Below are 44,204 nucleotides of genomic sequence, written 5' to 3' on the forward strand. Positions count from 1 at the left end.
GACGTTTTGTCTAATCTGGTACGCCGTACCAATTTAGACGTTTTGTCTAATCTGGTACGCCGTACCAATTTAGACGTTTTGTCTAATCTGGTACGCCGTACCAATTTAGACGTTTTGTCTAATCTGGCGCAATGCCAGTCACACAATCATCAATAGGAAGGAAAGGGAAGAACCATGGCTAGAAAAATGACCAGCGACCGCTTGTTCGTGGAGCTGCTGCACCGTCTGGGCAAATACAGCGACGCGCTGATCCTGCATACCGCCTTGAAAGAGGAGGCCGATGTGACCGAGTGGCGAGCAGCTACTACGCAGGTGGCCATGTACAACCTGGATGGGCGTATCAATCAGCGGCAGGTGCTGCGCTCCCTGCATCGGCTGGCCGAACTAGGGCTTGTCCAATTGCGCACCCACGCCAAGACTGCGACCCTCATCACGGTAGACCGCGATGCCGTCATGGAACTGCTCCAGCAGCCCGTGTCGAGCCAGCTTCCCGGCATGCGCGGCAAGGACTTCGCGTTCCTGCAAGCCTGGAACGACTCCGCCGCCGCGGCCGCGAGCGCCGTCGAGGATGCGTCGTGAAGCTGCGTATCGGCGTTCCGCGATCCTGCCTGCGGTGGGCAGGTGCCGTCCTAGCCTCGTCCGGCACGGCGTCCGCCATGGCCGTCACCGCCAGTCAGGCCGAGTTCAAGCTCTCGTCCTTCTTCTTCGAGGCCTCGTGCTCTGCCGATGGGCAGTTCCAAGCCCAAGACGCCTGGTTGATGTACTTCATGCCGCAACTGATCCTGGTTCTTGTCGCAGGCATGGTGATCCTTGAACTCGCGTACCACATCATCCAGCGCGCTCGCGAAGGCTGGCCCACCAACGATTGCAAGCTCTCGTTCTGGCCCTGGCTACGACTGAACTTGCCGCCCGCCGTCGCCAGCGGTGCGCTGGCGAGTGCACCCGCATTTTCGATGCTGGCCTACTTTGCGCTCACCGGCCGCATTGACCCGGTCGATCCCGTCATGGTCATCCTCGGCCAATGCACTTCCGCCACCTCGTTCACCCTCGCTCCAGGCTGGAGCGCGTTCCTCATCGCGATGGTCGGGCTGTCTTTCCTGCTCGCATGGCTCCTGACGTTTCGGGTATTCCCAGTCATGCAGAAAGCCATTCGGCGCCGCATTCGCCGCCGGATGGCGTGATTCCTGCGCTCGCAGTCAGCGATCGTCACCCTTTCCGCTCTTGGAATCTCCTTTTCCGGTCAAAGCGATAACAACCGTCGCCACGATCACCAATCCCACAATCCACGAAGCAATCCAGATCATGTTTCCCACAGATTCCTTGCTCAGCATTTGTTCTCCCGATGGTGTATTGAAGGTATTCGACGTCTGGCTGGCCATGCTCGCGCCGATCGTCTTCATCATGGCCCTGGGCGCCATCACCATCCGCAACGTCGTCGACGAAGTGTGCTGGCACCTGGCACGCCGCAGCGCTTCGCGGCGCGCGGATGGTAGCCGATCGCTTCCTGCACTCCCCAAACCCCGGATGACCGCACTGGTGGCAAGCGTGCCGTTGCTGGCCCTGCTGGCTGGCCCCCTCGCCTGGATGCTCTGGACCGACCGCATCGAGATCGGCTCTGCCACCCACACCGCCGTCGGCCTGTGCACCGAGGGCGCGCACTTCATCGGCTACTACCCCATGCTGGTCCTGGCCGGCGGCATCCTCGTTTGCCTGCTGATGGCGCGCTGGTTCTTCGACCACGTGTTCGAGCCTTGCATGGGCTGGATCGCCACCGCGATCGTTCGCCGCATCGTCCCCGGCACACCGACCAATCACTGAGGGCATCCAGCCATTCAATCGTCTTCGTCTCGCACCCCTCATCGACAACCCCTCTCACCCCTCAAATCAAGGAGGACCCCATGGCCACCAGAGCCGCAAAGAAACCCGCTTCACCGACTGCCATCGCCGCAGCCACCGCGGCCACCGTTCCCGCACCCGTCCAGAACAGCACGATCCTCGCGCCGCCCCGTTCGCGCCTGACCTTCTCCACTGAACCCAAGTCGCCCTTCCAGGATGGCTACTCCATCTCGGGCGAAGAGGCGGTGCTCGCCGAGTTTCTCGCGGGCGACATGTCCGAATCCGACCCGCTGTACGACCGCTACGTCGAACTGGAAGACCGCAAGGATCGCCTGGAGCGCATGCAGGCGGACTTCCAGACCCGCCGCGGTGCCGACCCGCTGGTCGCGCCCAAGGAGTTCTTTTCCATGCTGGAGGTGGGCAATCTGGTCGATACCGATGTGGACCAGATGTCGGTGCACACCAAGGAAGCCATCCGCATGTTCATGGGGCGCACCCGCGAGCCGGGCAAGGAAGCGGCGCCCATCATCGGAGGCAAGCGGATCGCAGCCGCGCTGCGCAACCTGTGGATGCTCACAGCCAACGACAACCCCTATGCCGACTGGGCGCTCCTGCGGCACGAGGAATCCATGCAGCAGGTCCAGCGGCGTCTGGCCCGCGAGTCCAAGGACGCCCTGGGTGTGCTGGAGGAGCAAAAGCGCAAAGGCCTGACCTATTCGCTGCTGCAATCGTCCCAGCCGCAGGTGCTCAACCTGGGCTTTCGGTCGCCTTATGGCTACGCCGTCTCCAGCCTCATCGTGGACTTCGATCACTACGTGCGTGTGCAGAAGACGCTGGCGCGCAAGAACCTGCGCTCGGACGACCAGACCCGCCAGTCGATTTCGGAGATCACCCGGTTCATCCGCCGCGTGTTCAACGAGACCGCTCGGTTTGATCGCTGGCTCACGCGCGAGGAAGTCCGCGGTCTGTGTCGCGCCGACTTCGTTCCAGACGCTGGAGGCGAAGCCGGCTCGCAAGCAGCCAAGCGCCTGGAGTTCGCCACCGAGGTGTTCGGCGCGGTGCCGGCCGACGTCTTCACCACCAAGCTGCAGCCACGCCATTCGCGCCGCCGCATCCAGATCAGTGCCGTCGAGCGCCAGTTGCTGCAGACGGTCGGTGCCAGATTGGCCCAGGCCGAACAGACCGATGGGTCCGCGATTTCCCAGGATGCCGCTGACGGAACTGCCCAAGGCGCGGAACCAGCAGAGGTCGCTCGCTGATGCCGTGGTCCGGCCTCTGGGGCACACCCGCGAACCGCGCTGACTTGACCGCCGTCGTTGATGAAAGGGCTGTGGTGGTGAAAGGGCGTGTGGATGAAAGGGCCGAACAACCCACGTCGCAAGTGGAGCGTGTTGTCAATTCGGTCGAGTGGGCGCGCGAATCGCTCAAGGACGAGACGTGTCAAGAACGAGCTGACACAAAGGCCTTTACGGGTAAGGGCACCCGCCAGGAGCTGCGCCAACTGATTGCCGAGATCGACCGGCTGGAGCAGGCCATGCGCGAGCTGGCGAGCGTTTCCCGCCAAGTCCCCGGCGCATCCATCTACCTGATGCTGCACCACAAGCGTTCCAACGGCTACACGTTCCTGCGCTGGCGCGAGCTGGGGGCCGGCAAGCGGCACCTGTCCTGGGCCGATGTTCAAGCCTTGCTGCGATCGCGGGAGGCCAGCGCCCGTGCCTGGTACGGCCAGGCCACCGAGCAGGCCCTGTCGCTCAATGCCCAGCACCTGACCGCGCGCAAGCGCATCCGCGCCCTGCGGTTCATCCTCACCCGGGCGCAGCAGCCGGTGTACGCACGCCGCATTCCCGGATGACTGATTCCCGAATGACTTCCAACCGCCCCTGGCCTGGTGCAGCCAGGGATCGGTCACTCAACGCACTGTGGAGAAACTGATGCAGAACCTTTTTATCGGCAAGGGCAACCTGGCCAAGCCACCCACGCTGGAACGCAACATCGCGCGCAAAACCGGCGAGGAGTTCATCGTGGCCAAGATGCGCGTGATGTTCAGCCGCTATGGGCAAAACAACCATGGCGACTTTGAGCAGGTCGGCGGTTTCTGGCGCGAGGTGGAGATCTACGGCAACAAGGCCGAGGCCTGCGCGAGGTTCCTCAAGACGGGCGCGCGCGTCCTGGTGGTGGGCGAGGAGCGCGACTTCATAGCCAAAAACGAGGCCGGCGACGAGGTACAGGTGATCAAGATCGTGGCCGAGGACGTCGCACTGCAGCTGTCGCGCATCGAGTCGATCCAGTTCACCCCATCCCGTGGGCAGCAGCAAGCGCCCAACCCAGGAAGTGACCAAGGCGGCTACCAGGGCGATTACCAGAGCCAGCCGCAGGAATTCGACGACATTCCCATGTGATCGAAAGTCAATAGCGTCCCCGTCAGAAAGCGTCGCCAACACAAACTGCATCGGAACTGCCCAACCGCAGCACAAACCGGCTCTAACCACAGGTCATTGCATAATCGCCGCTCTTTTTCAAGGAGCTTCGACCATCATGTTGCAAAATATATTTTATGCTTTGGCCATTATTTTGTGGGGAGGCCTTATTTTCTTTGCAATACCACTGGGAATATATATGACATGGCTTGAAACAAAAAGGAAGAGAGATTTGCAGAGAATGTTCGAGGAACAGATCGCCCAAGGTGTCGAGATGACGGTGAAAAACACCCAACAAACTGCCATGGGTCTGGGCCTTCCTATAGCGTCTACAAAAAGGGTACTTGCAAAAATATTGGGGCACACAAAAGACAACGAGAGCAACAAAAAAATCAGTAATCTGGTAGAACAGTTGGATAAAGTGGCGCCATTTCTGGACATTCCAACGGAAACGCGGTCTTCAATGTTCAGGCTACATGACCTATGTGAAGCATCCAACATACCGAGCGATAAGAAAATATTGCAACCGATAGAGCAAGCATTGAGCGCTTTCGAGCTGCTGAAAGCTCAGGTAGAGCGCGGCAGAAAGATTACTTTTGTCATAAATATTGTTAGCATTGTTAGCTTTGCAATTGGTTTATATGGCATGTGGATCAGCCCAGGCGCTGGAGATATAAAATCTGCGGTATCCACTGAATTTGATAGAAGAATGCCTTTGCAAGAAGCAACGACAAACTCTCCTACGCGGTCAGCGAGTCCCTCGAAATAAAGCAACTGTGCTAAAAGAGGGGACACGGACATTTAATAAAGAGTAAATGGGTTGATTCGTGTGAAAAACAAGAAATAATGATGCCTGTGTGAATATTAATTTCTTCGATTCACCTTTCCGGACAAACGTCGCCAGTATTAGAAATTAATTCAACCGGAAATGTAGGAGTCGAATATGAGTGAAACAATCGATGGATTTCAGAGGGTGGATGCCCTCGGGAAATTCGATGAAAATTCCTGGCACAAGGCATGCCAAAAATTGGCGGACCAGGCCGCAAAAGGATGTGGGCTTTCGCATGATTACTACGTCAAGCGCTTCAGCATCGAGATTGACAATGCACTGAAAACCCTTCCTGCGGAGTTTCATCCGCAAGCGAAGAAAGCGGCAGAATTTTTCGACTACGCCTCGGTCGATCAAATACAAGAAACCGATCAATTGAATGCAGCGAACGGCATCTGCGCCCATGGCATCGATGAGGACTGCTGTCCTCTGGGTTGCGGAGATCGGGATGACTGAATGGCTGAGCCAGTTCGCGCTGATGAACTTGAAGGGAGTCGAGCATGAATGTTGAACCAACGGAAGAGTTCCAGGCCATCGACGCGCGGGGACGGTTCGATGAGTGCGCCTGGCGCAATATCTGCGCCCGGATTGCCGTCGCGGCCTCCAAGGACTGCCGCCAGTTCTTCGACCAATATGTGAAAGTTTTCAGCGCCGGCGTCGATGCGCAGCTCAAGAGCCTGCCATCGGAGTTTCATCCAGCTGCTTTGAAGATCGCCGCCCAGTGGGACTATGCCAAGACGCCCAACGATATTGCCAAAGGCATTAGTGAACACAATCGGGCGGTAATGGAGAGAATCCGGGCTTTGGGTCCGTCAGTCTCGGTCGATAATTATCAAAGTGCGCGCACCGATTAGTCTGCGACAGCGGCGTTTCCATTTAAATTGACAAATCTTTGCAGGCGTTGAAACAAAGGCCAAAGCCTGCGAATCCTCTTTATCGAAAGAAGTTTTTTTCATGAATACCACCACTCCAATCACGGTCCAGGACAAGAAGGCGGCCAGCGAAGCCTACTTTGCAGGCAAGCGGCGCGAAGCCTACATGGAAGATCTCCGCAATCAATCGATCGCCGCTTTCCTCGTGAGCCATTTCGATGCCTTCGAGCATTGGCTGGAGGAAAACATCCAGGATGTAGAGATCAAATGTGCATGCGTCGGATTTATTGGACGCGCCGAATCGCAAGCGGATAAATGCCGCGCCATCCTCGAATATTCGGAAAAAATGACTGCATTGCGCTCGGAAAGCGGCAACGCAGCCATGGAAATCTATGGCGACAAAATCGCTAGCTCCACCATGCAGGTGAAGCTGGACCGTCTTTGGGGCAAAGGCAAACCGAATCCGGAGATTACCTCTGAAGCCGCCATGGAGCCAGTTCCAGGTCGCTGATGTCTTCCAGGACTTGCTCGGATAATTTGACCGCCTTGGGAATCAATTTCTTATCCTCGGTTTCGCGCAATTCGACCCAGGCATGGAAGGTTCTCAAGGCATTCCCGATTTTCTGCTCCAGTAACGCCAAATCCTCCAGCGTGGCGGGTTGAGTGTTCTTGGGTTTTTCGTTCATGGAAGAAATCCTCATTAAAGGTTGGGTTGGGAAACGGTGATTGCCGGGCTTGTGACCCATCAGGCAAACGCCGCGATCATAGTCGAGAGTTTCTTCCACCCTTTTTTACTCAATATCCGATTGCGTTTGGCTTGGGTTTTCTCGGGCTGAATTCGGTTTGGCCATTTATTCGAATTGGTAATCGACCCCCGCACATGAACATTCTCCCCTCGCATATGCCGAACCTGGAGCCGGTGTCCCTGCGCGCACCGGATCTGCTGGTCCAGGCAGTCTCCGATGGCAGGCGCATTGGCCTGCAGCTGCATTACGTGGCTGGAATGGGCCGGGCGCTGCAGCAGGCCGGTGCCTGGTGGGCCGCAGGCCGGCGCATGTGGGCGCTGGAGCCGACCGATCCCGAGCAGCTGGTGCATTGGCTGCGCACGGTCTATCGCGGCCAGCATGTGGATCTCGATGACGCGCTGCCCCTTCTACGCGCTGCAGTGGACTCTCCCGAGCCTGATTACTTCGCGCAGCTGCTCGATGTGCAGGTCTTTCCGCTCGCCAAGGGCGACATGGCCCGTGGCCGGCACGCGGTGAGCTTCGCCTTCGACACGCCCTGCGTGCGGGCCGTCAAGGCGCTGCAGGGGCATTTCCATCGCCATGCATCGGCCTGGCAGGTGCAGGGCAGCGCCTCTGAGATCCTGGATGCGCTGCGCCGGTTCGCGGGTGTTGCGTCCGAGTTCGTCTTCATCCACGAGCAGCCGGTCGTCCTGGAGGACCTGGTGGGCTCCACCTCGCAGGCCTCGCCCATCAAGGTGCCAGCGGCTCCTCCTGAATTCGGTGGCGGCGGTACGGACGAAGCCAAGGGCGTGGCGTTCATGTCGGCGCAGTTGGATGACTGCGTGGAAGTGGACGTTGATGAGGCCGAGCTGGCTCGCATAGCCGTGCATGCAGGATTGCGTGACTACCAGGTCGCCGGCGTCCGGCACCTGGCCTCGCAGACGGGCGCATGCCTGGGCGATGACATGGGCCTGGGCAAAAGCCGCCAGGCCGTCGTGGCCACGCGCATGGCCGCAGGGGAGGGCAGGGTGCTCATCCTGTGTCCGGCCTCGCTGCGCATCAACTGGGAGCGGGAGATCCGGGCGGTGTACCCGGATGCGATCGTGGGCATGGTCGGCGAGGACCGCATGGCCACCTTGCACGGTTGCGAATGGATCATCGCCAACTATGAGCGCCTGGGAGGCTTGGTGCGTGAGACGGACCTGCAGTTTGCGGTGATGGCGGTGGACGAGGCCCACTACCTGAAAGAGCATCACGCCGGCCGCACGCGCAATGCCTTCATCATGGCCACGCGCATCCCGCGCCGGTATGTCATCTCGGGCACGCCGCTCTTGAACCGCGAGATCGAGTTGCACACACTGCTGCGGCTCACGGGCCATCGGCTGGGGCAGATGCCGCTGAAGGATTTTCGGGGCGAGTACACGGGCACGCGAGAGAAGAGGGCACTGTTGGCCGGTGCGCTCAAAGGGTGGATGCTGCGCCGGCGCAAGGACGTCCTGAAGGACCTGGGGACCAAGAGCCGCCAGGTGCGGTACATCTCGCCGGCCGAAGGTCTGGGAGCCTACGAGGCGATCCACGACGACATGACCCTGCAGGCCATGCCCAAGATCACCAAGCTGCGGCAAGCCCTGGAGGCGCTCAAGACGCCCTTCCTGATCGAGACGGTGGAAGGGCTGTCCGAGGGCGACAAGATCATCGTGTTCTGCGAGTACATGGCGACGGTGGAGGCCATGAAAGGTGCCTTCGCCGCGGCCGGCATCCAGTGCGTGACGCTGGTGGGCAGCGACTCGGCCACCAAGCGCCAAAAGGCCATCGATGCCTTCCAGAACGATCCAGCGGTCACCGTGTTCATCGGCACCACGTCCGCGGCCGGCGTGGGCATCACGCTGACAGCGGCGAACTACGTGGCGTTCGCCTCGCTGCCCTGGACGCCGGCACTCATGCGCCAGGCCGAGGACCGGGCCTACCGCCTGGGGCAGCGCCGCAACGTCATGGTCATCGTGCCGCTGATCGCAGGCACCCTGGACGAGGGCGTCTGGAAACTGCTCGATCGCAAGCAGGAGACCGAGCGCGACGTGGTGGAGGCGGAGATGGCCGAGCCCGGTGGTGCAAATGCTGCAGCAGCTGGGGAGTCACCCTGGCTGGCCGCAGCCGCGTAGGACCGGAACAAGGGATTGCCATGGTGCCACCAGATCACCGATGCGAGGAGTTCGAGCTGGCAGCCGATGCCTGGGAGTGGCTGCATATCGAAGGGTTCGCAGCGACCTGGGATCACCTGGTCTTCGCGCATCCGGATGGGCGCCAGGCCCGCCTGTTCCTGCCGCAGGGCGAGGCAGCAGACGAGACGGCATCGATCACGATTTTTGAAAGCCGGGCCAAGCAGCCTGCCTTCGGTGGCGGGGATGACCGCCTCGACCCTTTTGAATCACGGAGCAATCAATGAAAAACACCGATCCACAGGAAATCGACCATGGCAAGGTCTACCGCGTCAAGGGGTGCCCGCACTGCGGCGCCAAGCCGGTATTGAAGGCGATCGGCAACGGCTTTGCGCTCGATTGTCTGCAGCACCGCGATTTCACCGTGCGTGCTACCGAATACATCCTCCACTGGGTTGGCTCCGACGTTCCTGACACGCCAGTGCTTGAGAAGCGGACTCCCGACGCAGCATTGTCTGAGTTGATCGACGATTGGAACGACAACCGCGACTATGAAAGGCTTGGCGCAGACCGGAACATGCTGGAATCCAGGCAGTTCTACGAAGTGGTCCTGAGTTCGCGCCCGGAGCCTGTGAAGACGAAACGTTCTGGAAGGCTGCCCAAAGGAAAAAACCGTCCAGCCAGTGCAGCCGAGACTGCACGCTGAAAGATGCCGATGAACGATGACATTGCTCACACCCTGGTTGCGATGACGGCAGAGCTACGCGACCTTCGAGGCCGCAGCGATGACGTGGCCAACGCCCGGCGCGATCAGCTGTACGAGCAGCTGCGCCTGGTGGGAATGACGGCCGCGTTCTTCGGCGGCTACGGCGCCATGAAGCGGCTGCACGATGCTGCCGAGGATCTCGTGGGCAACACCAATGAGGTCGGGTACATCATCAACCGGGCCTGGGACATGGTGGGCGGCTGGTTGGCCTGAAGCGTGGTCTCCGGAAAATGCTGTTCAGCACGGCGTTTGCGGAAATGCATTCATATTCGTAAAATGAATGCATCACGCATGCGTGCAAGGAGGTTTCCATGGCAATGCTTACCGTCCGCAACGTCCCTGATGACGTGCACCGGGCGCTACGGTTGAGGGCCGAACGACACGGCCACAGCACTGAAGCCGAAGTTCGACTCATCCTGGCCACAGTGGTCAAGCCGTCCCAGCGTGTCCGTCTAGGAGATTCACTGGCTGCATTGGGGCGCAAAATTGGTCTCAGCAATCAGGATTTCGAAGTTTTCGAGCAAGTGCGAGACAAAGCGCCTGCCACACCAGCGAAATTCGAATGATCATCCTCGATACCAACGTCGTGTCCGAGGCGATGAAGCCTGAACCGAACATGGCCGTGCGCAATTGGCTGAACGAGCAATCCGCAGAAACCTTGTTCCTGTCCAGCGTGACCTTGGCGGAGTTGCTGTTCGGCATTACCGCTCTGCCAGCAGGCAGACGCAAGAACATGCTGGAAGATGCGCTTGATGGGTTGCTCGGCATTTTTGAAGAGCGCATCCTCCCCTTCGATGCCGACGCAGCCAGGGCATATGCTCAACTCGCCTCCAAGGCGAGAGTGAGCGGTAAAGGTTTCCCGGTTCCGGATGGCTATATAGCTGCTACAGCCGTCTCCAGAGGCTTTATCGTTGCCTCCCGAGATACCGCGGCGTGCATGGCGGCGGGCTTGCCGGTGATAGATCCCTGGAGAATCTGACGCGCCTTTCTGCAATGCGCGCACAATCTTGAATCACGCCAATGCAATAATCGACCGAAATCTCTCTCGCTCAATACGGCAAAAGGATATAAAGTTCATGAACACCGATTTTGGTGATTACCCCGATCTTGTGTACGTCGGCTTTTGGGCTCGCGTTGGTGCAACGCTGATCGACGCGGTACTGCTTCTCATGGTGACGATGCCGTTGCTGGTCTCGATCTATGGATGGGAATACTTCAAATCCGAGCGTTTGATTGCAGGACGCGCGGATTTTATTATTTCCTGGATCTTTCCCTTCGTGGTGGTAGTGGTTTTCTGGATCACCCGACAAGCGACTCCCGGCAAGATGGTCATTGGCGCCCGCGTGGTGGACGCCGCGACCGGAAACTCCCTCACGTTGGGGCAATCCATCGGACGCTACCTTGCATACATAGTCTCCATGATCCCGCTTTGCCTGGGGTTGTTCTGGGTGGGATTCGATGGTCGGAAACAGGGCTGGCACGACAAGCTGGCAGGGACCGTGGTCGTGAGATCGAAGAAGCGGGGCGTTGAAGCCGTTAGCTTTAGACGGCCAGGTCGCTAGGACTTGGTAACCGACCTGAGCCTGGCTTGCCTTTGAATTCTCATTGTGGGGATAGAGCCAGTTCTGGTACATCAAGTGCACCTGCCAGCCAAGCAGGATGTATCACAAGGGTGATCAGGCTTTCCCCGAACGCGAACCAACCTTGAGCGCCTCCAGACGGCCGCGCAGCGTAGCGGCTTCCTCCCGCGCCTGGTCGCGCTCGGCCTGAGCCGCTGTCAGCCGCTCGGCTTGGCGCAGCGCCTCGGCAGCGATGGTCTTGCGCTGCTCCTGGTGCAGCTGCGCCGCCACCTCCGCGCCGGCCTGCAGCTTGGCCAACTCCGTGCGCGCCTGATCGCGCTCCTCGCTCGTTGCATTCGCCGCCTTCTGTGCCTGATCCAATGCCGAGCGCGCCTGGTCGACCGACAGATGGGCCCGCTCCAGATCCGCGCGTAGTTCATCGGCCCGCCGCTCAATCTCCGTCGTGCGGCTCGTCGCGCTGGCCAGCTCGGTGCGCAGGCCTTCGATCTGTGCGGCATGGGCCTCGACCAGGGCCTGGGCCTTGTCGCGCTCGGCGCGCGCTTGCTGGGCGTCGCCATGGGCGCGATCCAGTTCGGTGCGCAGTTCGCCGGCACGGGCGTCCGCCTGGGCCGCGCTCGCGTTCGCCACCGCCAGCTTGTTTCGCAGATCGTCCGCCTCGCCCTTCGACGTCGCCAGCAGTTCCTGGAACGCATCGCTTCGGGCCCTGGCCTCGTCCAATTCAATTGCGAGCGCGTTGGCCAACTCCTCCGCCTCGAGGCGCGCAGACTGCGCCTGGTCGCGCACGACTTCCAGGCTATGTCTCTCCGCGGCCAGCCGGCCATTGGCGGTTTCCAGGGCCAGCGACCACAGGTCATTGGCCACGTCCTCGAGTTTCTCTTTGAACGCCTGCGGCGCCGGCTCCACGACAGGTGTCTTTCGCGCAGTCTGCCGGGCGCGCCACTCCACCATGGCCTCGGAGATGGTCGTGAAGCTCCCACTGCCCAGTTGCTTGCGCACCGCCGCCAGGGTGGGACTGGCGCCCGCCGCGTCCAACTCATCCGCTACCGCAAAAATCCGCTCTTTGGTAATCGCTGCCATTGGGTGCTCCCGTAAATGATTGTATGTTGTAGATTGTACGATGCTACAAAATACAAATGACAGTTTTTTAGCCCGGGCACAGCCGGATGCCGCGGCGCGCAAACCATCTTGACAATCAAGGTCGGTTTGAATAACGTTCGCCCCGTGAACCGCCGCAAGGCAGCACGAAGCGTCTCAACTCCTGACAGGCGCGCGAATCGACTCCCAAGGTCGATTCCGGAGTACCTTCATCCTCGTAACCCGGACAGGGAAATCATGTTTCCCTGTCCCGAGCCGCAAGGCTCCGGGTCGGGTGCGTGATTTCCTCAAGTTCATCTTTTTGGAAATCACCATGACTGCAACCACCCAAGGCAACGACTATTTCAATCTGCACACCAACGGCATCGGTTACCTCAACCGTGTCCGCTGGGTCGAGACCAAGAATGGCGGCCGCCGTGCCGACACCTTTCTGGCATGCAGCATTTCCGCCTTGCGTGGAAATGCAGACAAACCTGACTACACCTACTTCGATCTTCGGGTCAGTGGGGACGAAGCCATCGACATGGTCGAAAGACTGGGGGTCGATGTTCGGGAACAGCGCAAGGTCGTCGTGTCCTTTCGGATCGGTGACATCTACCCTCACCTGTACGAACGCGATGTGCTGGATCAAAACCGTCGCAAGACGGGTCAAAAGGAGATGGCTACCCTCATCAAGGGGCGCCTGCTTCTGATCAACAGCATCACCATCGACGGCGAGAACGTGTACCGCCGTGAGGCGGATGCACCTCAAGACGACCTGCAACCCGGTTACGACGAACCGTCGCAAGGGGAGGGGGTCGATCAAGAGTGGCACGAGCCAGAGCAAGAGCAAGAGCAAAGGCTGGAGCAACCGGCGCCAGCGCCGGCGGCACGGCCTGCAGAGCGCTCCGCGCAGCACGCGGCCCAGCAGCCACGCCAACAACGTGGCCCAGTGAACCGCCCACCGGCTCCACCACGGCACCCACAGGCTGCCCGCCCACCCGCTGCACCTCCTCAAGGAAATGCAGCGTACAACGCGGGCTATGCAACGGGAAGGGCTGTCCGCAGAACCGTCGACTCCGCTGCTGCCTGATTCGCCGTAACCCCTCAAACCCCTGAACCTGCATTGCAGGTCGGGGGTTTTCTTTTTTCTTCCATCCCCTGGGGACCACCGATCCCCAGTGGGGGCAGGTGTCCCTTTTTTTCACGAAAGGCATACACCATGAATCAAACTACTACGCTCTCCAACACTGCACCCACTCGCCATGGACATTTGGCCAAAGAGTGGTGCGGCAAACGCCTGCCCCTGCAGGTTCTGCAATCACAGCGTGGCTACTACGTCGGCACCGCCGATGACGAGGGCCCTGTCTCACGTGAGTCCGAGGAATACTTTCGGACCGACGAACTCGCCCGGCAGGCCCTGCAGGACGGCCACTGGACCCAAAAGCAGGAACCCTGATGATGCAAATGCTTGACATGAACTTCACCCCCGACGAACTCAGAGAGATCAATGACGCATTGAGCACCGCTGTTCAGCGCATGCTCCATGAAGGTCAGACGCCTCAAGAGATCGAGTACCAGGCTTTGGCCATCGCGTGGTTCGCACAGCGTAAGTGCGTCGAGAAACTACTGCCTGGTGCCGAGCCAGATTGGCTGAGGGAACGTGATGAGCAGGTGAGAGCTGCCGTTGCGTCTCCCAAATGTCGGAGCGAGCCTCCAACCCACGAAACGTCCATGCACTGATGCACGGAAAGTGCGAGGGCGGGTTTGACTCGCCTTCAAAAGCGCGTATGCTCTGCACCGTTTTGCGAGTGTTTACCGGTGTCACTTGAAGAACCGGAGCTGGTTCGCCAGCACATGAGGCACGTCAACCCCTGAAGCGTGCACGCTCTTCGGAGCCGGGGTTCCTGTCGGCACGGACCGCTGAATCGCACACCTCAAAAGTCCGCTAGTGCCCAGCCTGCCAGGTCGCAAGCCTGTCAGACATTCAAAGCCCACTGCATCCCACCTGCCTCGGCAGGTGCGGTGCTTTCTTTTCTATACCCGCCGGGACCCGTCTCCCCGCGGGTGGACGGTGGCCCGCGCACATCGCGAAAGACCACCAGCAAATGATCAGAGTTGACGACGCGACTTTGCGGATCAAGAAAATCCGCCAGAGCCGCAACGGCGCCTTTTGCATCGCGGACCTCACCACGAATTTTGGCGAATTCAAGGTAAAAGACCCGCTCCTCGACCAGTTCGAGGAAGGGGAATACAGAGTCACCGTGTGGATCAGCGAGATCTACCTGTCGCAGTACATCTCTTTCGGCAAGGGGGTCACGGAAATCCGTGCCCGTCTGCATGACCTACAGGTCGTCTCCCAGGACCGACTTCCCACCGACCGCACACCCACTGAACTCGATCCACTGGACGAGCCGACGCCCGTCAAGGTTGAAACCAAGGCCTCGGAGCCATCCAAGGAACAGGGCAGGGGAGCCGCAAAGAACGCCGACAAGCGTTGGGACGATTTCAAGAAACCCCGACCTGCGCCGGCTCCAGAGCCAGTCGAAGCCTTGGATGACGGATTGTTCGATGTGGACCTTCTTGAAGCCATTGAGCGCGCAGATCCGGTGAAGCTCGATCCCACGGTGGACCGGGCCTTGCTCCGGGCCCAGGCCGCATGGCTGCGCGATCAGGGGTACGACTTCGATCCCAAGCTGCAGACCTGGTTCGCCAAGCGCTGATCTCCGCGACGTTTCAACAGCCCGCCCGTGAGGAGGGCTGTCCCGTGGCTGCTCTAGGCGCCCAGGGGACAGCCTTCGCTGCTTGCAGCACAGGCTTCGCTCTCAACTGGGTGGCGGCAACCTGATGTGCCGCGGCTTTGCGGAAGAACCCATGCGTTCACCGCGCCATTACTCGGCCACCTGGACCTTCACTCGCGGTGGCCCGCCTGCGCAACACGACAGGCCCTAACGGGTCCGTCCGTACCGCAGCGAGGAGGTATCCGTTCAAGACTCATCCCAAGCCAGTGGAATCCTGAGAGGGGTTCCCCCAGCAGCCGGTACATGGCTGATGAGGGAAACCATTTCCATCCAACCGAAACGATGGTTTCAAGCAGGCGCGTTCAACTCTGAAAACGTGCCAAGCCGCATTCCAGCAGCTTGAGTTTTCGTCAGTTTCTCACCATCGCTGCAAAGCCTTCTTTGCGTGGTGGTTTCCTCAATCCGGCGTAATAGGAAAACACTGTGAAAAACAGCATTATCAAAAGCGAACACCACTCCAGCATGAGCAGTATTCACTACTTGGAACTGCAAGCAGAGTGTGAGGCTCTGGATCTCGCTCACGCAATGGGACAGGATCTTCCTGGTCACTATGAGCGACGCGAGGTAATTGAAGAGCTTATGAACGCAAGTCAATGGACTTTGCATCCGGACTACGGGTGTATCCCAAAAGTTGAAGTCGAAAAACGGGATGAAGCTGCAATTGCAGGCATTCGGCACTGAGTTTCATTCAGGGCCGGTAACAGACCATCTCACTTTTTATAACCCCGCGGGCCCAAGTCCCGCAGGGGGCCGGGCCTGCATTTTTTGCAGGAGCACCCACAGCATGAAGAAATCGAATCCTTTTCAGCATCAATCATTTACGACCATGATAGTTGTCATCACGGTTGAGGAAACAAACGAGCAAACTGGACGCAAACAGTTGCTGGTCTCCCACGGAATAGACCTGAGCACTGGAGCCAACGTCATCCTGCCTATCGCGCCACCCAGCTCAATCGGAGCGGCATTTGATTCACAGTTCGGCGAATTCGTGTTGATGGAGTGATTTTTTGGAAGAGCGGGAATCCCAGATGGGTTCCCTCAGCAGCTGCAGGTCGGCTGGTGAGGGAAACCATTTGAGTCAAACCAAAAATGGTTTTCAGCGGGCACGTTCAACTCTGAAAACGTGCCAGGGCCGATAAATCGGTCCGAGTCCAGTGTTTTCATCCATCCACCCTCTGCGGGACCACGGCCCGCAAGGGATCGTGCTCGCGGTTTTCTTGCAAAGGAGTTTCCCCGAGTATGCAAACCATCCAATTGGGCCTCTACGAGGCGCTCACCGATATCGGCGTCGATCCAGACGCGGCGCGCAATGCGGAAAGCGCTTTAGAGGCAGCCCTTCGGGCCAGCCGCGAGGCGTTGCGAGCCGAAATGCGGCAGCACCTGTCCACCGGCGCCGATGACCAGCGAACCCACGAAACCATCCGGCACGAGCTGGGCGAGGTCCAGTGCCATCTGCTTCGTGCCATGGATGACCATGTGCGCTGGGGCAGCATCAGCCTGGTCATCGTGAATGCCTTCATTGCCGTACTGACCGTGGCAGCCGTCAAGCTGCTTTAAGGGTCCGTTTCATTTCTTCCAACCCACCGGGGACATCGATCCCCGCAGGGTTTCGGTCGTCCCCGTTCTTTCTTCGGAGACGATCATGATCCATCAACTTCCCCTGGCTTCCCCGGCGCCTTCGCGCCTTGCTCCCGAGCAGCGCACGCTGTTCCATTCGATCTTGAGGCAGTGGCTGACCCTGGCTCCGGCCGTGGAATGCGACCAGCTGATGGTGGCGCGCGAGCGCCATGCACCAGGCCGCAAATGCTCCATGCTCGCGCTGGTGCGCAGCTGCTTCACGCAACCGGCCTTGCGGGCCGATCTGCCGCAGTCGCTGGTCCACCTCCTCGTGCAACGTCAATGGCTGACTCCTGCGCAACAGCGCAGAGCCGCCTAAACGGGAGGGCGTGCCATGTCGAACAAGCACACCGTCGTGATGGTGCATGTACCCACGGGTTCGGAAGAGGCCTTCTTCAAGGTCTATGAAGAATTCGTGAATGCGTTGCGCATCAAGAGCGAGAAACCGCCACGTAAGCTCATGGAGATGTACTTTTCCCCGCCACCCGACGAGGACAGGTATCAGCTGGAGCAGCGTGGAGTCGAGTCTTTGAAGGTCCTGCTGCGGATCGCGCAAGGTGAGGCCAGGCACGCCCGGTACATCGCCTGCTTTCTCGCGGGCCTGTACAACGGCGACCTGTTTGCCTTCAACCTCAACGATCTGCGGTGGCTCGATGAGTCGCTCTACGCGCACGTGATCGCGGTACTCCATATGGACTGCCGACTGCGCAAACAGGATGTCCCGCACTACTTCGACAACGGCGAAGTTCTGTGGGCCACCATGGTCGCTCGTTGGGGCATCAAGGACGTGCTCACGCATCGTTCCCCGCCTCGCAAAGGCTGAAAACCGTGGCGCCCCGGCTTGCATTCGTGCGAGCCGGGGCCCATTACCCTTGTGCCATTTATCAACCACCTGGACGGGGCCATGCCCCACCGGGGCATCTCCGTCCATCATTTGAAGGAGATGTGCCCATGGCATTGATGTTCTCGCGACTGGCGCGCAATTTCGTGAAGAACGGGTACTTCCCGACCGACGATGAAACCCTCGCTCGCATTCAGCGTTCCATCACCCCTTGCGATCGGCCCATGCGACTGCTCGACCCGTGTTGCGGTGAAGGCGCCGCGCTGGCAGACCTACGCCACGGCATGCAGTTTGACAGTGGCACAGGTCCGACCATTGAGACCTTGGGTGTGGAGTTCGACCGCGAGCGTGCGTGGCACGCGAAGACCATCTTGGACCGCGTGCTGCACGCTGACATCCACGATGCGGTGATCAAACCCAGGTCCATCGGACTGCTGTACTTGAACCCACCTTATGGGTATGGCGTCAAGGACTCTGCCAACCGCAGCGATGCGGATAGCGGTCGTGAAAAGGCCGAGCGCCTGGAGCGCACGTTTCTCAAGAAGACTGCCCCGTTGCTCATGCTCGGCGGCATCCTCGTGTATGTCGTTCCGTTCTACGCGCTCGACAACGAGATTCGCACCTACCTGGCACGCAACTTCCAGGATCTGCGGTTCTTCATGGCGCCTGAGCAAGAGTTCAAACAGTGTGTGATCTTCGGCAAGAAATGCCGGCCGGGCCATCCTCGCAAGGATGTGCTGGACATGCTCGCGCAAGCCCAGGCCGGGGAACTGGCCCATCAAACATTGCCAGAGGAATGGCTCGAGACGCCATACCAGGTGCCGCCGATCCAGGAGGGCAGTGAGATGGTCTTCCATGCAGTGCGCATGGATGCCGAGCAACTGGCTGACGAACTGCAAAAGCATCGCAACGGCCTGCTGTGGCCGAACTTCGAGGCTTGCTTCAATCAAGCGCGTGGCTCCCACCGCAGACCGCTGCGCGACATGACCCAATGGCATCTGGCGCTTGCGCTGGCAGCTGGCCAGGTCACGGGCTGCATCCGCTCCACTACCGGGCGCACGTTCCTCATCAAGGGCGACACCTTCAAGAAGAAGGAGCGCATGGTCACGACCGAAGTGGACGACAAGGGCAAGGTCAGCGAGACGATCGTCATGCTGGACAAGTTCGTTCCGATCATCAACGCCATCGAGTTCACGCCGGACCACCGGCTGGGACAGGTCGTGCGGATCAGCTGACGCACGCATCTCAAAGAACCCACCAGATGGGTTCCCGCAGCGGCCGCAAAGACGGCCGTTGCGGGAAACCATTTGCACCATTCATCAATGGTTTCAGGCACGTTCAACTCTGAAAACGTGCCCGTCTGCGATCAGCAGATGGAGTTCTTGTCAAAACCAATTCATCAACCCTGTGGGGCCTACCCACAGGGGATGGCTTCATGTTTCTCCGCAAAGGAAAGAAATGTTCATCAACACCGAGTACCGCCGCATGAACGGCCACTGCGTGGCTACCAGCGAAGGACTGACCGACCAACGCGTCGCGTTGTGGCTGGAGACGCGGCTGGACTATGACGGTCGCCTCATCACCTGGCTTTGCCGGGACGATGCGGCCTACGAGCAAAGCTCCTGGACCTGCCTGGCCAACACGAGGATGCCGCCGTCGATGACGGAAAGCATTGCGGTCGCCTGGCAGCACGAGCGTGCCATGGCCGAGTTGCAGCGCATGGAAAACCTCCAGCCAGTGCATCCCGCACTGGCCATTGCCCGAAACGTCTATCGACAGATCGGGCTCGGGATCTATGTGCTGGTCAACCCGACCGTTCGTATGTTTTTGCGGCGTATGCGGCGCGTGCTCTTCCGGCGCGTGAGGCAAGTGCGCCGCGAGGCCTACAAAGTCTGATACCCGGCGCGCAGCGCCCCTCTCCTTGTCCCGTACAAGGCCAGAACCCATGCAAATGGGTTCCCACAGCGGCCGGACCCATGGCCTTTGTGGGAAACCATTTGAACCAATCACCAATGGTTTCAGGCACGTTCAACTCTGAAAACGTGCCCGCCTGCGATGCGCAGGTGGAGTTCTTGTCAAAACCTTTCATCAACCCTGTGGGGCCTCGCCCTGCAGGGGGTGGCTTCACGCCTTTTTGCAGGAGAGAACCACCAATGGATGCGAAGATCTACAAGGACCGCGATGGCTGGAATGCCAGGACGGTCGTCCCCCTGGATGAACGGCGCGAGCTGGTCATCCGCACATCCCGTCGCCAGATCGGTGGCGGTCTGCTGACCAGCGCTGCGTGCTGGAGCGTCAATGCTGCCGGCTACCAGACCCATGCCATGGGTTTGGGCACTGGGTGTGGAGATTTCTCCACCCGCATCGTGACCACGCAGCCGCCGCGCATCACCGAAAAAGTGGTGGCGCAGCAGCACGAGATGGCCCTGCGCCAGATCGATGCCATCCGCCAGGCAGCGCAGTTGCACTACGCGGGCCAGGCGCAAGCCGAGACCGAGGCGCCGCAATTGGAAGCTGCACACCAGCGCCAGGCTGGATCAGCAGCAACCGCTATCGCGCTCTGACCCGCATCGAGGCGGCCAACGTCGCTCGACAGCGGTCACCCGCGGCCACCGCCGCAAACCTTTCATCAACCCTCGGGGAACACCGCTTCCCCTGGGAACGGTTTCCCCATTTTTTGGAGAAGTCCATGAATGCTGTCTACGAAGCGCCCGAGGCGGCGCAATGCCTGCCGCGATTCCCGCTGGGATCGACCGTGATGACGCAAGGTGTGAACGCCCTGGTCGCCGGCGGCCGGCTGAACCCCTATGTGCTTTTGCGCCGGCATCTGCTGGGCGACTGGGGTGATCTCTGCGAAGAAGATCGCCGACTGAACGACCAGGCTGTCCAGCTGGGCAACCGCATCCTGTCGGCCTACCGGCTCGATGGGAACACCACCGTCTGGATCATCACCGAGTGCGACCGCAGCGTGACCACGCTGCTGCTGCCTTCGGAGTATTGAGAGGCCTCGAAATGCCCGAGGAAGACCTCTCCAACACGCAGTTGGTCATCGAGATGATGGAGTACAGCGCAGTGGCGCAACTGTTCATCATCGAGGCGATCCGCAGGTACGCCGACACCGTGTCTCAGGTAGATCCCCATACCCTGGATGGCTCGTTCATCCGGGGACAGCTGTGGGTCGATGTGGCCAAAGAGATCCGGCGAAAGATGCAGGCCCACTACGGCTGGGACTGATCCCCAGCCTGATGCAGCCGACTTGAAGTCGGCTGAACCTTTCTACCACCCGTGCGGGGCCAGGCCCTGCACGGGACTGCCTCGCGCCTTTTTCCTGAAGGAGTCAAACATGACTAACGCAGTGTCCGTATCGGGCGCCAATTTCTGCCATTTCTGCGAGTGTGAGCTGGGAGCCGGACAACTCGGCGCCTGTGCCCAATGTGCCAAGAACAGCAAGACTGGGAAGGTTCGGTTGTTCAAAGCCATCTGGGCCGCGGACGAGGCTTCGGTGGACTACTACGAACTGGAGCAAATCAATCTGGAAGGAGGTGATCGCACGCCGTCATTCATGGTGACGGCCAACGGCCATCGAATTGCAGTGATCGACCAGGAGATCACTTTGACCTTCGGTGAGGACAGCAGCTTCGGCTTCTTTCTGGACCTGGATGGTGATCGCCACTTTCTCGTCGTGAATCTGCTCAGACGCGATCCGTTGACGCCTGCCGACATAGAGCGGATGGAGAGCGAATGCGGAATCGCTGCGGATTCGCAGCTCAAGCCAATGCTCTGAACCCAAGCCACTTCTGTGGCTGATTTTTGTTTCTTCAACCCTTGCGGGTCCATCCCTTCAAGGGTTGGACCCGCTTCTTTTTCAAGGAGTGAATCCATGAACAACACAGGAACCTTGCCATGCTGAAACTCGAGGAACTGGCGCAGGCCACCATCGCCAGCTGGTGCACATCCGGCCTGGCCGAATGCGTCACGGAGCTGGGCCTTCATCTGCATGAGCTGCGCGGCGACAGGATCGCCTTCTCGCAAGAAATCGAGCGTGCAAGAGCGATCTATGCACAGCCATCGGACAACGACATTGAAATCGATGATGAGCCTTGCGTGGCGCCAGCATCGGGTGGCGTGTGGATTGCCGCATGGCTTTGGGTGCCCGAGGATGCAACAGCGCAGGGAGGTGACGCGCATGGCTGATTCCAACGGGCTCTACCGCATCGAGGAGTTCCCCGAGATCTTCGTGGACGCGTGCCTGAGAGACAGCGAAGGCCAATTCATGTTCCTGTCAATCTACGGCCGGGACGGCTCCATCATGCAGTTCATCGCAGCGATGGAGCTGGGTGGCCAGGAGCGGGGCGTGCAGCGCTTTCACCTGGTGAACGCCGCCGGCGAGCGACATCCGGTGGACGTGGGCGGCACCGACCGCCTCACCAAGCATGCCGGCAGGTTGCCCAGGCAGAACCTGTTCGGTCCAATGAGCCAGATGTGGGTGTTCGACAAGCGCCTGCAGCAGCCTGACCGCGCCAATCGGATCGCCTGGGTGTTGCACCAGGAGGCCGGCGCAAAAGCGTCTTTCGACGGCGGTCCCGTGACCAACGTGACGCTGCAGGATCGTGTGTGGAAGACCATCGTCGGGCTATCTCCCGTCGCATTGCTGGACCACTGGCGGCAACCCTTGCTGACCTGGTGTGAAAACAAGCGCGCCACGCAGGCCTTGGGTGACGCGATCTATTCCGCCATTGGCCCTGTACAGGCCGTTCGAGTGAGCCTGACGGATCACTTCGTCGGCTTCATCAAGGATGGCGTGAAAAACCGCACCTTGACCCTCTGATCCCGTGGCCACCCGGCCACTTACTTTGCAACCCGCGCGGGGAACTGGCCCCCCGCTGGTTCTCCGCATTTTTTTGTTCAAGGAGAACCTCTATGCAAACCGTCAATGCCTCTCTTGCAGAAATCCCTGCAGATCCTTCCACCCCTACAGCTGATGCGGCCCAACCCTTGACCCAGGACGGCTTCGACAACATGGCTCTGGCCAACTTCATCGAAGAGTTTGGCGACGGGCTGCTGGCTCAGGTGCGCTCACAGAACCCGCCGATCTACGATCCGGCACGCGACGAAGGGCAGGGTGCCTGGCAAGCCCGGCAAAGCATTCTTGACTCGCTCAAGCGCAAGCCCTTCAAGGCCCAGGCCGACGCAGTGCACGCCACCGTCAAGCTACTGGTCGATCACGATCAACCCGCTGCCGTCATCAACGCGGAAATGGGCACAGGAAAGACCATGATGGCCATCTGCGCGGCCGCGCTGCTGCAGCGCACACATCCGCGCACGCTGGTGATCTCGCCGCCACACCTTGTGTACAAGTGGCGGCGCGAGATCCGCGAGACGGTGCCCGACGCCAAGGTGTGGGTGCTCAATGGTCCGGACACGCTTCGCAAGCTGCTGATGCTTCGCAAATCCCTGGGCCTCAAGACCAGCCAGCCTGAGTTCTTTGTGTTGGGCCGGGTGAGGATGCGCATGGGCTTCCATTGGAAACCTGCGTTCGTCACACGGCGCCAGAAAGTGCATGACCAGGTACTCGCTGTGGCAGCGTGTCCCGATTGCCTCACGCCGATCACGCGCGATGACGACGAAGGTCACCCGATGCCCATCTCCGCGGAACTGGCGATGGCCAGCCTGGGAGACCGGCGAGGCAAGTGCGATCACTGCGGAAGTTCACTGTGGACGCTGATGCGATCGGGTCGGCCGATCCAGTCGATGCACGACCTGGTACTGGGCGCGCTCAAGCAGATGCCGACCATCGGAGAGAAAACCGCCCGCAAACTGCTGGGCATCTTTGGAGAAGACGCACTGGGCGCCATGTTGGGCGACAACGTGTACGAGTTCCTGAACCTCATGGACGCCAATGGCGAGCTGGTGTTCAGTGATCGGCAGGCCACGCGCATGGAGCGCTCGCTGGCCAACTTTGAGTTCAGCATCGGAGAGGGCGGGTATCAAGCCACCGAGTTCGTGAAGCGCTATCTGCCCCGCGGCTACTTTGGCTTGCTGGTCGTGGATGAGGGCCATGAGTACAAGAACGAGGGCTCTGCACAGGGCCAGGCCATGGGTGTGCTGGCCAGCCAGTGTCGAAAGACGCTGTTGCTGACCGGCACGCTGATGGGCGGCTACGCCGACGACCTGTTCCACCTGCTTTGGCGCCTGAACCCGGCAAGCCTGATCGAGGACGGTTTCAAGCCATCCAAGAGCGGCTCGATGGGGCTCGCCGCCATGGGTTTCATGCGCGAGCACGGCATCTTGAAGGACGTGTACAAGGAGTCCACTGGCACCTCCCACCGGACGGCCAAGGCCAAGCAAATGACGGTACGTACCAGCAAGGCGCCGGGCTTTGGCCCGGTCGGCATCATGCGGTACGTGCTGCCCGTCACGGTGTTCCTCAAGTTGCGAGACATCGGCCAGAAGGTGCTGCCTCCCTACCAGGAGCAGTTCATCGAGGTGCCGATGGGCGAAGCGCAGAAGGATGCCTATGAGCGTTTGACCAGGGTCTTGGTCAGTGCCCTCAAGCAGGCGCTGGCCATGAAGGACAGCACCTTGCTGGGCGTCGTGATGAACGTGCTGCTGGCCTGGCCAGACTGCTGTTTTCGCACGGAGACGGTCAAGCACCCGAGAACGCGCGCGACGCTTGCTGTTCAACCGGCGGTTTTTACCGACAGCGAACCTGCTCCAAAAGAGTTGGAGTTGCTGCGGATCTGCCAGCAAGAGAAGGCACAGGGGCGTAGAGTGCTGGTCTATTCGGTGTATTCGGGCACCCGCGACACGACAGCGCGCTTGAAGGCGCTGCTGGAACTGCATTGCTTCAAGGTGGGCGTGCTGCGCGCCAGCGTGGATGCCGCCCGCCGTGAGGACTGGGTGGCCGACCAGGTAGAGAAGGGCATCGACGTGCTCATCTGCAATCCCGAGTTGGTGAAAACTGGCTTGGACCTGCTGGAGTTCCCGACCATCGTGTTCATGCAGAGCGGTTACAACGTCTATACCGTCCAGCAGGCGGCCCGGCGCTCCTGGCGAATCGGGCAGAAGTTGGCGGTGATGGTGATCTTTCTGGGCTATGCCGGCAGCACCCAGATGGACTGCTTGAAGCTGATGGCCAAGAAGATCGCGGTGTCGCAATCGACGTCGGGCGACATGCCCGACTCAGGGCTAGAAGTGCTCAACGATGCGGGAGACAGCATCGAGGTGGCCCTTGCCAAGAAACTGCTTGCCGATTGACGGCCGGTTCCTGAACGCCCTGTCCCGCATTTGCGGGGCAGGGCGTTTCTATTGGTGCTCTTGCCGAGCCGCGCCCTACTTTCCTTGATGTTGAGGAATGGCGCGGGCTATGATCGAAAAAAGCAAACGCGGCCCCCTGCCTGCACTTCGCTTATATGGAGACTGTGGTGAAGCCTTTTTTGAGGCATACCAACATTGACTGCTCGCATTGGTACGTGGACCTAGACCGAGAAACTGTCCATTTTAGGCAATCAAAGGAGTTAAAAGTGGACAAGGAGCCAGAAGACTTTGAAAAGCGCATGAATGAGGCTCGGCTTCAAGAGGCACAGGCCAAGGCTGAGAAGGCCCGAGAAGAAGCGCGCCATGAAAAGTCAAAGCGAGAAAAAACTGAACAAGAAACCGAGCATGTAAGACATAGAAAATGGCATGACGGCGTCAACGCATTTGCGGTTTTGGGAACTTTCTGTGTGGGCTTAGCAGGTGTGATCTTGAAAGCAAAAGACAAAAAGAATGGGCGATGAAATCTACTATCCGCACAGCCGTCTCGACAAAACGCTCCGTCGATTGGCCGCCAGTCTGCTCGGCGCAGCCGCGGCCTGGGTCGGCGTACTGCCCGCTGCTGCTCAGAGCACGAAGGGCCCGCAGGCAACATGGACGCTGGCCTCGGGCTACCCAAAGGAGCTTTTTCACGGCGTGAACCTGCGCCAATTCGCGCAGAACGTCAACGATCAGGCCAAGGGTGGGCTGGTCATCGACGTGCGCTCCGACGGCATCGCCGCCGGTCCATCCGAGATCGTGGGCAAGGTCCGCTCCGGAGATCTCGCTGCAGGGGAGGTGCTTCTGAGTACCATGGTCAGCGACACCCGGATCGCCGGCGCGGATGCCATCCCGTTCGTCGTCCACAGCTACGACGATGCCTTGCGGCTGTGGAATGCTCAGCGCCCAATCCTGCAGGAGACTCTGGACAAGCAGGGCTTGGTGATCCTTTACGCCGTGCCCTGGCCGGCCCAGGGATTGTTCACCACGCGCCCTGTGCGCAGCATTGCAGATCTGCGCGGATCGAAGATGCGGACCTACAACCCCAGCACGGTGCGTCTTGCACAACTCATGGGTGCCACCCCCGTCGACGTGCCTACGCAGGCCATCGGCGCGGCCTTCAAGGACCAGCGGCTGGACGCCATGTTCACATCGCCCGCGACCGGCGTGGACTCCAAATTGTGGGAGGGGCCGGCGAAGTATTTCTACAACGCCCGAGGCTGGTACCCGAAGAACATCGTGATCGCCAACAAGGCCAAGTGGGCCGCACTTTCCGAGGCCAACCGCAAGACAGTGATGGCGGCGGCAGATGAAGCGCAAAAGCGCGGCTGGATGGCCAGCGAAGCGGCATCCGCGGTCTCGATGGCGGAGTTGACGGGCAAGGGCATCAAGGTGGACACGCCCGAGCCCGAGCTGCGCAACGAGCTGCGGCGCATCGGGGAGAAGTTTTCGGTCGAGTACCTGCGGGAGACGGGTGCCGAGGGCAACCGCATGCTGATCCCTTACTTCTCCAATCAGGGCTCTGTGTCTTCCCTCTCGCCGAAGTAGGCCTGGACGCAAAAAGAGAGGCTGCTGAGTGGTTCGCGCGCCGACGCCCAAGCGTAGTACCGAAGCGCCTTGGCGTCGGCCTCCACGCCCCTCTGAATCTTTGATATCACAATATAAATCAACAACTTGCGAACTGACTGAGTGGTGTGCAACGGCGCCCTTGGCGGCTGGGGTGACGTTCAAATATGGAGGACAGAGGTGGCGGTTGAGCCCGATCTGCCGTGCGTGGGCCTCGCAAAGGGGCGCATCGCACGTACAGCGGCCTCGGCGGACCCATTGCACAAAAACGCGCTCCAGGCCCCCGCAAACCTGCTCGCTGCCCTCGATCTGCAAACGAGCCGCGCAGGGCTTGGGGAGCTTGGTGCCCTTGACGTGGACGATCCCGGTCTTGAGGCGGTAGAAAGGCATCAGCCATTGCTCCCATCAACCTACGGCACGCCGCACAAGTTCGACAAGTGCTGCTGCAGCCTGCAGCGGTACGACGCCATTTCCGACCTGGCGCAACTGGTGAGCGCGGGATTCGTCCACCAGATAGGCCATCCCATCAGCCAGCAGACAAACGCCGGGTTCAACCGCCGGGGCAAGGTCCGGGCGGTGGGCGATAACGCCCGCCCATCGAGGGTCGACAGGACCGGGTGCGAAAAGTGGTGTTCCACGAAGTTCGGAAGCTGCTCGCCGCCCGAGTGGTTGCGGCTGGCCTGACTGGCTTGGCTGTTCGGCGTGCGGTAGTCGCGACTGGCTGGCGTGGGCCACTGGGCAGCATCCCTGCTCAGGTTGCCCGCCTGGGTTGACTTCACATCCGGGCTCGGCCGGCGCCCATCGTGAGCCGTTGGCGTCGGCCAGTTCTGCGCCTGTCCCGTCAGCGTCAGACGCTCCAGGCCCGGCATCCCTTGATCGCGCGTGTATTCGTTGCCCTGGCTGTTCGACACGCTGGGCGTCATCCAGTCGCCGCCATGCGAGGCAGAACCACCGTGCGCGCCCGTGACTGGCGCCCACATCGGACGCATAAAGAGTGATCCATTCCGCGTCCCACCCGCGGTCGGCCAGTTCTCCCACGACGCGGGCGGCGGCGCGCTCTTCGAGCGTGCCTTCGGCTTCGTCCACAGCGGTGGCGGTGGCAGTAGCGATGGCGCTGACGTTCTCCAGAAAGAGGAACCACGCGTCGCAATCGTCGGCGAGGTCCAGGATGTCGAAGAACAAGCCGGAACGCTTGCCATCAAGCCCAGCGCGTCGGCCTGCGATGCTGATGTCCTGGCACGGGAAGCCGGCAACAAGTCCATCCACGCGTCCACGCCACGCTGCGCCGTCGAAGGTGAGCAGGTCAGACCAGACAGGCGCCGGATCAAGGGCTCCCGCTTCCATAAGGCGGGCAAGCTGCGCGGCTGCAGGAGCTTCCCGCTCCACGTAGCAAACGGTGCGATGTTCGACACCCAGTAGCTCGAATCCGGCGCGCACGCCTTCGCCGAGCATGCCGACCCCGGCGAAAAGCTCGATGGAATGTAGAGCCACATCACACCGCCTCTTGTGCTTGTGTCGTCACCGCAACGCCGACCGTGCGTACCGCAGGCAGCGAACGCGCCTTGCATGAGCCCACAGGCCAGATGCAAACGTGGACGTCGGTCAAGGTGTGGTCGCACCACTCGATGCTGGTGTTCGCGCTCATTTCGCAACGCCTTCCTGCGACGTATGGATCGTGTCCACGGCAGCATCGCTGTACCCGCGGTTTTGCGCCGCCTGCAGCGCAGCGACTGCTGCCCGGCCTTCGACCGTCTCGTCGGTTTCGACTGTCATTCTCGTTCTCCTGGAGGTGGTGATTCATGCCTTCGCGAACGGTTCTGCGGACGATTGCCCGAGATATCCTTGCCCCTGTGGAGCATGTCGGCATTGGCGGCACTTTAGGGAGGGCCGCGCACCAGGTCAGCCCGAAACCCGTCGGTACGTGGCGGAGGGTTTCGGCTTGACGACAGCGAATTTTTTAGGGAGAAAACAAGAATGTGGATCAGCATCCGCGCAGGAGGACGCCGCCGACGTCGCCTCGCACCCGGAGAATGCGAGCCGTGAGAGGGTGGGGGCCCAGGCTCTTCCTGGAAGAGCGGTTCAAGGACTATCTGAGGCATGAATGCGGGTACGCACGGGGCACCCTGCAGGTGGTCGATTACTCGCTCCTGGAGTGGCAGCGCTGGCTACGCGCGCGGTTCGGGATCACGCGGCTGGATGTCTCGGCCTTGCATCTTCGGCACTGGATTAGCGAGCAGTCGCGCAGGCATGCCCAAACCACGGTGGACAAGAAGACCTGGGTGCTTCGCAGGTTCTACGCCTGGCTGGCGGGAGAAAGCATGATGGAGCGCGACCCCTGGCAATACATCGCGCCACCGAGGCGAAGGCCCCACCAGCAAAGCCTGGGGTACGTCCCCTGCGAACGCACGGTGCACCGCCTTCTGGAGCAACCCGACACCCGGTTCGCCCTGGGCCTGCGCGATCGGGCGATCCTGGAACTGCTGTATGCCTCCGGCCTGCGTGCCGCGGAGTTGCTGAGCCTTCGGCCGCATCAACTGTGCCTGCGCACCCGTGCGGCCCAGGTGATGGGCAAAGGGGGCAAGGAGCGGCTAGTGGTGTTCGGAGAGCACTCAGCCCAGTGGCTAGAGCGGTATCTGCACGAAGCGCGCCCCGCGCTGCTGCAGGCCTGCCAGCGTCCGGTCCCGGCCCTGTTCGTCCATGCGACGGCCTCTGGCACCCTGAACTACAGCGCCCTGCAGCGCACGATCCGCCGGCATGCCGACGCGGCAGGCCTGCCGATGGTGACGGCCCACACGCTGCGGCATGCGTTCGCCACGCACCTATACCAGGCAGGAGCGAATCTGCGCGTGATCCAGATGCTGCTCGGGCACGCCTGCCTGCAGACCACGACCATCTATGCCAGGACGTCGATGGGCTATTTGCGGGGCGTCATTGAGCGGCACCATCCTCGCGGGATCCTCTACGAACGGCAACCGCTTGGCAGGGCCGTATCACCGCTGTCGGGTCAAGATGCCGAGCGCCAAGGCCGTGATCGAGCAGCCGATCAGCCAGTAAAACCATGTGAACAGCTGCTCCGCCCCCATGAGCACAGCGCACGCAAATCCAGCGGCCGACACCAAGGCCCCAATGAACGATAACTTCTGAGCGAACCATAGAAGTGAGCCAAGGATCGTGCGCGCGGAGCCTGCGACACCTTGCACGGCGCTGTCGATGATTTCGTCGGCCACTTTTTTCTCCATTACCTGATCTCCTGAATCAAAAAATCGTCATCACCGCAAAAACGATCATCACGATCACGCAGCCCTTTTGCATGTACTCCATCATGGTGGCCTTGTCGATGACGCCGCGGGCGTACTGCTGCCAAACCCCCACCAGGGCGCTGGAGACGACCAGCAGGGTGATGGCCACCAGCAGCATCTGGATGATGGAGCGCATGCGTGCCATGGACACGCCCGAGCCTTGCTCGAAGCCGATGCGCAGTGCCTCGGTGACGGGCACGCACTGGCCATCGGACCCACGGATGCAGCCGTTGTTGAATGCGATGCCGCCACCGCCCGAAATCGGCGTGGAAGGAGTGGTTGTGCCAGGGGGCGTAGGGGAGGGCGCATTACCCGCGATGCGATCGGCCATGCCGCAGATCGTCGTGCCATTGGAGTCGGCGAAGCCCGAGCAGCGCCCCGAGGCGATCATGCGCTGGCAATTGCCGATGCCCAGTTGAACGCAGGCCAGGATCATGTTCGCGTCCACGCGGCGCCCGTCGAACGTGCCCAGAGCCGCCAGGGCCTGAGCCGGGGTGGCCTGCAGCGCCTGCGACATGACTCGCGACCAGGCATCGACCTGGCGCTGCAGGCTCCATGTTCTGAACTCCGCGGGCGTCACGTCAGTTGCCTGCCGGATGTTCTCGTTGTTCATCTGCAGCACGCCATAGCAGCATGAACCGTTGTAGACCGAGAGGTATCCGCCGCTCTCGACGTTGATGGCCAGGTTGCCCACGGCGTTCGCATTCGCACGCAGCCATTGGCTGGCATTAGGTGAGTTGGCGATCGCTTGAGCCACCTGATCGGCGGTCACGCGGTCGTTGGTCACCAGACGTTGCTGAGCCGAAGCAGGCATATGCGTGGCGAGCAGCGCCAGCCAGCCCAACAGTAGCGCCGAGCAAAGCGCGAAGAAGGTGCGTTGCATGGTTTGCTACCACCGTCATCCGAGGTGCAACGCACGATCACATTCAGGCACACGCTTGCCGTACTGGATCACCCGAAAGTAGGCGCTCCCAGTCTTGTCGTCGAACGCGAATTCTGTGTGATTCTGCGCGAGCGGCGTATTTTCGTCGTCTATGGACAGGTGGCAGTAATTCGGAAAATCCTTTTGCTTCCTGCGTCCGGTGGATTTATCTTCCACGATCACGCGCATTGGGCAAATGCTGTACATCGGTGGTACATAGCCTTTTTGTGCAAATGGCCCGTTTGGAGGTGGCTCGCATTTGGACTCGAAGGCACTGAACATGGTGAAGATATACCTGTTCTCCTTATTCTCATGCGTCTGATAGAGGATGAAGCTGCCCAGCCTGCTGCCGTCGTTGCGAACGAGGTTCAGCGGCGTGGAGTCGATATTCTCTTTCCAGATCGGCTCCAGAAGTCTTTTTTCCTCTGGATTACCGCTGATGTATTGCCGTGAATTGAAGGTCACCAGAGGCATCAATTTCCACTTCAACTCGGCGGGAAACTTGATATTCCCTCGTTCCTGCGCGCCCGCGGCGCCGGCGGCGCCGGCGACGATGCACAGCACGGTGGCCACCAGGCCCGCCGCGATCGCGCTCTTCTTGTTCGATACCTTCATGCTGCCTTCCCTTAAATTGTGTCGATTCATTTGATGCTCACGCTCGCATCCAGCTCGGCGATGAACTGCTCGGGCGGCGTGGCACCCACCAGGCGCTTGCCATTGCCCAGGATCACGGTGGGCGTGTTCTGAATGCGGTGCCGCTCGCCGAACTTCAGGATCTCGACCAGGCCGCTGGTGTCGCAATCCTCCCGGCCCTGCAGGCGTCGGCCCGCCATGACCTGCTGCCAGGCCTCAGCGCGGTTGGGTGAGCACCAAGCGGCGCGAGCGAGCTGCGCGGACTCCGGGCTGATGACGGGGAACATGAACCGATAGACGGTCACGTCATCGAGCTGGTCCACGAACTTGGTGAAGACCCGGCAGATCGGGCACTGCGGGTCTTCGAACACGGCCACTTGCCGTTTGCCGTTGCCATGCACCTCCTTGATCGCGTGCTTGAGCGGCAGGCTTGCGAAGGGAACGCTGTTGAGCTTTTCGAGCTGCGGCGCGGTGAGGTCTTGCTGCGTCTTCATGTCCACCATGGCCCCACCCACGAAGCCGAAGCGGCCGGAGGCGTCGGTATAGAAGATCTCGCCTTCGGAGACGACCTGGTAGATGCCAGGAATGGGGGAGGCTGTGATCTGCTCCACCCGGACCTTGCCCGCCGTGTTCTGCTCAATCGTCGCCTTGAGACTGGGTGGGACCGGCTGTGCGCCCACCGCCATGGACAGGCTGGCCAGCACGGTTGCGCGCAGGAGCAGGGCGCGCAGGCGCGGCCGATAAATCTGGAACATCGATGATTTCCTCATTTCGTTTTGGGATGGGTCAGCAGGAGTGCCACGCTCCCGGCCAGCGAGCCCAGTGCGCCGATGCGAACCAGGCCATGGAACGACGATGCGTTGCCCCAGAGCAGGCCGATGCCGGCGCCGGCCAGTACAGCAGTGGCGATCACGAGAGCGCGCAACAAGGCGGTCTTTTGCTCGGCGATGATTTTTCGCCGGATGATTTCAAAGGATTGCATTGATTTACTCATAGATTTTCTAATAATCGAAAGCGCGAACGCCTTTGGCCGCGCGGCAGTCTTCCACGGCGTCGCGTATTGTTTTCGAGACACCGGCCGCATCCGGCACGGCGTCGATTATCAAGGTGGGATTGGTACTGTCCGTGGTGAGCAAGATGATTTGCCCGCGGCCGAAAACGGTTTGCAACAAATTACCCGAGACGGACAAGTCCTTGACCCGGTAGAGTTCGAGCGCTTCGATTTTCTTGACGATTATTCCCGAGTGTTCCAGCAGCCGCTGGTCGGTCAGCACGTAATGGTGATTTGCCGTTCGCAAATACCGATACAGCGCCCAACCGACCGGCAGGACCAGCCAGAAAAAGAGCAGCGCGAACACGAAGACGCTGGCATTGCAGACCTGGCCCTGGCCAGCGGACCAGAGCACGCGGGTTTCGACCTTGTGGGCAGAGGAGACGCCGGCTTGGCTCGCCATGCGGGCGGCATCGGAAGCATGGTTCTTGGACATCGGCAGCAATGTAGATGCGCATGGGCCGCACGTCAGCCGGAAACCATCCGGCACGTGGCGCACGGTTTCGGCTTGACAGCCACCGGTTCTCATGGCAAACGAAAAATCAATGACTGGGAGGTCATATGGCGAACGCTTACGAAAGCGACGACGGCAGATGGATGATCCTTGGCATGGCGGTCATCGCGTCCATCGCAGGGGCGACGGGTCTGGACCTAGCTACCGCAGTGAGGGTGACGGGCTACACGTTCGTGGTCACGCTGCTCGCGGGATTCGTCATCCACTTCTTCGACACCGACTCGATCCTGGGAATCGGAAACACCTGGCCGCTGTTCCTGGGCCTGATGGCGTGTGCATGGTTTCCGGCGATCGACCATTGGGCCTACGGTGCCGTTCCTGACCTTGTGCCACGGGAGTTGTTCAGCGTCTGGTGGGCCGAGTGGTACACGAAGCTGGGCGCATTCGCGCTGCTGTGCCTGTCCGGCCACGCGGTGAATCGGCTCGTGCGTGGCTGATCGCACTCCCGAGTCCGCCTGGATTCGGAGCGCACGCAGACTGCGTGATTACCCGCCACTTGGCGCAAAAAGATTTCAGACAGGGAGGTATCGTGAGTAATTTTCTTTCTCGGTGGCTTGTACAGCGTCGACTGGCACATGTCCCAAAAATCACAGTGGATGTCACGCGCAACTACTACATGACTTTCACAGCACCCAATCCAGACGTGAAGGTGGTCATCAGAAACGAGGCGGGAACCCCGGTGGGAAGGGCTTGCTACGCAGTGTCCCCACTCAATGATCGGGTCTACGTTTACGAAGTGGAGATACTGGGCGCACATCGCCGGCAAGGCTATGGCACCGCCTTGCTGCTATTTCTGGCCCAGACCTATGACCTGCCAATCACCGTGGTGAAAGAGCTTTACAGCGCGTGCAGCTTTTGGCGATTTGCCAGGGGATTGGGCAGTGCGGGAATCAAAATGACCCAGCAGCTCTCCGTTTCGGACATGGCGTCCGAAGCGGAGCGGTGGGCGCATTTACAGCCAGACGCAAGAAAATTGGAGCACACGCTGTTGCACCGGGTCATCGCGGGAAACCAGTCGTGGCGTGAGGCGAAGAGCTATGGCCTTAAGGGCTGAAGTGTCGGGCGTCCACCTCTTCTGCACCCTTTGCTTGATATGAAAAAGATGCTTGATTTGATAGGGGTTGTGCTGCTTCTATATGGGGTCGTCTTTTTCCTGACCAGAACGATGAGGCACGTCCGACGAATCAAAAAAGACACCTTGACATTCACCCAATACGTGAAAAACCATCCGGAAGCACAAACTCCCAGAGGTATCAAGTGCATTCGCTGCAATTCGCGCAGCATCAAGAATTGGGGTGTGACTGGCGCGACTGACCACCGAAGAGTTTTTATTTGCAATCACTGCAATACCCGGCTGTACCGCAGCGATGGTTGGTGAAAGAGAAACTCACCCCTGCATCTCGAAATCTTTCCGGCAACTCCCACAAATCAGCATCAACCCAGGTTTGCCCCACACCTGTTTCTCACAAGGACAAACGTACTTGGCACGGTTCGATTTGTTTGCCGCCGGCTTGGGGTTCTCCTCACCGTCTTCGCCTGATGTGGCCGCAGGATTGACCAGGCTGGCCATCACGGCGATGGACTGCGCCGGCACACTGCCACCGCCCACTGACGCAGCCAGGTGCATGCCCATGCTGCCCTGGCCCGCGCGCACGTGCTCGGGCGCTGGGAAGCGGTCATACCAACTGATCCGGAACGATCGGGTGAGCAACTCGGCGCAGGCCTTGAGGAAGGGGCCGCCCTCGATGGCGTAGTCAGCCATCATGTCTCCCGTGCGCTTGCCTCCTGGCTGGCCGGTGGAGGAGGGCATCAGGCCGATGGCCTCCATCTTCGATGCCCACTCTTCGTTGTGGTACCGGCCACGCCCGGGCTTGCCGAAATGCGATTGCCACAGGTGGCACATCTCATGGGCGAGGGTCTGCATCGTCTCCACCACCGGCACCACGGCGAAGTAGGCAGGATTCATGGCGATCTCGTCCGTCATGCCGCCCTCCAGGTTGGCGAAGCGCTGGGCCGAGAAGTATCCGCACGTGCGCTTTTCGCGCTGCAGCGTGATGAGGCAGCCTGGCAGGGCACCGCCGAAGAGCGTCTCGTTGAAGTGGCTGTAGGCCTGCTGCAGTTCCGTGTAGGTCTGCTGCGTGGGCGTCGTTTTGGAGGGCTGGCTCATGGCTTGGAGAACTCGAATCTTGATTTGTATTGTGCAATACAAAGACAATGAATCACAATTGCAATCAGGGAGAAAGAAGGAATGGGTTACCTGTTCGAGACCATCGTCAGCGCCATCTACCGGCAAACCCGGGCAGGGCAATCACCGCCTGTTCGGTTGGTCCTGAATCCAGTGCAGATGCGGCAATTGCTGGCCGAGCATGCCGCCGGTTGCAGGGAACTGGGCATTTCCGTGCGGCCGGTCGACGGGATTCTGGGAGTGGCCATTGACGTCGACGCGACGGCGACCGGATTCCTGGTGACTGCCTCCGGCATCGACGTGCCGCTGATCGCCCATTAGCCGAGACCGGCACGGCTGTGGGTTTCAGCAGAAAGTTACAAGCCCTGCGCTCGCAAAGGATTGACACGCCAACAGCGCCTGTCGATGATCGCGGGCACCAATAACAAGGGAGCCTTCAGGCCATGCGAACGAACCACTATTTCTGGCGATTGCTTTTTCATGGCGGCAAATTCCTGCTGCGGGTTTGCGTCATTCTCGCGCTCTGGGTTCGCGATTCCCTCAAGGAGTTCATCGCGGTATTCAAGCCACTGCTGCGCTCTGTGGAGTCGCAGGCCCGTGAAGCCGCTGCCGCAGGCAGCCTCAGGGCCAGCGCCCGGCCGAAGAACGCCTTCAAGATCGGCGCGTTCCTCCTCGGCACGCTGGCTGTGATGGGGAAGGTGTTCCTCTTCATCCTTTCGACTGCGCCGGATTTTGAAGAAAGGAAAGAGGATTCAATACCAGACGGGTACATCGATAGTTTTGGAACTCCAGATATCACCAATGTCACCGACGAGAGTTGGGTTAACTATTACGGATCTCGGAAGTAAATCACAGCTTAGTAATAGCTTTTCCTGCGGCTTTAACAGGGCCTACCGTTTTTCCAGCACTGTTTTTTGCGAGTTCGTCAGGTCCCTTCATCATCTGACCGATCTGATTTCCGATACTGAGTCCGATCCAGCCCATCATGGCCGTCCAAACCATTGGCAGGCCCACAAACAGTGAAATCATCAGGATATTGAGGATCATCCGCTTGTAACCCGATGAGGCCATCGAGCCGGCGAGCTGGGAGATTTCCTGCACGAAGATGTTGCCCTGCGCTCCGGGGTACATCGCGTCGATGAGCCTGGCGTCGATCCACTGGGCGATGAACCACATGGTCGCCCAAAGCTTTACGGTGAAGATCGCCACCGCGCCATAAAACAGCACGCGCAGGTCGTAGCCGCTCAGGAAGGTGATCAGCGGCAGGAACATGTAGATCGCCATCAGCACCAGCGCCTGGATCATCGGCAGGCCGGTGATGAGCGGCTGCATCGACAGGCTGGCCAAGGTGGCTTCCCAGCCCACGCCGAGTACCGTGGCCGCGCCCACGACGGTCCGGCTGAACGAGGTCACGGTGTCGTAGTCGGTGCCCATGATGCGATCGGGGTCCACGAACTGGGGGTTGGCGCGCTTTTGCGCCAGGCGCGCAAAAGCATCCTTGGCCTGGTCCATGCTGCTCCAGTTCATGGCAGAGCCGGCCACCTCCACGAGTTTGCCGAAGCTGCCGGCGTGGCCCACCATCTTCTCGCGCACCCCGTTGGTGCCATCCTCCCACCACTGCTTGCACGTGGGCCGGCCCCACTCGGGATTGACCACGCCGGAGTGGGGCGGGGCGATACCGCTGGCGGGGTTGTAGTAGTCGATGTCGCGGGAGAAATCCACCGGGAAATCCGGCACCGGGTTGTACGAACGCATGTCGGCGTAGTAGCCCGGCTCCGTGCGAAACAGCTGGCTGCCGATCCAGTCCACGTCCGTGGGGCCGTACTCCTTGTTGTCCACCGCCACGAGGCTTTGCCCCGTCGGCGAAAGGGCGCCGCTGGCGGCCGCCAGGTAGCGGCTTCGGGCCGGGATGAAGCACTCGCTGTAGAAGCGCTGGATGGCGTTGAGCACGCGCGGGTCCTGGATGGTCGCGTTGCGTGCCATGTCCTCGACCATGCGGATCTGCCGGTCGCCCGATCGAATGCCGGCGCGCACGGCGCGGTTGATGCCCGAGGAGATGGCCATGGTGGAGAACCACCAGGCCGGCACCTGGGAGAGGTTGCCTGCCGTGCTCATGGTGCCGTCCGACGCATCCTTCATCGCCGCGTCGTAGCCCGAGCCCGTGCCGCCGTTGCGCGAGACCATGGTGGGGTTGGGCTCCTGGGGCGTTGCGCTCGGCATGTAGCTCAGGTTGACGGAGCTGAGCGACGTGATGGGCGTCGTGGCGAAGCACAGCGACATCACGAACAGGGCGACGATGATCTTCGTGCCCACGCTCTCCAGGAGGGGCAGCACGCCGGCGCTCTCCAGGCCCTGCTCCTTGGCATCGCGCCAGGCGTTGAAGAGGATGACCGCGAAGGGCACGATGATCAGGCCGGTGCCGGTGATCACCTCGCCAATGATGTTGGCGAAGGCCCACCCGTACATGGTGGTGAAGATTTCGAGGTAGCTGTCGAGCTGCATGGTGGTGGCGGAGGATGGGTTCGGATCAGTGCAATCTGCGGAGCGTGTCGGCCAGCTGGCTAGGCTCGGCCGAGGATGCCGGGGGCAATCCCAACGTGGCCAGCAAAGCGGCGGGCAGGGCCAAGGGCTTTTCGTCGCGGCGCAACAGCTTCAGGCGTTTCGCCTGCGGATCGAGCAGCGCGCGCCCATTGGTCGCCTCCAGCAGGGCGATCAGGGGTTCGATGCGCGCACGGTAGTGCCGAAGCCGCTTCAGGCTGTAGGGGCCGAAATCCCGGTGGATCGTCACCAGTCCTTTCTCCGTGAGCCGCAGCGCAGCCTGGTAGAGGTTGTTGCAGGACATCTCCGAGCCCACGTACTGCATGATCGTCTCCATGGAGGCGGCTCGCTGGGGCAATTCCTCGTCCTCGTCGAGGACGGGGCCGATGCTCTCGTCCTCGACCTCCAGCGGCACATCGAACGCACGCGCCTGCACCAGCGCCCAGATCAGCAGGGCATGGCTGGCGCGGTAATCCAGGGCGGACATGAGCCGCACGAAAAGGTCGCTGGACGGGTCGCGCGGCAGCGCGGGGCCCACCGCGGTCGATGCAGGCTTGGCCGCAACGGCCTCGGGCTGCGCCGGCCGGGGACGGGCGAGTTCATCGCGCATGGCGGCGAAGGTGAGGGCGTAGGAGCGCTGCCAGCGCTTGGCCTTGGTCCCGGTGAAGCCCATGGCGATGAGGCAAAAACCGATCTCGGTGAGCCGGAAGATGGGAATGGGCTTGCCGCGCGGGCTGATGTGGACCGATTCCACGAAATGCTGGGCGGTGAAGGCGAGGTCCGCATGCTCTGCGATCTCGTGGCGAATCTTGTCGAGCACGTGCTTGTGGTCTTTGGCGAAATGTTCGGCGATCGCCAAGGAAGTGACCATCGGCACGCCCTTGATGACCTGGATTCGCGGCCTCACCGAAGTAGCGGCTGAAGAGGTTGAGGGGGTCTTGGAATAGATCTTCGACACTGATTTCTCCTTAAAAGCTGGGGGAAATCTCACGGCCGAAATTTCGGCCGTGAGATTCTTCAATGAATTCAATGACTTACGTTGTTTTCAATCTCACTGCGCAAATTTCGGCCGTGAGATCGAGCGCAGTTCTGATCGCCCTGTGCGCCGGCACTGCGCGGCGCCAACTGGGAGGCCCGCGAGTGCATGGCTGGCTCCTGCAGCGTGGCCAGGAGGGCGGCGGGCAGGGCCTGGCGACCCGGTTCCTGCAGGGCATCGACGAGTTGCGCGAGCAGGCGGTGGACGTGGCGCAGCCTCGCCGCACGAGAGCAAACACAGGGCAGGGGCGTGGTTCCGCTCAATTGGATCGAGGCTGGTTCATGTTGAATCTTCGACATCGACTTCATCTGGTTTGGTTTATCGAATCTCACTGCTCCATTTGGAGCAGTGAGATCGAGCCGCGCCTGGACGGCTGTCATGCCTGCATCCACCGCAGCAACGTGGCCGGCCCGATCGGGATGAGCAACAGGTAGGCGAACCAGAACGCCATCACCTTCCACCGCAGGGCGATGACCTGCATGTGCTCCTGTGGCAGCACGATGCCGCGGCGCGCACCCCAGGCCACGATGGCCTGCCACCAGATGCCGATGCCGGCGACGACCATGCACTGCACCAGCGCGCCATAGTGCCGGATGCCGGTCGCCCAGACCTGGAGCGTGGCCAGGGTCTCGGGCTGCACCTGCAGGTGCGACAGCAGCGCGACCAAGACGAACCCCATCGCGCTCGCGCCAGCCAGCCAGGCCATGCCGATGAACGCCAGGCGAAGCAGCCTGCGCCGGGCCGCACCCGTGCCCTGTGCCTTCGCTTCACTGGCGGGCTCTTGTGGATCGAGAGGCTGCATGCTCATGGCGCCACCTTCTCGTCAAGGTGGCAGGGCAGGGGCGTGGAGCCGTGGTTGATGATCGCCGTGCGTGGCTTGGGCTTCGTCAGGGCTGGTTCAATTTGGATCTTGGACATCGATTTCTTTTGGTAGGTCCGCCGAGATCTCACGGCCTGAATTTCGGCCGTGAGATGGAGCGCAGTTCGTTCACGGCGACAGTCAGCGCAAGAACGTGGTGGGGCAGAGAGAATGCAGACATGTCACCACCTGTTCAGGCCGTGATTGGTCGCTTTGCGGATCGCCTCCCGCGCATCGCGCGGTATGGGCGCGTTGTCGAGCACGAACAAACTGTTCGACACCGCTCGCGCAACATCGTCGCTGAAGTTCCCGGCGATCTGCTTTGCGAAGTCGTCAGCGTGTTGCCCTACGTACAGAAGCAAGGCTTCACGCAAGCGAAGCTGCCCGAGCAGGGTGTCTGCAGAGGCTTGCTGCGCTCGTTGCAGTTCGGCTTGCAGCTGCGCGATCAATAGATCCTGGCGCCGAATCTTCTCGATGAAGGTTCCGAGCATCACTTCATTGGCGGCAGCAGGCCCTTGCGGACCGAGAGGCTGCATGCTCATGGCGTCACCTTCACCCGGCCGTTCTCCATCGGCTGGGGATCGGCTGCCCGCCCATCGGGCACGCGCATCGAGCGCGAGTCGGCCTGGAACTGGCTGCCCATGATGGCCAGGGCCGTGTCGGAGGTCAGTTCCTTGCGAATCCGGGCCTCGAACATCAGGTCGTTGATGAATTGCGTCAGGCGGTCGATCTGCGACTGCGTGTCCCGCATGGCGTCGCCCGCGGCCGTCACCTCGGGCAGGCTCAGGCCCGTGAGCAGCACGGCACGTGCTACCAGCGCCTTGTCGATCACCCGGTGCATCGCCAGCTCCTGGCCGAGCCGGGTCACCGCGATGCCGCGCGTGTCGGGAGGCAGCTTGCGCAGCGCGTCCAGCAGCTGCGGGCTGATGGCCATGCCGGGCGCGGCGATCGTGTTCAGATCGGCGTAGGGACTGCCCGAGGGGGCGCCCGCCATGGCCTGCAGCTTCGGCAGCACCTGGTCCACCTCCGCTTCGTACTTCGGGCCCAGGCCCGACGCCGTGGTCACCGCCGTCGCGGTGGGGCAATCCGCGCTTTGCGAGCAGGTATAGACGCGCTTGTCGCCCAGGACCTCGGTGGTGAATCGGGCCAAGTCGTCTGGCGATGCGAAGGCCTGCACCAGGCGCGTGGACTTGTCACTGGTTGCGGTGTAGCTGGTGCTGGAGGAGGTCGTGACGGACTTGTTCAGCGTTGCGTTGTAGCCGGCCACCGAGAGATCCCGGATGGGGCGAAGGGGAGGCGAGTTGATGCCGCCCGCCTTCTGGCCGAACACCCAGTTCACGCCCGTGCGCTGCGCCTCCTCATTCTTGTTGATGTCGATCTTGGCCTGCACGATGTCGCCGGACGTATTGGCCTTGACCTTCCAGGCGTCGCCCTTGGCCATCTTGATCCAGTCCTCGTAGGGATTCTGGCCGGCGCGGATCATCGCCTCGGTTTCCTCGCAGGTCTTGAGCGAGGAGGCGACCAGCAGATCCGCCTTCTGGCTGTAGTTCTGAAAGAGTTGATAAAGGCCCGGCTGGGCACGCTGCAGGACGTACAGCGGCAGCGAGGCGATGCCTGCCTGCACGGCATTGGTCACCTGCTGCCCCAGGCGCGAGATGTTGTTCATGATGTTGCCCCAGGACATGCCCACATCAAACTTGCCGCAGGAGTAGTTCAGGCGCAGGTTGGCCTGCAGGCCCAGGGCCTGGGAGGTCTGCCCGCGGTTGTTGGCTGCGCCCCCCGGCGTGCCGCCGCCCATGCGGTAGTACAGGGTGGAGTTGGAAACCGGCTGTGCATGCAAGGCCGATGTGGTGCCCATGCTGGCCAGGGCAAGCGCCACGGCCAGCGCGTGGGGGCGCAATGGGGATTTCGAGATCGAGATGAATCGCATGAGAGTGCTGAAAAATGTGCGGAGGCGTTCGAGCGATGGATCAGGGAACCGAGAACAGGTAGATGCCGCGGCGCTGGCAGCAGTCGTACTTGTTCCAGAGGTTCCAGACGTAGCCGTTGACGGCGCTGGTGCGGCCATCACCAAAGGACAGCAGGGACAGAGAGTCGTTCTCACCGAACCGCACGCAGTTCGTGGTGGTGCGGGGATAGACCATCGACCAGCGAGTGTCGGAGTCCTCGATGGAGGAGAAATACTTGAAGTTGCCGCTGGTCTCCAGGCGCTTGTAGATGTGGGGTTGGGCGCGCTTCTTGATGATGCTGGCCACGCGCTCGGCCAGTACGGCCGAGGCCTTGACCGGGTGCTGCTGAACCACCTCGCCAGTGCGGGGGTAGATGCTTCCCCAGGTACTGGTGATCCCCGACGAGTGGCTCACCTCATTGCGGGTGGGCACCCAGGCAGATGGGTACAGCATCTCCACCGGCAGGATGCCGCGCCAGAACAGCGCATCAAGTTCCGACTGGTAGTGCAGTCCGAACGCGGACGCGCCGCCCGGGCAAAAAAGACCGCCCGGCCCCAGGTCCATGCTGCCGCCGGCAAGCGATGCGATCGAGACGACCTGCTGCAAGGGCCCCAGGTCGATGCCCGCGAGCGCGGCCCCATCCATGCCCAGGGTAGCCAGACCGCTGCTGGAGCCCAGGAAGCTGCCGACGTTGCCGGCCGCGGACTGCAGCTGCGACAGGCGCCCGGGAAGGCTCGTGATCTTGCCGATGATGTCCATGGGTGCCTTGGCGAGACTCGCCGCGCCCTGCAGAACCGAATTGGCCGCATCCATGGGCACGGACATCCATTCGCGCTGGATGTTGGGCAGTTCTTCGGTGGGGAACTCCATCAGTTCCGAGATGCCTGGGATGCCGAACATGGAGGGCACGTTCGGCAGCGTCCCGGTGGAGAGCGCGCTCGCCACCATGCCCACAGGGTTGCCGATGGCGTCCGCCCCCTTGAAGGTGGTGATCTCGGTGTCGTCGCGGGCGGTATCGGCCGCGGAATCCAGGGGCATGCCGGCCATGGCCGAGCCGACGCCGGCCATGGCTGCGGCGATCGGCTTTCCCACCTCCAGCCAGGGATGCATCAGCGGATCGTTGTAGGTGCTCACGATCGCATCGGGCAGATAGTGACTCATGCGGATCGAGTAGAGGACGGTGCAGCCCTTGATGTTGCAGCGCAGAAAGAAGCACATCCCCTTGACCTGGTAGGACAGGCAGCTGGGGAAGGATTGCAGGGTGGCGGTCAGGATCGCCACGGTGTTGGTGGTCTGCGCGAGAGCCGCGGGGGGCGCCAGAGCGAATGCGCCACAGAGGGCGGCTCCTAGGGTGGCGGATCGCACAGCGGCCAGGATGCGCGGCGCGCGGCACCAGGACGCGGGTGAGCGCTTGCATGGCCTCGAGCGCTTCTTCATTGCACGCCCCTCGAACCAGTGGCCGACCCAGAGGATGACCGGGCACGCTGGAACGCGGCCAGCGCGGCATTCACGTCCGTCATCCCGAACACCACGGTCTGGCGGTTCACGACGATGGCCGGCAGCCGGTCGATGCGGTAGTGCATCGCCAGGGTGATGCCATTGGCCGCGTTGGCGACCACGGGCTGCACCTGCCGGCGGATGCGTGCCTCGTTCGCGGCGAGCCAGGCGCGGGCATCGGCCTCGTTCTGAGGCAATCCCTGGTTGATGGACTGCTGCACGCGCGCCATGGCGTCCAGGCGGTAGATGTCGAGCTTGAACCGGTCCGAGCGCTGCGGGGTCACCAGCATGGCCGAGTTGGCGAAGACCTCCACCTGGGTGACGCCGCGGTACAGGTCATCGCCGAGAATGACCTGCGCTTGGGGCGCGGTGACCACCATGAGCAGCGGCAATGCCAGTGCCCATGGCCGGAATTTCGAGCAAATCCAATGCATGGCGCTCACCCGCGTGCCTTCACGAGTTCCTCGGCCACAAGCATGGCCGCCTCCAGTTCGGTGCAGCCGTGCTGGTCCATGAGCCGGCGCCGGTGCGCCTTCTCATGGCCCTCGGTCATGGCCAGGGCGATCGGCAGCGCCGGTGGCACGTTGCGAAACAGCATCTGGCCGAGGGCCGAGATGATCACGCCCTCGGTGTACTTGGGCGGCTCCTTGCGGGCGGACTCCATCAGATGGCGCTGCTCGGGCGTGAGGCTGCGAAACCGTGCGACCTCGGCGATCTCCGAGCGATCCATGGTGAGCAGCATCCAGTACTCGCACATGGAGAGCACCCGCTCCATGGAGTCAGGGAAATCCTGCAGGTTCTGCGTGGCCAGCCAGAACCAGATGTTCAGCTTTCGCCACATCTTGGTGCCCTTGGCGATCTTCGGGCCCAGCAGCTCGTTGGTGGTGATCAAGTGGCCCTCGTCAGTCAGAAAGACGATGGGACGGCCCTCGGCCTGCGTGCGCTCGCCGCGGGACTGCACCGAGTCGATGAGGCTGGTGTAGGCCACCGCCAGCGCGTCGCCATAGCCGTCCTGCGTCAGCGTTCCCATCTCGATGAGGGTCACGTCCGCGTCCGGCCAGTCCTGGCCCTCGCGATTGAAGAGCTTGCCGCGCAGGGCCTGCGTGAAGGTCATCATGGACTGGCCCATTTCCTCAGCGCGCATCTGGCGCGGGCCGGAGAGCGTCTCGTCGCGGTGCATGCCCATGAGTTCGATGGCAACGTCCTGGGTCAGCGGGTGCTTGCGGCCTTCCCTTTTGCAGCGCACGGACGCGCGGATGATCGCCCGCGAGACGAGGTAGCGGTCGGCGCGGCCCATGCGGGCGACCTCCTGCTCCTCGCCGCCGGTGATCATCATGATGGCGGCGAT

At 61.1% G+C, this 44,204-nt stretch carries 62 protein-coding genes and 2 pseudogenes; 42 read left to right on the top strand and 22 right to left on the bottom strand.

What is annotated here, in order from left to right; translation table 11 throughout:
• Nucleotides 1–174 precede the first annotated feature (174 nt).
• A complete protein-coding gene (locus AVMA1855_RS22655) occupies nucleotides 175–579 on the top strand; it encodes a hypothetical protein (RefSeq protein ID WP_284427393.1) in 405 nt (134 codons plus the stop codon).
• A 77-nt stretch (nucleotides 580–656) separates the two neighbouring features.
• Nucleotides 657–1,181, top strand: coding sequence for a hypothetical protein (locus tag AVMA1855_RS22660; protein ID WP_284427394.1), 525 nt, complete (start codon nucleotides 657–659; stop codon nucleotides 1,179–1,181).
• Between the two features lie 15 nt (nucleotides 1,182–1,196).
• Here AVMA1855_RS22660 and AVMA1855_RS22665 read toward each other — a convergent pair whose 3' ends face one another.
• A complete protein-coding gene (locus AVMA1855_RS22665; RefSeq protein WP_284427395.1) occupies nucleotides 1,197–1,331 on the bottom strand; it encodes a hypothetical protein in 135 nt (44 codons plus the stop codon).
• A gap of 19 nt (nucleotides 1,332–1,350) precedes the next feature.
• Between AVMA1855_RS22665 and AVMA1855_RS22670 the strand changes: the two genes are divergently transcribed.
• From AVMA1855_RS22670 to AVMA1855_RS22705, 8 genes are all read left to right on the top strand, one after another.
• Nucleotides 1,351–1,818 carry a hypothetical protein gene (locus AVMA1855_RS22670; protein WP_284427396.1) on the top strand — a complete coding sequence of 156 codons (468 nt, stop codon included), beginning with the start codon at nucleotides 1,351–1,353 and terminating at the stop codon, nucleotides 1,816–1,818.
• An 80-nt stretch (nucleotides 1,819–1,898) separates the two neighbouring features.
• Nucleotides 1,899–3,095 carry a PFL_4669 family integrating conjugative element protein gene (locus tag AVMA1855_RS22675; RefSeq protein WP_284427397.1) on the top strand — a complete coding sequence of 399 codons (1,197 nt, stop codon included), beginning with the start codon at nucleotides 1,899–1,901 and terminating at the stop codon, nucleotides 3,093–3,095.
• A gap of 44 nt (nucleotides 3,096–3,139) precedes the next feature.
• Nucleotides 3,140–3,688 carry a hypothetical protein gene (locus AVMA1855_RS22680; protein ID WP_284427398.1) on the top strand — a complete coding sequence of 183 codons (549 nt, stop codon included), beginning with the start codon at nucleotides 3,140–3,142 and terminating at the stop codon, nucleotides 3,686–3,688.
• A gap of 79 nt (nucleotides 3,689–3,767) precedes the next feature.
• Nucleotides 3,768–4,235 carry a single-stranded DNA-binding protein gene (locus AVMA1855_RS22685; RefSeq protein ID WP_284427399.1) on the top strand — a complete coding sequence of 156 codons (468 nt, stop codon included), beginning with the start codon at nucleotides 3,768–3,770 and terminating at the stop codon, nucleotides 4,233–4,235.
• Nucleotides 4,236–4,371: 136 nt separating this feature from the next.
• Nucleotides 4,372–5,022, top strand: a complete 651-nt coding sequence (locus AVMA1855_RS22690) for a hypothetical protein (protein WP_284427400.1) — start codon at nucleotides 4,372–4,374, stop codon at nucleotides 5,020–5,022.
• 174 nt (nucleotides 5,023–5,196) lie between these two features.
• A complete protein-coding gene (locus tag AVMA1855_RS22695; protein WP_284427401.1) occupies nucleotides 5,197–5,538 on the top strand; it encodes a hypothetical protein in 342 nt (113 codons plus the stop codon).
• A gap of 44 nt (nucleotides 5,539–5,582) precedes the next feature.
• Nucleotides 5,583–5,936: a hypothetical protein gene (locus AVMA1855_RS22700; protein ID WP_284427402.1), complete on the top strand. Its 354-nt coding sequence runs from the start codon at nucleotides 5,583–5,585 to the stop codon at nucleotides 5,934–5,936.
• A gap of 100 nt (nucleotides 5,937–6,036) precedes the next feature.
• The gene (locus AVMA1855_RS22705; protein ID WP_284427403.1) at nucleotides 6,037–6,465 is read left to right on the top strand and encodes a hypothetical protein; all 429 of its coding nucleotides are present in this window, start codon (nucleotides 6,037–6,039) and stop codon (nucleotides 6,463–6,465) included.
• On the opposite strand, the gene AVMA1855_RS22710 is transcribed toward AVMA1855_RS22705, so the two are convergent.
• The gene (locus tag AVMA1855_RS22710; RefSeq protein ID WP_284427404.1) at nucleotides 6,425–6,640 is read right to left on the bottom strand and encodes a hypothetical protein; all 216 of its coding nucleotides are present in this window, start codon (nucleotides 6,638–6,640) and stop codon (nucleotides 6,425–6,427) included. The two genes, AVMA1855_RS22705 and AVMA1855_RS22710, sit on opposite strands and share 41 nt — an antisense overlap.
• A gap of 194 nt (nucleotides 6,641–6,834) precedes the next feature.
• Here AVMA1855_RS22710 and AVMA1855_RS22715 point away from each other — a divergent pair, with 194 nt between their 5' ends.
• The 7 genes from AVMA1855_RS22715 to AVMA1855_RS22745 all read left to right on the top strand — a co-directional run bounded on the left by AVMA1855_RS22715 (nucleotide 6,835) and on the right by AVMA1855_RS22745 (nucleotide 11,163).
• On the top strand, nucleotides 6,835–8,838 hold the full coding sequence (locus AVMA1855_RS22715; RefSeq protein WP_284427405.1) for a DEAD/DEAH box helicase: 2,004 nt from the start codon (nucleotides 6,835–6,837) through the stop codon (nucleotides 8,836–8,838).
• A 20-nt stretch (nucleotides 8,839–8,858) separates the two neighbouring features.
• Nucleotides 8,859–9,122 carry a hypothetical protein gene (locus AVMA1855_RS22720; RefSeq protein WP_284427406.1) on the top strand — a complete coding sequence of 88 codons (264 nt, stop codon included), beginning with the start codon at nucleotides 8,859–8,861 and terminating at the stop codon, nucleotides 9,120–9,122.
• Nucleotides 9,119–9,541, top strand: a complete 423-nt coding sequence (locus tag AVMA1855_RS22725; RefSeq protein ID WP_284427407.1) for a hypothetical protein — start codon at nucleotides 9,119–9,121, stop codon at nucleotides 9,539–9,541. Before AVMA1855_RS22720 ends, AVMA1855_RS22725 begins: the two co-directional genes overlap by 4 nt.
• Before the next feature lie 42 nt (nucleotides 9,542–9,583).
• Nucleotides 9,584–9,814: a hypothetical protein gene (locus AVMA1855_RS22730; protein WP_284427408.1), complete on the top strand. Its 231-nt coding sequence runs from the start codon at nucleotides 9,584–9,586 to the stop codon at nucleotides 9,812–9,814.
• 98 nt (nucleotides 9,815–9,912) lie between these two features.
• The gene (locus tag AVMA1855_RS22735) at nucleotides 9,913–10,167 is read left to right on the top strand and encodes a FitA-like ribbon-helix-helix domain-containing protein (protein ID WP_284427409.1); all 255 of its coding nucleotides are present in this window, start codon (nucleotides 9,913–9,915) and stop codon (nucleotides 10,165–10,167) included.
• Nucleotides 10,164–10,580 carry a type II toxin-antitoxin system VapC family toxin gene (locus AVMA1855_RS22740; protein ID WP_284427410.1) on the top strand — a complete coding sequence of 139 codons (417 nt, stop codon included), beginning with the start codon at nucleotides 10,164–10,166 and terminating at the stop codon, nucleotides 10,578–10,580. Before AVMA1855_RS22735 ends, AVMA1855_RS22740 begins: the two co-directional genes overlap by 4 nt.
• A 97-nt stretch (nucleotides 10,581–10,677) precedes the next feature.
• Nucleotides 10,678–11,163 (top strand): RDD family protein, encoded by a 486-nt coding sequence (locus AVMA1855_RS22745; protein ID WP_284427411.1) that lies wholly within the window; start codon nucleotides 10,678–10,680, stop codon nucleotides 11,161–11,163.
• A 114-nt stretch (nucleotides 11,164–11,277) separates the two neighbouring features.
• Here the strand turns inward: AVMA1855_RS22745 and AVMA1855_RS22750 are convergent, their stop codons facing one another.
• The gene (locus AVMA1855_RS22750; RefSeq protein WP_284427412.1) at nucleotides 11,278–12,258 is read right to left on the bottom strand and encodes a DNA-binding protein; all 981 of its coding nucleotides are present in this window, start codon (nucleotides 12,256–12,258) and stop codon (nucleotides 11,278–11,280) included.
• A gap of 331 nt (nucleotides 12,259–12,589) precedes the next feature.
• Between AVMA1855_RS22750 and AVMA1855_RS22755 the strand changes: the two genes are divergently transcribed.
• The 20 genes from AVMA1855_RS22755 to AVMA1855_RS22850 all read left to right on the top strand — a co-directional run bounded on the left by AVMA1855_RS22755 (nucleotide 12,590) and on the right by AVMA1855_RS22850 (nucleotide 26,355).
• Complete coding sequence (locus AVMA1855_RS22755) at nucleotides 12,590–13,348, top strand: DUF3577 domain-containing protein (RefSeq protein WP_284427413.1); 759 nt, start codon at nucleotides 12,590–12,592, stop codon at nucleotides 13,346–13,348.
• A 129-nt stretch (nucleotides 13,349–13,477) separates the two neighbouring features.
• Nucleotides 13,478–13,714 carry a hypothetical protein gene (locus AVMA1855_RS22760; RefSeq protein WP_284427414.1) on the top strand — a complete coding sequence of 79 codons (237 nt, stop codon included), beginning with the start codon at nucleotides 13,478–13,480 and terminating at the stop codon, nucleotides 13,712–13,714.
• 17 nt (nucleotides 13,715–13,731) lie between these two features.
• Complete coding sequence (locus AVMA1855_RS22765; protein WP_284427415.1) at nucleotides 13,732–13,998, top strand: hypothetical protein; 267 nt, start codon at nucleotides 13,732–13,734, stop codon at nucleotides 13,996–13,998.
• Nucleotides 13,999–14,363: 365 nt separating this feature from the next.
• A complete protein-coding gene (locus AVMA1855_RS22770) occupies nucleotides 14,364–14,978 on the top strand; it encodes a DUF3275 family protein (protein WP_284427416.1) in 615 nt (204 codons plus the stop codon).
• A gap of 501 nt (nucleotides 14,979–15,479) precedes the next feature.
• The gene (locus AVMA1855_RS22775) at nucleotides 15,480–15,737 is read left to right on the top strand and encodes a hypothetical protein (protein ID WP_284427417.1); all 258 of its coding nucleotides are present in this window, start codon (nucleotides 15,480–15,482) and stop codon (nucleotides 15,735–15,737) included.
• A 103-nt stretch (nucleotides 15,738–15,840) separates the two neighbouring features.
• Entirely contained in the window at nucleotides 15,841–16,059 is a 219-nt protein-coding gene (locus AVMA1855_RS22780) for a hypothetical protein (protein ID WP_284427418.1), read from the top strand.
• 236 nt (nucleotides 16,060–16,295) lie between these two features.
• Complete coding sequence (locus tag AVMA1855_RS22785) at nucleotides 16,296–16,613, top strand: hypothetical protein (RefSeq protein WP_284427419.1); 318 nt, start codon at nucleotides 16,296–16,298, stop codon at nucleotides 16,611–16,613.
• Between the two features lie 85 nt (nucleotides 16,614–16,698).
• Nucleotides 16,699–16,992 (top strand): hypothetical protein, encoded by a 294-nt coding sequence (locus AVMA1855_RS22790; protein WP_284427420.1) that lies wholly within the window; start codon nucleotides 16,699–16,701, stop codon nucleotides 16,990–16,992.
• Nucleotides 16,993–17,007: 15 nt separating this feature from the next.
• The gene (locus tag AVMA1855_RS22795; protein ID WP_284427421.1) at nucleotides 17,008–17,496 is read left to right on the top strand and encodes a DUF7673 family protein; all 489 of its coding nucleotides are present in this window, start codon (nucleotides 17,008–17,010) and stop codon (nucleotides 17,494–17,496) included.
• A gap of 128 nt (nucleotides 17,497–17,624) precedes the next feature.
• Nucleotides 17,625–18,749 (top strand): DUF6094 domain-containing protein, encoded by a 1,125-nt coding sequence (locus AVMA1855_RS22800; protein WP_284427422.1) that lies wholly within the window; start codon nucleotides 17,625–17,627, stop codon nucleotides 18,747–18,749.
• Between the two features lie 223 nt (nucleotides 18,750–18,972).
• Complete coding sequence (locus tag AVMA1855_RS22805; protein WP_284427423.1) at nucleotides 18,973–19,410, top strand: hypothetical protein; 438 nt, start codon at nucleotides 18,973–18,975, stop codon at nucleotides 19,408–19,410.
• A 257-nt stretch (nucleotides 19,411–19,667) separates the two neighbouring features.
• Nucleotides 19,668–20,078 carry a hypothetical protein gene (locus AVMA1855_RS22810; RefSeq protein WP_284427424.1) on the top strand — a complete coding sequence of 137 codons (411 nt, stop codon included), beginning with the start codon at nucleotides 19,668–19,670 and terminating at the stop codon, nucleotides 20,076–20,078.
• A 125-nt stretch (nucleotides 20,079–20,203) separates the two neighbouring features.
• A complete protein-coding gene (locus AVMA1855_RS22815) occupies nucleotides 20,204–20,515 on the top strand; it encodes a hypothetical protein (protein ID WP_502870368.1) in 312 nt (103 codons plus the stop codon).
• Between the two features lie 11 nt (nucleotides 20,516–20,526).
• On the top strand, nucleotides 20,527–20,748 hold the full coding sequence (locus AVMA1855_RS22820) for a hypothetical protein (protein ID WP_284427425.1): 222 nt from the start codon (nucleotides 20,527–20,529) through the stop codon (nucleotides 20,746–20,748).
• Between the two features lie 109 nt (nucleotides 20,749–20,857).
• The gene (locus AVMA1855_RS22825; RefSeq protein WP_284427426.1) at nucleotides 20,858–21,298 is read left to right on the top strand and encodes a hypothetical protein; all 441 of its coding nucleotides are present in this window, start codon (nucleotides 20,858–20,860) and stop codon (nucleotides 21,296–21,298) included.
• Nucleotides 21,299–21,417: 119 nt separating this feature from the next.
• Entirely contained in the window at nucleotides 21,418–21,708 is a 291-nt protein-coding gene (locus AVMA1855_RS22830) for a hypothetical protein (RefSeq protein WP_284427427.1), read from the top strand.
• Entirely contained in the window at nucleotides 21,701–22,342 is a 642-nt protein-coding gene (locus tag AVMA1855_RS22835) for a hypothetical protein (protein WP_284427428.1), read from the top strand. Before AVMA1855_RS22830 ends, AVMA1855_RS22835 begins: the two co-directional genes overlap by 8 nt.
• 92 nt (nucleotides 22,343–22,434) lie before the next feature.
• Nucleotides 22,435–24,771: a DEAD/DEAH box helicase family protein gene (locus AVMA1855_RS22840; protein WP_502870369.1), complete on the top strand. Its 2,337-nt coding sequence runs from the start codon at nucleotides 22,435–22,437 to the stop codon at nucleotides 24,769–24,771.
• A 266-nt stretch (nucleotides 24,772–25,037) separates the two neighbouring features.
• Entirely contained in the window at nucleotides 25,038–25,292 is a 255-nt protein-coding gene (locus AVMA1855_RS22845) for a hypothetical protein (RefSeq protein ID WP_284427429.1), read from the top strand.
• Complete coding sequence (locus AVMA1855_RS22850) at nucleotides 25,282–26,355, top strand: TRAP transporter substrate-binding protein (protein WP_284427430.1); 1,074 nt, start codon at nucleotides 25,282–25,284, stop codon at nucleotides 26,353–26,355. The genes AVMA1855_RS22845 and AVMA1855_RS22850 overlap by 11 nt, the downstream gene beginning before the upstream one ends.
• Before the next feature lie 428 nt (nucleotides 26,356–26,783).
• On the opposite strand, the gene AVMA1855_RS22855 is transcribed toward AVMA1855_RS22850, so the two are convergent.
• From AVMA1855_RS22855 to AVMA1855_RS22870, 4 genes and pseudogenes are all read right to left on the bottom strand, one after another.
• Nucleotides 26,784–27,296 carry a hypothetical protein gene (locus AVMA1855_RS22855; RefSeq protein WP_284427454.1) on the bottom strand — a complete coding sequence of 171 codons (513 nt, stop codon included), beginning with the start codon at nucleotides 27,294–27,296 and terminating at the stop codon, nucleotides 26,784–26,786.
• 34 nt (nucleotides 27,297–27,330) lie between these two features.
• Nucleotides 27,331–27,825, bottom strand: a pseudogene (locus AVMA1855_RS22860) (DNA cytosine methyltransferase); the annotation flags it as partial.
• Nucleotides 27,826–27,865: 40 nt separating this feature from the next.
• The gene (locus AVMA1855_RS22865) at nucleotides 27,866–28,018 is read right to left on the bottom strand and encodes a hypothetical protein (RefSeq protein ID WP_284427431.1); all 153 of its coding nucleotides are present in this window, start codon (nucleotides 28,016–28,018) and stop codon (nucleotides 27,866–27,868) included.
• Nucleotides 28,015–28,146 (bottom strand): hypothetical protein, encoded by a 132-nt coding sequence (locus tag AVMA1855_RS22870; protein ID WP_284427432.1) that lies wholly within the window; start codon nucleotides 28,144–28,146, stop codon nucleotides 28,015–28,017. The genes AVMA1855_RS22865 and AVMA1855_RS22870 overlap by 4 nt, the downstream gene beginning before the upstream one ends.
• A 257-nt stretch (nucleotides 28,147–28,403) precedes the next feature.
• On the opposite strand from AVMA1855_RS22870, the gene AVMA1855_RS22875 reads away from it, so the two are divergent.
• A complete protein-coding gene (locus AVMA1855_RS22875) occupies nucleotides 28,404–29,510 on the top strand; it encodes a tyrosine-type recombinase/integrase (RefSeq protein ID WP_284427433.1) in 1,107 nt (368 codons plus the stop codon).
• Nucleotides 29,511–29,628: 118 nt separating this feature from the next.
• Here AVMA1855_RS22875 and AVMA1855_RS22880 read toward each other — a convergent pair whose 3' ends face one another.
• From AVMA1855_RS22880 to AVMA1855_RS22900, 5 genes are read right to left on the bottom strand one after another with little or no spacing between them, the layout of a single operon-like run.
• Complete coding sequence (locus tag AVMA1855_RS22880) at nucleotides 29,629–30,555, bottom strand: DUF3262 family protein (protein WP_284427434.1); 927 nt, start codon at nucleotides 30,553–30,555, stop codon at nucleotides 29,629–29,631.
• Nucleotides 30,556–30,570: 15 nt separating this feature from the next.
• Entirely contained in the window at nucleotides 30,571–31,209 is a 639-nt protein-coding gene (locus tag AVMA1855_RS22885) for a hypothetical protein (protein WP_284427435.1), read from the bottom strand.
• A 26-nt stretch (nucleotides 31,210–31,235) separates the two neighbouring features.
• Nucleotides 31,236–31,982, bottom strand: coding sequence for a DsbC family protein (locus tag AVMA1855_RS22890; protein WP_284427436.1), 747 nt, complete (start codon nucleotides 31,980–31,982; stop codon nucleotides 31,236–31,238).
• 11 nt (nucleotides 31,983–31,993) lie between these two features.
• Nucleotides 31,994–32,209 carry a hypothetical protein gene (locus AVMA1855_RS22895; RefSeq protein ID WP_284427437.1) on the bottom strand — a complete coding sequence of 72 codons (216 nt, stop codon included), beginning with the start codon at nucleotides 32,207–32,209 and terminating at the stop codon, nucleotides 31,994–31,996.
• 19 nt (nucleotides 32,210–32,228) lie between these two features.
• Entirely contained in the window at nucleotides 32,229–32,714 is a 486-nt protein-coding gene (locus AVMA1855_RS22900) for a PH domain-containing protein (protein WP_284427438.1), read from the bottom strand.
• Nucleotides 32,715–32,839: 125 nt separating this feature from the next.
• On the opposite strand from AVMA1855_RS22900, the gene AVMA1855_RS22905 reads away from it, so the two are divergent.
• A complete protein-coding gene (locus AVMA1855_RS22905) occupies nucleotides 32,840–33,229 on the top strand; it encodes a hypothetical protein (protein ID WP_284427439.1) in 390 nt (129 codons plus the stop codon).
• A 92-nt stretch (nucleotides 33,230–33,321) separates the two neighbouring features.
• Complete coding sequence (locus tag AVMA1855_RS22910; protein ID WP_284427440.1) at nucleotides 33,322–33,846, top strand: GNAT family N-acetyltransferase; 525 nt, start codon at nucleotides 33,322–33,324, stop codon at nucleotides 33,844–33,846.
• Nucleotides 33,847–34,179: 333 nt separating this feature from the next.
• Here the strand turns inward: AVMA1855_RS22910 and AVMA1855_RS22915 are convergent, their stop codons facing one another.
• The gene (locus tag AVMA1855_RS22915; protein ID WP_284427441.1) at nucleotides 34,180–34,959 is read right to left on the bottom strand and encodes a SprT-like domain-containing protein; all 780 of its coding nucleotides are present in this window, start codon (nucleotides 34,957–34,959) and stop codon (nucleotides 34,180–34,182) included.
• Nucleotides 34,960–35,040: 81 nt separating this feature from the next.
• On the opposite strand from AVMA1855_RS22915, the gene AVMA1855_RS22920 reads away from it, so the two are divergent.
• Nucleotides 35,041–35,298: a hypothetical protein gene (locus AVMA1855_RS22920; RefSeq protein ID WP_284427442.1), complete on the top strand. Its 258-nt coding sequence runs from the start codon at nucleotides 35,041–35,043 to the stop codon at nucleotides 35,296–35,298.
• Nucleotides 35,299–35,420: 122 nt separating this feature from the next.
• Nucleotides 35,421–35,825 carry a hypothetical protein gene (locus AVMA1855_RS22925; protein ID WP_284427443.1) on the top strand — a complete coding sequence of 135 codons (405 nt, stop codon included), beginning with the start codon at nucleotides 35,421–35,423 and terminating at the stop codon, nucleotides 35,823–35,825.
• A 1-nt stretch (nucleotide 35,826) separates the two neighbouring features.
• Here the strand turns inward: AVMA1855_RS22925 and AVMA1855_RS22930 are convergent, their stop codons facing one another.
• The 9 genes and pseudogenes from AVMA1855_RS22930 to AVMA1855_RS22970 all read right to left on the bottom strand — a co-directional run.
• Nucleotides 35,827–37,479: a conjugal transfer protein TraG N-terminal domain-containing protein gene (locus AVMA1855_RS22930; protein ID WP_284427444.1), complete on the bottom strand. Its 1,653-nt coding sequence runs from the start codon at nucleotides 37,477–37,479 to the stop codon at nucleotides 35,827–35,829.
• A gap of 25 nt (nucleotides 37,480–37,504) precedes the next feature.
• Nucleotides 37,505–38,422 carry a Rha family transcriptional regulator gene (locus tag AVMA1855_RS22935; RefSeq protein ID WP_284427445.1) on the bottom strand — a complete coding sequence of 306 codons (918 nt, stop codon included), beginning with the start codon at nucleotides 38,420–38,422 and terminating at the stop codon, nucleotides 37,505–37,507.
• A 119-nt stretch (nucleotides 38,423–38,541) separates the two neighbouring features.
• A complete protein-coding gene (locus AVMA1855_RS22940) occupies nucleotides 38,542–38,931 on the bottom strand; it encodes a hypothetical protein (protein ID WP_284427446.1) in 390 nt (129 codons plus the stop codon).
• The gene (locus tag AVMA1855_RS22945) at nucleotides 38,928–39,359 is read right to left on the bottom strand and encodes a hypothetical protein (protein ID WP_284427447.1); all 432 of its coding nucleotides are present in this window, start codon (nucleotides 39,357–39,359) and stop codon (nucleotides 38,928–38,930) included. Before AVMA1855_RS22945 ends, AVMA1855_RS22940 begins: the two co-directional genes overlap by 4 nt.
• Nucleotides 39,360–39,592: 233 nt before the next feature.
• Nucleotides 39,593–39,952, bottom strand: a complete 360-nt coding sequence (locus AVMA1855_RS22950; protein ID WP_284427448.1) for a hypothetical protein — start codon at nucleotides 39,950–39,952, stop codon at nucleotides 39,593–39,595.
• Nucleotides 39,949–41,340: an integrating conjugative element protein gene (locus AVMA1855_RS22955; RefSeq protein WP_284427449.1), complete on the bottom strand. Its 1,392-nt coding sequence runs from the start codon at nucleotides 41,338–41,340 to the stop codon at nucleotides 39,949–39,951. Before AVMA1855_RS22955 ends, AVMA1855_RS22950 begins: the two co-directional genes overlap by 4 nt.
• Before the next feature lie 40 nt (nucleotides 41,341–41,380).
• The gene (locus AVMA1855_RS22960) at nucleotides 41,381–42,640 is read right to left on the bottom strand and encodes a TraU family protein (RefSeq protein WP_284427450.1); all 1,260 of its coding nucleotides are present in this window, start codon (nucleotides 42,638–42,640) and stop codon (nucleotides 41,381–41,383) included.
• A gap of 152 nt (nucleotides 42,641–42,792) precedes the next feature.
• Entirely contained in the window at nucleotides 42,793–43,290 is a 498-nt protein-coding gene (locus AVMA1855_RS22965; protein WP_284427453.1) for a TIGR03757 family integrating conjugative element protein, read from the bottom strand.
• Nucleotides 43,291–43,295: 5 nt separating this feature from the next.
• Nucleotides 43,296–44,204 (bottom strand): annotated as a pseudogene (locus tag AVMA1855_RS22970) (conjugative transfer ATPase); the annotation flags it as partial.

This window comes from Acidovorax sp. SUPP1855 (assembly GCF_030158955.1).
GTDB lineage: Bacteria > Pseudomonadota > Gammaproteobacteria > Burkholderiales > Burkholderiaceae_C > Paracidovorax.

Coding starts and splice junctions, on each gene's coding strand:
- AVMA1855_RS22655 (WP_284427393.1), top strand. CDS start 175: ATGGCTAGAAAAATGACCAGCGACCGCTTGTTCGTGGAGCTGCTGCAC.
- AVMA1855_RS22660 (WP_284427394.1), top strand. CDS start 657: ATGGCCGTCACCGCCAGTCAGGCCGAGTTCAAGCTCTCGTCCTTCTTC.
- AVMA1855_RS22665 (WP_284427395.1), bottom strand. CDS start 1,331: ATGCTGAGCAAGGAATCTGTGGGAAACATGATCTGGATTGCTTCGTGG.
- AVMA1855_RS22675 (WP_284427397.1), top strand. CDS start 1,899: ATGGCCACCAGAGCCGCAAAGAAACCCGCTTCACCGACTGCCATCGCC.
- AVMA1855_RS22685 (WP_284427399.1), top strand. CDS start 3,768: ATGCAGAACCTTTTTATCGGCAAGGGCAACCTGGCCAAGCCACCCACG.
- AVMA1855_RS22690 (WP_284427400.1), top strand. CDS start 4,372: ATGTTGCAAAATATATTTTATGCTTTGGCCATTATTTTGTGGGGAGGC.
- AVMA1855_RS22695 (WP_284427401.1), top strand. CDS start 5,197: ATGAGTGAAACAATCGATGGATTTCAGAGGGTGGATGCCCTCGGGAAA.
- AVMA1855_RS22700 (WP_284427402.1), top strand. CDS start 5,583: ATGAATGTTGAACCAACGGAAGAGTTCCAGGCCATCGACGCGCGGGGA.
- AVMA1855_RS22705 (WP_284427403.1), top strand. CDS start 6,037: ATGAATACCACCACTCCAATCACGGTCCAGGACAAGAAGGCGGCCAGC.
- AVMA1855_RS22710 (WP_284427404.1), bottom strand. CDS start 6,640: ATGAACGAAAAACCCAAGAACACTCAACCCGCCACGCTGGAGGATTTG.
- AVMA1855_RS22715 (WP_284427405.1), top strand. CDS start 6,835: ATGAACATTCTCCCCTCGCATATGCCGAACCTGGAGCCGGTGTCCCTG.
- AVMA1855_RS22720 (WP_284427406.1), top strand. CDS start 8,859: ATGGTGCCACCAGATCACCGATGCGAGGAGTTCGAGCTGGCAGCCGAT.
- AVMA1855_RS22725 (WP_284427407.1), top strand. CDS start 9,119: ATGAAAAACACCGATCCACAGGAAATCGACCATGGCAAGGTCTACCGC.
- AVMA1855_RS22730 (WP_284427408.1), top strand. CDS start 9,584: ATGACGGCAGAGCTACGCGACCTTCGAGGCCGCAGCGATGACGTGGCC.
- AVMA1855_RS22735 (WP_284427409.1), top strand. CDS start 9,913: ATGGCAATGCTTACCGTCCGCAACGTCCCTGATGACGTGCACCGGGCG.
- AVMA1855_RS22740 (WP_284427410.1), top strand. CDS start 10,164: ATGATCATCCTCGATACCAACGTCGTGTCCGAGGCGATGAAGCCTGAA.
- AVMA1855_RS22745 (WP_284427411.1), top strand. CDS start 10,678: ATGAACACCGATTTTGGTGATTACCCCGATCTTGTGTACGTCGGCTTT.
- AVMA1855_RS22750 (WP_284427412.1), bottom strand. CDS start 12,258: ATGGCAGCGATTACCAAAGAGCGGATTTTTGCGGTAGCGGATGAGTTG.
- AVMA1855_RS22755 (WP_284427413.1), top strand. CDS start 12,590: ATGACTGCAACCACCCAAGGCAACGACTATTTCAATCTGCACACCAAC.
- AVMA1855_RS22760 (WP_284427414.1), top strand. CDS start 13,478: ATGAATCAAACTACTACGCTCTCCAACACTGCACCCACTCGCCATGGA.
- AVMA1855_RS22765 (WP_284427415.1), top strand. CDS start 13,732: ATGAACTTCACCCCCGACGAACTCAGAGAGATCAATGACGCATTGAGC.
- AVMA1855_RS22770 (WP_284427416.1), top strand. CDS start 14,364: ATGATCAGAGTTGACGACGCGACTTTGCGGATCAAGAAAATCCGCCAG.
- AVMA1855_RS22780 (WP_284427418.1), top strand. CDS start 15,841: ATGAAGAAATCGAATCCTTTTCAGCATCAATCATTTACGACCATGATA.
- AVMA1855_RS22785 (WP_284427419.1), top strand. CDS start 16,296: ATGCAAACCATCCAATTGGGCCTCTACGAGGCGCTCACCGATATCGGC.
- AVMA1855_RS22790 (WP_284427420.1), top strand. CDS start 16,699: ATGATCCATCAACTTCCCCTGGCTTCCCCGGCGCCTTCGCGCCTTGCT.
- AVMA1855_RS22795 (WP_284427421.1), top strand. CDS start 17,008: ATGTCGAACAAGCACACCGTCGTGATGGTGCATGTACCCACGGGTTCG.
- AVMA1855_RS22800 (WP_284427422.1), top strand. CDS start 17,625: ATGGCATTGATGTTCTCGCGACTGGCGCGCAATTTCGTGAAGAACGGG.
- AVMA1855_RS22805 (WP_284427423.1), top strand. CDS start 18,973: ATGTTCATCAACACCGAGTACCGCCGCATGAACGGCCACTGCGTGGCT.
- AVMA1855_RS22810 (WP_284427424.1), top strand. CDS start 19,668: ATGGATGCGAAGATCTACAAGGACCGCGATGGCTGGAATGCCAGGACG.
- AVMA1855_RS22815 (WP_502870368.1), top strand. CDS start 20,204: ATGAATGCTGTCTACGAAGCGCCCGAGGCGGCGCAATGCCTGCCGCGA.
- AVMA1855_RS22820 (WP_284427425.1), top strand. CDS start 20,527: ATGCCCGAGGAAGACCTCTCCAACACGCAGTTGGTCATCGAGATGATG.
- AVMA1855_RS22825 (WP_284427426.1), top strand. CDS start 20,858: ATGACTAACGCAGTGTCCGTATCGGGCGCCAATTTCTGCCATTTCTGC.
- AVMA1855_RS22830 (WP_284427427.1), top strand. CDS start 21,418: ATGCTGAAACTCGAGGAACTGGCGCAGGCCACCATCGCCAGCTGGTGC.
- AVMA1855_RS22835 (WP_284427428.1), top strand. CDS start 21,701: ATGGCTGATTCCAACGGGCTCTACCGCATCGAGGAGTTCCCCGAGATC.
- AVMA1855_RS22840 (WP_502870369.1), top strand. CDS start 22,435: ATGCAAACCGTCAATGCCTCTCTTGCAGAAATCCCTGCAGATCCTTCC.
- AVMA1855_RS22850 (WP_284427430.1), top strand. CDS start 25,282: ATGGGCGATGAAATCTACTATCCGCACAGCCGTCTCGACAAAACGCTC.
- AVMA1855_RS22855 (WP_284427454.1), bottom strand. CDS start 27,296: ATGACGCCCAGCGTGTCGAACAGCCAGGGCAACGAATACACGCGCGAT.
- AVMA1855_RS22865 (WP_284427431.1), bottom strand. CDS start 28,018: ATGAGCGCGAACACCAGCATCGAGTGGTGCGACCACACCTTGACCGAC.
- AVMA1855_RS22870 (WP_284427432.1), bottom strand. CDS start 28,146: ATGACAGTCGAAACCGACGAGACGGTCGAAGGCCGGGCAGCAGTCGCT.
- AVMA1855_RS22875 (WP_284427433.1), top strand. CDS start 28,404: ATGCGAGCCGTGAGAGGGTGGGGGCCCAGGCTCTTCCTGGAAGAGCGG.
- AVMA1855_RS22880 (WP_284427434.1), bottom strand. CDS start 30,555: ATGCAACGCACCTTCTTCGCGCTTTGCTCGGCGCTACTGTTGGGCTGG.
- AVMA1855_RS22885 (WP_284427435.1), bottom strand. CDS start 31,209: ATGAAGGTATCGAACAAGAAGAGCGCGATCGCGGCGGGCCTGGTGGCC.
- AVMA1855_RS22890 (WP_284427436.1), bottom strand. CDS start 31,982: ATGTTCCAGATTTATCGGCCGCGCCTGCGCGCCCTGCTCCTGCGCGCA.
- AVMA1855_RS22895 (WP_284427437.1), bottom strand. CDS start 32,209: ATGCAATCCTTTGAAATCATCCGGCGAAAAATCATCGCCGAGCAAAAG.
- AVMA1855_RS22900 (WP_284427438.1), bottom strand. CDS start 32,714: ATGTCCAAGAACCATGCTTCCGATGCCGCCCGCATGGCGAGCCAAGCC.
- AVMA1855_RS22905 (WP_284427439.1), top strand. CDS start 32,840: ATGGCGAACGCTTACGAAAGCGACGACGGCAGATGGATGATCCTTGGC.
- AVMA1855_RS22915 (WP_284427441.1), bottom strand. CDS start 34,959: ATGAGCCAGCCCTCCAAAACGACGCCCACGCAGCAGACCTACACGGAA.
- AVMA1855_RS22920 (WP_284427442.1), top strand. CDS start 35,041: ATGGGTTACCTGTTCGAGACCATCGTCAGCGCCATCTACCGGCAAACC.
- AVMA1855_RS22925 (WP_284427443.1), top strand. CDS start 35,421: ATGCGAACGAACCACTATTTCTGGCGATTGCTTTTTCATGGCGGCAAA.
- AVMA1855_RS22930 (WP_284427444.1), bottom strand. CDS start 37,479: ATGCAGCTCGACAGCTACCTCGAAATCTTCACCACCATGTACGGGTGG.
- AVMA1855_RS22940 (WP_284427446.1), bottom strand. CDS start 38,931: ATGACAGCCGTCCAGGCGCGGCTCGATCTCACTGCTCCAAATGGAGCA.
- AVMA1855_RS22945 (WP_284427447.1), bottom strand. CDS start 39,359: ATGAGCATGCAGCCTCTCGATCCACAAGAGCCCGCCAGTGAAGCGAAG.
- AVMA1855_RS22950 (WP_284427448.1), bottom strand. CDS start 39,952: ATGAGCATGCAGCCTCTCGGTCCGCAAGGGCCTGCTGCCGCCAATGAA.
- AVMA1855_RS22955 (WP_284427449.1), bottom strand. CDS start 41,340: ATGCGATTCATCTCGATCTCGAAATCCCCATTGCGCCCCCACGCGCTG.
- AVMA1855_RS22965 (WP_284427453.1), bottom strand. CDS start 43,290: ATGCATTGGATTTGCTCGAAATTCCGGCCATGGGCACTGGCATTGCCG.